This window comes from Lysinibacillus telephonicus, assembly GCF_039654155.1.
GTDB classification, from domain to species: domain Bacteria; phylum Bacillota; class Bacilli; order Bacillales_A; family Planococcaceae; genus Ureibacillus; species Ureibacillus telephonicus.
This window is the reverse complement of the sequence record NZ_CP155468.1, coordinates 1,845,687-1,903,357: the sequence shown is the minus strand read 5'-3', so window position 1 is coordinate 1,903,357 and position 57,671 is coordinate 1,845,687. Positions and strand designations below refer to the sequence as shown.

The following is a 57,671-nucleotide window of genomic DNA, read 5'->3' as shown; positions in this document are numbered from 1 at the left end:
CTAGTTAATTCATAATATTCGTTCTTTACTCATAATCAAATTTGCTCCAAGGAGTTCCCAACTTTGGCAGAACCCATCGATCAAGCCCGTACCAACCCGCTACTTTCCATGCTAGAACTAACCAAGTTGCAAGTATAAATAGTAATGGGTTGGTGCTAAGTGTTCCTGCAAATAAAAAACTAACATTCATAAAAGACCCGAAAAAAGCTGCAATTCCAGTTAGCAACCCTAAAATTAAACCAAGCCCTACAAGCAATTCCCCATAGGCAACTATAAAAGCAAATATCTTTCCATTTGGCAGTACTACATTTTCTAGAAACATAGCATACCACCCAGCTACATCATTAGACTGTGCAGATTTTTCAAGAGCACCTTTTACGAATCCTGTTACTGCCGCTCCACCATTTTCCCCAATCCATGCATCATTATGTATTTTTCCCCAACCTGCTTTAAGCCATATGAATCCTACATATAGTCTAATTATTAGCCATAAACCAGCTGATCGAGAATCATTCAGCAAAAACCGGGAAAATGGATTTTCTTTCATATAAATATAATTATTCTTTTCCATAAGATCACTCCCTACAAATATTATAAATTTCGACTATTAACAAATTCTATATTATTTGTGAGTAATGGAATAAATATCTAAAAGTTTTCACTAATTCGAAATAAAATCGTCAAAGTCAAAACCACCAGTATAACTGGTGGTTTGCTCTTCGCGTGAAACGCTGGGTTACTGGCTCCTGTCTAAAGACATTCTGAAAGGTCCGCCAACCGCACTTCGCTTCCTCACTTTGCCGCTAAAGCGGCTTTTTTATTTCTTTCTTCGATTGATTTCTTCTCCTGTGAAAGGGTCAATGAATTCTTTCATTGTCATTTGATCTTCCAGGATATCTTCTTGTAATTGATTTTTGATATATTCTTGTATTGTTTTTTTATTTCTTCCTACTGTATCCACATAAAATCCTCTGCACCAAAATTTTCTGTTTCCATATCGATATTTCAGATTGGCGTGTCGATCGAAAATCATTAAACTACTTTTCCCTTTTAAATAACCTACAAATCCTGAAACACTTAACTTCGGTGGAATACTTACTAACATATGAATATAATCGGGACATGCACTTGCTTCTATGATTTCCACGCCTTTTCTTTCACACAATTGTCGCAGGATTCTTCCTATATCAGCCTTTATTTGACCATAAATCACTTGTCTTCTATATTTCGGTGCAAACACAATGTGATACTTACAATTCCACGTTGTATGTGCTAAACTTTTCTTATCCATTTTGGAGCTCCTTTCGTACGAAGTCGGTTGACCAGACCTGACTTTATTGTACGACTGGAGTTTTTTTTATGTCCATAGCTATAAGCTTTCCGGAACCCCCTGCATAGCAGGGGGTTTTCATTTATACAATAAAAAGGTCCTACAGATTTAATCTGTAGAACCTAAAAATCGTTTAGCTCTTATACTGTTATGGGAGCAAAAAATTCATCGTATAACGCACGTAAAATTTGGTTTTCAGCAGGTTGCAATACACCAAATACTAAGCTTACTTCAGAAGAACCTTGATTAATCATTTCGATATTTGCACCTGTTCTAGAAATTGCTGAAGCCGCACGTGCAGCTAGACCCGTATTATTACGCATCCCTTCACCAACAATTACAATTAACGATAAACCGTGACGGAAGTATACATCATCTGCATGTAATTCTTCTTTTACACGATTTACGATCCGTTCTTCAACTTCATTTGTTAATTGGTTTGAACGGATAACAACTGAAATATCGTCTAATCCTGAAGGAGTATGCTCGTAAGAAATATGCTCTTCTTCTATAATTTGAAGCAGTTTACGACCAAATCCAATTTCACGATTCATTAAATATTTTGATACATATAATATTGAAAATCCACTATCTGCTGAAATGCCTGTTACAGGACGGCCTGTTAAAGGGCGAGTTGGAACAATTTTTGTTCCTGGTGCAGTGGGATTGTTTGTATTCTTAACTGTGACAGGAATACCTAATTTGTATACAGGCATTAATGCCTCATCATGGAAAACTGAAAATCCTGAATAAGAAAGTTCACGCATTTCGCGATACGTAATTTCTGAAATACCTACTGGGTTATTTACGACTTTTGGATTTGCAGAAAATACAAAATCAACATCGGTAAAGTTTTCATAAAGATCTGCTTTCACAGCCGCTGCTAATATAGAGCCAGTAATATCTGAACCACCACGGTCAAATGTACGTAAAGTTCCGTTTTTTGTATATCCGAAAAATCCTGGGAAGACAACAATTTCATTGTCTTTTCCTAAATCCTTTAGGTTTTCATATGCTTCTGGCAATGCTAATGTACGCTCAGGAAAATCATTTAAAATTAGCTTTTCTTTTGGAGATACATATTTTGCACGTAAACCGATGGAGTTGAAATATTCAGCAATTAGTTTTGCATTATTATCTTCTCCACTCGCTTTAATATTATCTATAAATAAAGTTTTATTTGATTTATCGGAAGCAACACGCTCTTGTAAATCGTTTTTAATAACATCACAAATTGCATCGTCTAATCCAAGTTCATGTGTAATTTCCTTAAATCGATTTACTACAATTTGTAATTTTCCTGCTGCATCACCGTTATTTAATGCCGCATCAGCTAATTCAATAAGTAAATCCGTTACTTTAATATCATCGCCGAAACGTTTACCAGGAGCTGATACTGCAATAATCTTTCTCTTAGGATTTGATTTTACAATATTCGCCACTTTTTTAATTTGTTCTGCGTTAGCAACGGATGTACCACCAAATTTACATACTATCATTTCATCAGATCCTTACTATTCAAAATTGTATTTTCCGAAAAAACATTTGATTGTTCACAGTGTACAAATTTTATCTACTTACGTCAAGTCTATTTATAGAAAACACAATAATTTTACCAAAAAGACTTATCAAGTAACATATAAATTTACTGTTAATATCCACCACTTAATTAACAACTCCGCATAAGTTTATACAGGTCAGTTTATTATATGTAACTCCTGATTGTTAGGTAGCATGTTTTCTTATTTTTGCGGAATATTAATAATCAAATAAAACCGTGTACATCTACTTAAAAGATGCACACGATTTCTATAGATATGCATAAATATTAAAAATATTACTTTGCAATTTTATCGTCAATTTATTATATAACAAGTTTTCTTTTTAGCAATATAGAATTAAAAGTAATTAACAACTTCATTTTAAATTGATTACTTCTATATAACAAACTTCATTTAAATTAATCTTTTTTTCCTCACTCTTATTTTTTATTGTAATTGTTCCTTCTTCTACACAAGTTAGTGTTCCACTATAGAATTTTTCAAATGTTTTAACTTTCACATCTTTGCCAAGAAATTGTTTTAGCTTTAAAAATAATGAGAGACCGAAAAATAGATTAATGAGGTTTGGATTTTTTGAAACATACTCCCCAAAATTAAATGCTAATTCCCTTCTTGTATAAAAATCTACATCCAGTAAATCATCCTCTGGATATTCTTCTTCATAATTATCTGCCCTAGCTATTGATAACAGTTGATCATATAAAATAAATATTGCTGATCCAACTGAATTTATTTGTATAAAATCCCGTCCAGCTGTTGCTATTCTTCCTATTTTATAGATACTTTTTTTATGATTGTTTATCAATTCTTGGCTATCTGCAAGAGGAAAAGGAAGTATATTTGCTTTTACAACCATTCCTTTCATATTTAAAAAATGTAGTTGTAATTGCCTTTTATTTCCCTCGTCTCTTTCTGAACCTAAAGAACGTAATAAATCATTCGCTAACTCAATACATTCCTGTAATTCATCCAGTTCTTCCTGAGGCAGTCCGCTCGTAGGAGATGCAAAGCGACGGGTTCTTTTTTGCTTTTTGCATAAAAATGGTGAGCCAAACAAGCCACCGTTTAATTTACCACAACTGCATGAAATACTATGGCAATTTTCACAATGTATCATGATTGAACACCCTCATCTCTATTTTGATGTTTTGGTGTAGAAGTAGCCCGGTTCTGTTTTATTATTTTCCTTTTATAAGAACGGCGAGAAGTAATCTTTACTCTGCCCTTCTTTTGAAACTTCTTTGAATTTAGATTCTTCCTATCTAATTGATAATTTAGAGTATTATTTTGCTTCCATTTATTCATTTTCAAAGGAGCTAATAAATTTTTTCTATTTCTAAGAACCCGCATGATTCCCCACAATCCTAATTCTATATCCCATCGAATATTTCCTGAGCGGTACATGTAGTCGCCTGGCTTACTAAATAACCCGCCGGCTCCGTATAATAAATGGAAATTATCATTCGAACCAACAGTATTTTGGCCCTCAACAGAAATCAAAGATGAATTAATATCATCTTTACTTCTATGGAATATATGTCCGTGAACAGCAAATGAATGTGCTCTAGGTTTATCTGCTGGGAATGTAAATCGAATTACTACTGGATCACCCGGATAAGCTAAAAATAATGGTGTGCTTGGATCTCCAAATACTCTTGAACTGAACACTTTATAGACTTCGTTAAACTTTTTTATACGATTGCTAAACCGCTCATTTCGGTAATTAAACCCTCTTGAACCTTGATCCTCAAAGTCTGGGAATTCTTCATCTATTACAAAGAGAGGTTGTGGATCTATAATCAATTTGCCATTTTTATCAACTAGCCTTACACCATCATGCATCAAAAGTGAAAACTCTCTAAATTCAGGTAATAATGGTGTTGAGATAATTACTTGGCTCCCAGTTTCAACTTCTTTTCTCGTTTTATGATTTAAATATTGTGAGCCTCGTGGTTCTGTAATTAACATGCCAAATGCACCATGGTGTCGATGGTTCCGGATATCTGCCATATCCCAAAGATTTACACTTCCAATCGGCTGATCAATATACCAGCTGTATGTTATGCATTCGCCAGGGCCGATTGTTTGGTCGCAATTAAACCCTACTGTTGCACCATCAGAATGTCGTACATCATATACTAATAGCTGTGCATGCATAGAAATTCGATTTGATGGAGGGAAGAATGCTTCAACTGGCACTTCTGGATATCCATGTCTACCATTATGATGATCAATATCTTTCAAGCAATTCATTAACTTAATTTCTACGAATTCTCCAACATTGGCTCTTATAATAAGGGGTTCAGGATTTAATTTACCTGAAAGTATTGCATCAACGTCTTTTTCTAAAGCAAACACAATGCCGAATGGGTCATGATCTCCATAATCGTTATATTCGATTTTTGTATTAAGTGCTACTACGTCGTATTTTCGAACTTTTGCATTTTTAGGGTATTCAAATTCAGATTGAGAAACAAGTGGTGGTACTTTTCCTGTTTTTTTAGGCAATGGCTTCTCTCTTAATGGAAGTTGCTCTCGATCTGGCAGTGGTTTTAAATGTGGTACTCTTTTTCCAAATGAACGGAATATCCCCCAATTTCCCAGCCAAATATCGTCTACTGAACCAAAATGATAGAGCATATCAAAATCTCCTTCACCTTCCATGTTGAATTCTAGAGTGAAGGTTTCAGCTATTACTATATGCTGTTGTTGATCAAGCTCTGAGTCCAAGTCTCCTCTTTCACGATGCCAACGCTGACGGTGAAGATTAAAACTATGGGATTCTTCTTGTGCCCCTTGTATTAATCGAACACGCACAGGATCTCCATTATATGTTTCTAACAACGGTGTTACTGGATCGCCATGCACCCATGAACTAAATACATAAGCTGGATCACAATGCGGTTCTTTTAAGCGAAACTGAATTGGTTCATTACGGTAATTAACAGCCATTACACCTGGGTCATCCGGGGAACTTGGAAATGGTGGTGGATTTAGTGGTTTGTCGTCTTTATCAAATAGCAGTGCAAAATCATGAACAAACAAATTAATTTCGCGGAAGTCTGGAATAAGTGGATTTATTATCATTGCTTGTGTACCAGAGTTCATTTCTTCTCCAGTATAAGGGTTTAAATAATAGGATCCTCTTGGTTCAATATTAATACTTGAAAAGACTCCGTGTAGTTGATGTTCATTGGCGAATAGGTGGTCATGCCAAAATGTTGACTTCAGTTCTACATCAGCAAACCATTGATATTCTATTGTTTCTCCAGAAAGCACAGAGGAGTCATAGTTCCATCCAACATTCGCGCCATCTGAAACTAAAACATCAAACTTAACAAAGTGTACGTGCATTCCTGCCTCGTACGTTCGAGTTACTAATTGAAAAGCATTGCCTCCGATTGTCTCTGGTAGTTTATTCGTAAATTTAAATCGAATTGCCTCACCGGCATTGGCACGAATGACAAGCGGCTCCGGCTTCTTCTTTCCAGACCGAACTGCTTCCTCATCCTCTGCTAGTACGTATAAACGTCCTTCAGGATCATACCATCCTTCATTATTGTAAACAATTGGCATTTGAATTAATACGACATGGAACTCTCTTATTGGCGTTTCATCCGTAGTAGGATTTACAAAAACAGCTCCTGGAACAGCATTTGGGGCGAATTGATTTTTTTCAATTTCTGTAGGCTTTCTTCCACCAATAATTCCTAGAGGTGGGCGGGGTGCTTTAAATCCTGGTATACCTGGTATAAAGTTAGGGAACCCTGGCTTTTCTAAAGTTGGTTTAGGTGGAAGAGGCCTATCTGGCAATGGCTGCAACGCCTTAATTTGAACCCCATTCGGGTAGCACATGCTACCATCTTGCAAAGTATTAAATGTCCTTTGCATTCCCCACATTCCTTCGCCAAAGTGAGGATAAAGGTGACAGTGAATAATCGCATCACCAAAAGCCCCCTGCAGACTGCCTGCACCATAGGCTGGAGATACAGTATATTGATTTTGAGGCGAAATTGCCTGGACGTCCACAATCTCTGAATCAGAGTCATTCATTTCAAATAGCCATTGATGTAAATGGTAATGGAAAGAATGGGTTTCTTTAGTTCCGCCATGGACTAAGCGAATTTTAATCGGATCTCCAACGTATGCACGTAATATTGGCGTATCAGGATCCCCAAAAACCCATGAATCATGGTGTACTTCTTCCCCTTCACAGTCCGGGCATACAACGCCTTCTTGTATCAACCTTAGTCGGTTGCGCATCGGCTCTGAACGATAGTTTATTAAATGTGTTGCTTCTGGCTGCAATGTGTGTGGACTAATAGGCTTTTGTCCAGTTAAATCATCGACTTCCATTTCATCGTGGAAGAACCAGCCAAACTCCCTGTATGACGGTAATAAAGGATTGTGAACATCAGCAAACACTCCACTATTTATCGGTTTGCCCGTTACAGGGTCCGTCCACCAAGATCCGCGCGGTTCTACAAATAATGCTCCAAATAAACCATGAACGTTGCTTCCTAATTCACTTGATAAAGGATTTCCTAAATCCGAAAAGAAGTTAATTCCTTCAAAGTCAACGCTCCATTTATAAATAATGGATTTTCCCGGTTGAACGGTTGTATTCCGATTCAATCCAACAAAAGCACCATCAGAAGTCATTACATCATACTCTGCATTTTGAATATGAATCCCAGTATTAAAAGGAAGCTGATTTTCAAATAATATTTCAATCGTATCGCCTACGTTTGCCCGTATTACTAAAGGTTCTACTAAATCAACCGTCGAAAAGGGATTTAGCTCCACCTTCTTTTTTACAATATCCTCATTTTCTTTTAATACATACATCATGCCATTTGGGTCATGATCACCAAAGCGATTTACTACGATGCGGATAGGTATTGCGACAATATGATATTTTCTAATCATGATGACCATTCCTAATGTCAGGAATAGGTCGACTAAGATTCTTTTCAATATAAAACACTTCGATATCGTCTATATGCACACGAAATTCTTCACCATCCAGCTCTGTTACATTCGTTACTTCAGCTTTTATTATTAAATAATCGCTCATTACATCTATAATTTCTCCGATAATCATAAATGGGTAAGGAAAAATAAGAATAAATGCCCTTTTCCCTATATTGTCTTCAAATTCCTGAGTCACAACACTTTGTCTTATTGCGTTAATATCAGGTTGATCGTTTCCTAAGGAAATTAAAGAATCGTCAATCACCTATTTCATCCTTTCTATCAATTAAGATTTTAATTAGCAACTAGATTAGCGGAATTCTTCTATCTGGATCAAACTCTGTAAAGACTGAAATAGCTTCCATTGGAAAACTTAATGGTGTCGGAAATTTATAAAACGGTGCATTATGCATTTTGATTATTGCTGGATCTAGTGTAATATACCCATTCGTCACTTCCACTACTTTCCCTGAAAATATTGGACGAAATGTTTGCCCCAAAATATTTAACTGTTTACTTTCTGTTACGAGTAATATTGTTTTGCCCAACATTTCTAAAAATACCTCATTTTCAGGTATAATCGGTTCCCTCATTGAATTACACCCCCTTAAAATCTTGTAAACTTATATTATGGAAATTTTGAGGGAATGGGATATACAAAAGCACAAGATTAAATAAATTACTAAAAAAAGAGAGTCTTCCATAAGTGGAAAACTCTTTTAGACTTTGGAAGTCCATTTTGAAAGGTATCGTTGAAAAAATGAAATAAATCGAGCTTGTTTTATATAGTTTATTTTATTTATCATTAGTTCTTCATTATTTTTTAAAATAATCTTGCCTAGTTGTACTTCACGAACCTTCCCACTATGTTGTTTACCAGCAGTTATGGTAAGTTTTGTCCCCTTCATATTTTTCAAATTCGTCTCAAGCAATTCTTCAAAAAACTGCTGTCGCAATGTTTCTTTCTCTGCAACTGTCGCACCGAAGTTTGTTAACAATTTGCGCCGCAATTCTTCATCAATAACTACATTTTGGTGTGAGGCAGGTACATCCGCTATTCCAAATGGGGTCTTAGCAGAATGGATTGCGGTATATGGAATCCATATTCGAGTAAAAAGTGTTCTTAACATAACAAAATTTCTACCGACAACTGTTACCTTTCCAATCGTATGGATTACTTCTTCCCTATTACGGGAATAAATTTCAACTAATTGATTCTTTTTCGCTTTAAAAAATTTAAGAAGAATCATTTGTTGTTTATAATTTGGAAGTTTTTGCCCAAGATTTTGTAAATTGGCACTATGGATATATTCTTGCAGCATTTTTAATTCATGTAATGGCAATGAGCTTGCAGGTGAAGTGTACCCCTCTTCTTTTTTTAATTCGGGATAATCTTTTTCATACATCTCTAACATCCTTTCAACTATTCGACTAGTACCAGCCATATAGAATTGTTCATACACTATGGGAAAGGAGCGGATGAAATGAGTATTTTAATACTAATCATTTTAATTAGCTATTTTCTAGTGTGTTCAATTTCTTATACTTTCTTAAAAAAATTAAAGTATCTAATTAGTTACCATCTTGGAATGAATATTGCTATGACAAGCAGCGGTGTTATGGGGATAGCCATTGGAACTTTATTAGGGTATGCATTTCCAGCACATTATACAACGATAACAATTGCAACTACCTTAATTGCGATACTAATTGGAGCAATTTTTGGTGCGTTAGTAGATTATCAGACTTTACTTTCAGGTGTCTCAAGCGGCTTGATGGCTGGCATTATGGGACCAATGATCGGGGTTGTGGCAGATCTTCCCCTTATAACTTTTTGTACAATTCTTGTTTATGCTATGTTTGCCTTACTTTGTTTTTCTGTAAGGTCATAAATCCTAAGGCAGCGGGTTTAGATAAGTTAATATAGCTACAACAATCACAATAAAACACATTAATAAAAAATCAAACGTAATCCATCTTCCTAAATCCACTGTCTGATTATTTTTCATTTTCAATCGAACCTTGCTGCCGATAAAAATAACCATACAAACTAGTATAATTTTTACAAGTAAAAGAATTCCCCAAGGCGTTCTTAAGGCTTCTATATTTGGTAAAAAGTTCATTGCCATTACACTGCCTGTAACTGTTAATAATACAAAACTTATTAATGCATAAGTTGAAAAAATGGGTAGAAACGATTTTACGTAAAGTCGTTGTTTTCTCCAGAATAATAAAATATAAACTAATCCTGCCGCCCAAAAAGAAGCTGCAAGTAGATGAATACAATCAGCAATAACTAATAAAGGAACAGGATCAAATTCAGCAGCATGACTGTTTAAGCTTTTACTAACAACGATAGCGAAAATGAAAAACAAATCGAACCATCTATTTTTGTAAAGTATCATTAACCCCAGAAGGGAAATAAAAAGTGAAGTAAACCATAGAAAACCAAAGCTCGAATCAATTGGGAAGTTAAATGAAAGCGATACACCATGAATGGTAAAAATATTTAGCTGTATTAAGATAACAGAAGTTAGACCCGCTAAATGGATTATTTGAAAAACAATCCCATAAAGTAAATACTTCTTCTTTAATTCCAATGAATTGCTTCGTACTATTTGCCAAATTAACACCCATCCTATCAATAACAATAAACCAAAAAAATAAATTGTTTTCATGATGTATATTAAGAGTTCAGAAGGATTAAATTTTTCTATTATTGTTTGTTTCTGAGATTCTTCTTTACTTGATTCATCAGCGTTAACAGGTTGATTGTCTTCAACAATATTTGATGTTGATTGATTTGGTTCTATTTGCTCCATTTCTGGAAGTTCTGTTTGTAGTTCTTCTGCACCTTTTACTGGTTCGGTTGTAGAAGTGGTGATGACATTTACTTTAAAGTAATAGGATCCTTGAATTGGATGGCCGTCATTCGAAGAAATTACATAGTATTCCACCTTATACTTGCCATTCTCTAAGTTTGGAATTTGTATTGAAATTTCTTTGCGGTTTTCACTTATTTGTCCCGACTCGCTTAATATCTCCTGCTGCTGTTCATTGAAGACTTTTATCATAAAGTTTTTCTCTACTTCGCTATTAAAAAATATCCTGATCTCGGTCGGTGAAATGTCTAGTTCGCTATTTGCTGAAGGTGATTCATCAACTACGAAAGAATGACTATATGCCGTTGAACCTGTAAATATAAATAAAAAAGCAATGAATAATAAATAAATAAGTAACTTGTAGGTTTTAATTTTAATACTCCTTTCCCTATTCGTTACTATTTAGCTTATTCATTGCTTATAAAATTGGATAGTGTTTAATAAAAAACTTAAAAAATGGTTAATAATGATATTCAGTCTTTAACCATTTTATATGATCAATTTTGTCCTTCAAAACCGTTACGACTGTGCCATTTAAACTTTTTATATCAACATAATCGATTCCAACATTGTCGGTTCTACCTATTAATTCATATCCACCCGATGTTGTTATCTCCATATAACGACATCGATTTTTTAATAATTTTGCATTCAAATTATTTGTTAATCCTGCAACATTCAAATCAAAAAAGTTACTACAATCACAGCAAGAGACATGATGATGATGCCTTTGACAATTACATGGACGGTTATTATGTCGTTTGTTTCTATCTTCACTATACATAAGTAGCCTCCCCTCATCATTTTAGATAGATTACAGCTAATATATGCACTATTTAATTATAAAGAAAGGCAGTAGCATAGTTGCTTCAAGTTTTGCTTTTATTAGAGAATACAAATTCTATGTTTTCACCTACAAGCTTTAATTTGGCTTTCCCCTTTTTTCCACTTTTCCATGTAAAGCGAATTTCTCTTGTTTCTCTACCACTTAATAACTTCTTTGCATCTGTTGTAGTAATTTTCCCCTTCATAATGGATTTACTTATGAAAAATTTACATCCCTTATTGGAGCAGGTATATCCTTTAAATCCTTCCACAACTGCATGACCACAAACTATACATTTACCGACTATTACCTCTTGCTTTTCTGCCACTTCCATATCTAGTGAAATAAAACGCCCAGTCGTCTCTTTTACATATTGCAGCATCTCAGAATAAAATTGGCTAGAGCTTATATGTCCATCCACAATATCCTTTAATTTTTTACTCCATATAGCTGTTAACACAGGCGAAACGATATCATGGTTTCCAAGACTTAAAATAACATCGATACCAAATTGAGTAGCTTTAAAAGACTTCCCTTCTCTCATTATCATACCGATAGAAATAAGCTTCTCAATAATTTCCGCTCTAGTTGCTGATGTACCAATCCCTTCAGCATCTTTTAATATTTTTTGCAGCTCTTTGTCTTCTACAAAACGTCCTGCATGAAACATCGCATCTAACAATGTACTATCTGTATAACGAATGGGCGGCTCGGTCATTTTTGATAGCACCTGAGTTGTATGTATCGGTAATTCCATATTTACTTTAAGCGGAGGAAGAGCCTGCTCTTGTTTCTTTTTAAATAATTCATATAGAACTGTATAGCCTTTATCAACAACAACATGGCCATTTGCTTTAAAGAAATGATCAGCTGCTTTCAAAACTACTGCAGTTTTATCTATAACATAAGGCGGCATAAAGATTGATAAAAGCCTTCTAGCAATAAGGTGGTATATTTTAAATTCTCCTGGCGACAGCTTTTTGTTTCCAAGAGGAACTTCTGTAATAGTAATGGCATGGTGATCTGTTAATTTTTTATCGTCGACATATTTTTTTGAACGTATAACGTTTGATAATTGGTTTTTATTGCTGAGAATGTTTCGAACAATATCTTGATACTCTGATAGCTTTTCAAGTGACTGTATATTTGCATCTATATTTTTTGCAAGGCTTGTAGGTAAATGCTTAGATTCAGTCCTAGGATAAGTTATCAGCTTCTTTTCATATAAACTTTGAGCAATTTTTAATGTTTCAGATGATGTAAAACCAAAGAATTTATTCGCTTCCTTTTGAAGCTCCAATAATGAGTGAAGTGATGGTGCGTGCATTATTTTTCGTTCTGTTTTTACATCATGTACAATAGCTGTATTTCCAATCTGTGACTGAATTTGTTGTGCAATTTGAAGTGTCTTTATTTTATTGTCATTTGTTTTTAAATCGAACCAAAGTGCTTTAAAGTGTCCAAGATCAATTTCAAATTGAAAATAAGGTTCAGGTTTAAATTGTTGGATTTCCAGTTCTCTTTTTACAACAATTGCTAAAGTCGGAGTCATCACACGACCAATTTTAATAATTCTTCCACCTTTAACTGTTGCAGCCCTTGTAAGATTCAACCCAATGAGCCAGTCAAAAACTGAGCGATACATAGCAGCATTTCGTAAATTTCGAATTAACAAGTCATTCTCATCTATTAAATTAGAAAGTGCATCGCGAATTGCACTGTCTGTCGTTTGAGATGTCCAAAAACGTTTTACAGGAAGTTTGCAACCTACACGTTTATAAAAAGAGTAAAATATATTTTCTCCTTCCATACCAGCATCACATGCATTGATGATGAATTCATACTGATTCGCTTTTAATTGCTGTTCAATTTCTTTATAAACTTTATAGGCAGACTTTTTCACTCGAAATTCATACCGTTCAGGAATCATTGGTAAAATATTTAAATCCCATTTTTTCCATTCTGCCTTATACTCATGAGGCTCTTTTAATTCAACAACATGCCCGACAAAAGATGCAAAATGAATTTCATAAGGCAATTTCATTGTTTTATATACTTTTTGAATATCACGCATAAGAGACGGTTTTTCTGCAATTAGCAGAGCTTTTTTCATAGGAAGACACCCCCTACTAGGTTTTACCTTAATTATTTAGACTATATTTATCTTTACAGAAAAAAATCCTAACAGCATTAAGCTGAAAGGATAATAAATGAAGAAAGCTATCAATCAATGCTTTCAGTAAATGATTAAATGTGAGAATCAAAGTTAATCACATGGTACCAAACATATGTACCTATGTCAATTTGTTCATTACAAAAAGAAGGAGTTGCATGTTGTTAGTCGAAAACCCCTTCTTACTTGTAATTTTAAAAAACTTAATTTCAAGAGTCTTTTCTTGACAAAAAAATCTATTTATGCTATAATTTACATTTATTTTCTCTTTATGTATAATAAGATTCTCCTGGCCAGGAGAATCTTATTATATTTTTATTGGAGGAAATTTAAATGAAACAAAATGAGTCTAGTTTAACTTCCTTAGTCTCGGCTTTTGGTCGAGCATATCACAGTAAATATGACACACCAAAAATTTTTGATGATTTTATTATAAAAGATTTAATTACTGAAGAAGAGTTTTCAGCTATAAGCAATAATATGATTAACGGAATACAGTTTTTCAATAAAGATATTGGACAAAGTTTTAAAAATAATCCAGGAGAAATTTTAAAATGGATTACACAAGTACAGCTTTCCCCAACACCTTTAGCCCGCTCTGCCTATTGCGAAAAAGTGTTGCTTAATGAAGTTATGCTAGGGGTAGAACAATATGTCATACTTGGGGCTGGATTAGATACATTTGCTTTTAGACATCCAGAATTGAAAAACAGTTTAGAGATATTTGAAATTGATTATCCGGCTACACAAGATTTTAAAAAGAAAAGAATAGATGACGCTAAATTTGACCTCCCAAATAATCTTCATTTTATTACTATGGACTTTACTACTAAGTTTTGCCATCAGGATTTATTAGATGAAGGGTTTGATAACAAAAAAACTTTCTTTAGTCTTTTAGGTGTTTCATATTATTTAACTGCAGAGGAGAATGCGAGCTTGATCAATGATTTATTCGCTAACGTCCCATCTGGCAGTTCGATTGTTTTTGATTATGCTGACGAAAAACTTTTTGAGGAAATAGGATTTTCTAATAGAGTTGAAAATATGGTAAAAATGGCTTCAGCAAGTGGAGAAACAATGAAGTCCTGTTTCACTTACGATGAAATGGAGAATATGTTGGAAAAGTCCGGTTTACTTATTTATGAACATTTATCCCCAACTATGATAAACGAACTTTTCTTTAGAAATAGAACCGATTATTTGTCTGCATTCGAGACAATTCATTTTATCCATGCTGTAAAGAAATAATTCGATAACAAAAGCCTCTCATAATTTTAATGATGAGAGGCTTTTTGTTGTTTCGATTCGACAAAGAAATTAGATTGTAGGAGTATGATAATACTGGTCAAAAAACACCCATGATAAGCTCTGTTATGCAATTTGAAACCCTTCCCCAACTGATTATCCTAAAAAATGAAGTATGATCGGAATGGTCACCAAACTAGTGAGTGTCGTTACTAATGTCATGAAAGAAACTAAGTTGGATCTTGTGTCAAATCTAATAGCTAATATAGTCGTATTTGCCGCAATTGGCATTGCTGCTAATAAAATAATGACATTTTTAAGCGTATCATTTAAAGGCATAAAGCTCACTATTAAAACAGCAACTAAAGGAGAAATTACCATTCTTATCACTGTAACCATGTTAATAATTTTTAGATCAAATTTTTGAGGTTTAATTTGTGCTAACTGCATACCTAAAATTAACATAACAGTTGGGATTGCTGCTGACCCTAATAAACCGATGCCATCAACAATTGTAGATGGCAGTTCAATATGTAAAAGTTGGAATAAAATACCAATAATCACTCCGTATAAAATTGGCATTTTTATTACATTCTTGAGTGCTTCCTTTATCGTCGTTGATTTTTCACTACCATATGATGCGATAAAAATACCGACTGAATTAATAAATAGTCCGTGAATCACCATAATGACTACTGCATAATCGAAAGCAGCAGCTCCAAATGCAAATAATGCTACAGGAGCCCCATAATTACCGCTGTTAGGAAAAACAGTTCCTAATAGCATAGCTGATATAAGGGATTTATCAATTTTAATAATTTTTCCAGCGACAATAGTAATCGAAATTAGCACAGTGACAAGTATAAGGTTGAATAAAAAGATATATAAATATTCGATGCTCAATTCATTCGTATAAAATGTATCAAATGTTAAAAAAGGAATCATTAAATAAAGTGACATTGTTGAGATTGATTTTACATCTAAATTAAATATTTTTTGTCCAATATAACCTGTTCCAAATATTAGGAATGCAGGCAAGATGACTAAAATTAATTCCATGATTAAAGCCCTTCTTTCAGTGCCATATTTTATAGTCTATTGTAGTTGGAATAATTATCGAGTATGTCGGGATTCTCATTATTCTATCTAGAGACATTTCGATAGAAAAAACGCCTCTACTTATTAGTAGAAACGCTTTAACAAATTAACTATCCAATAGACAGTCTATATGTTCGTTAAATGGCGGGTATATGTGAGGATGTAGAATACTTGCAATCTTATTTAAACCTAAAAGTAGTCTAGGTGAAGGTCTACAAAAAAGTGGCTCCTCTAATATGTATAGTTGCTTGTTTTTAATCGCATCCATCTGATGTACGTCAGCTCGTTTCATTATGACCTTTGGATTTACTTTTTCTTTCTGTACCCCCACCCAAATTACGCAAATAACATCGGGATTTCTTTTTCTAACCTCTTCCCAATTGGTTTTAATACTAGCTTGGGGGATATCTTCAAATACATTTCTTCCGCCTGCAAGTTTACTTATTTCTGTTAACCAATTTTCTTCTCCTGGTGTAAAAATAGGTTTAGCCCACCATTCCCAATAAAGAGTTTTTGGTGTTTGTACTTGTTTACTTAATCGTTCATAGTTTTCAAGTATAGAGATGTATTTTTCAAATAGTTGCTGCGCTTTGTCGGAAGTATTTGTAACTTCCCCTACAAATAATAAACACTCCCCTACCTCTGTTAATGTTTTCGGATTAGGGACTATGACATATGGAATTTTACGTTTTTCTAACTCTTCGATATTTCGTTCCATACCTGGAACAGAAAGGGATGCTAATACCAAGTCAGGCTGCAATGCTTCAACTTTATCCATATCGATGTTTAAATCAGGACCTAATCTTGGTAATGAACGAATTTCCTCCGGCCAATCTGAGTAATTATCTACCCCTACTAGCGAAGAAGTTAACTTCAAATAAGCTGCTAATTCTGTATTACTTGGACAAATAGATATTATTCTCATAAACTACTCCCTATTTTTACTTGGAATACAGTAATTTCTTTATAGTAAATGAATTCTGTTTAGGATTGTAAAAATCCTCTTTCTAATTTAAAGAGGTATTAAAAAATCATCTATCCTTTAAACAGTTTCTTTATGAATAAAAAGGTCAATTTATAATTATAGCTATACATGCTAAAATATGACAAAAGGTTACTTGCCAAAACTAAAAGTGCCTTAAATAAAGTTCAGAAGGTGTTGTTTATGCCAGACTGGTCTTATCATCCATTAAAAAAATTTTTATTAGATAATATAAATCCAAAAACAGGTCGAGAGTTTATTCATAAATCTATGAGTACAATCGCTTCCATTCCGGGTGGGCGAAGTCTTATTGGATTTTTAGGGCATATGAAACCTTCCCGGGATTTACATAAGGAAATTAATCATACTAGATTTTCTTCTCCTATTGGGTTAAGTGGTCAAATTGACCCTAATTTGTCAGGTATTAATGCCTTTCAAGAGTTAGGCTTTGGATTTATAGAAATTGGGCCCATCGTAATAAACGAACCTAGAGAGCAAGAAGAACCAAGACGGAAAAATGATCATATTCTATTTTCTAATCATCAAGAGAAAATTCCCCTTAAATTAGCAATAAAAAAATTAACTAATCTTAATATGCAAATCCCTATTTTTGCAAAAATAGATGAACAAGCGACTAGAAATGAATGGAATCTAATTGTGCAACATTTAACACCTTTTGTAGATGGTTTTATCGGAACAAGTGAACAAATTAACCTATACATAAATAAAAGTGAAATTTCTTTTGGACGTCCATTTTATGCTTCATTTTCAGAGGATGAAATTTACAATAAAGAACTATGGAAATTAATACAACAGCCATATGTTGCTGGTATATTAGTAAATGCACCTTATCACACTGAGGATAATTATTGGCGTGAAGTTGATAATGCAAATGAACTTTTAGTTAAAGTGGTGAAACAGGTAAAAAATTTACACCCAGAGTTAATAGTTATAACCTCTGGGGGTGTGGAAACACCAGAAGAAGCTTGTTCGCTAGTTCATGCAGGTGCAGATTTATTAATGCTAACAGATGGCTATGTAAGAGCTGGGCCAGGGTTGCCAAAACGAATCCATGAACGACTACTATTCGAAAAAGTCCAACCTAGTAAAAAGCAACAATGGCTTTGGTCATTTATGTTCGGCCTCTCCATCTTAATCGGAGGGATTATTGCCTTATATTTTGCATTTACAAGTATTATCCTCCCCTACGATGAATCATTTATTGGACTGACAAAAGATGAAATATTACAAGTAAATCCGCTCATCCTATCCTTTATGTCACATGATAGAATGGCGTTAGCTGGAACAATGATATCTGGGGGAATATTGTATATGCAGCTGGCACGACACGGTATAAAAAATGGACTGCATTGGTCAAAAATTGCTTTTCATACAGCTGCAATTGTAGGATTTCTTGGTATTTTCCTTTTTATTGGCTTCGGTTACTTTGATTGGCTGCACGACCTATTTTGGCTTATCTTATTGCCGATTTTTTATTTAAGCTATATAGAAGGAAAAAAAGTTATAGGTGCACCCTATTCGAGTCATGAAAAAAATGACAGAACGTGGCAACTTGGACTTTATGGACAGCTCATGTTTATTATACTTGGGTTTTCCATTTTAATTGGCGGAATTGTTATTTCCACTATAGGTGTTTCCAAAGTTTTTGTGTCTACAGACTTAAGTTTTATATGTATGACACCTCAAATGTTAGAACGTATTAGCAATAATTTGATTCCTGTTATCGCACATGATCGTGCGGGATTCGGCAGTGCCCTTGTTAGTGTTGGTTTGCTTGTTCTGATGCTTTCCCTATGGGGGTTTAGAAAAGGGGAACGTTGGATATGGAATACCTTATGCTTAGGTGCATTACCTGCGTTTATAGCTGGGATTGGAACACATCTATATATTGGATATACAACCTTTATACACTTACTTCCCGTCTACTTTTTAGTAGCTTTATATTTGTTAGGTTTAGTATTATCATATCCTTTTTTAAAAAGGAACTAGTGAAGAGCCCTCCTAAAAGTTATTTTAGGAAGGCTTTTTGTTTTTTTATTTTTCATCTTTACTAGAAATCTTCTTATTAATACCTCTGTATATTTGTGTATACAGCGTCCCTTGAACAACATGCTCTAAGAAAAAATCACCAATTAACTTTAAATATTCATCATCATCATACATTCGTCTATTTTGTATTTCCATTTCCGCTAATCCTTCATATGTTGCAAGAATGGCGTACGTGTAATCGTGACCAGTGATAGGAATTAACACTTCAATGGTATGGCTATATTGTTCGTTTCGATATTTTTTTATCTCTTGCAAATTTTCAATAGCTTCTTTAAATTTTTCTTGTTTAATCTCAAAGGTTTGATACACATAAACGGTCATAGTTCTACTCCTTAAAATTATTTAGCTTTCAACGAAATTTAATAATTTGTCCTATCTAGGTTTCAGATTGAATAGGATGGTACAAACCATTCTTTGTTGTAAAAGGAGTTTACAAAATGAGTTCATTCTTTGGATACGTTTTTCTAGGAATTTCCCTTGCCGCTCCAATTGGTCCAGTAAACGCTGCACAATTAACAAAAGGGATATATGGCGGTTTCTGGCATGCCTGGCTCGTAGGTTTAGGAGCAATGCTAGCTGATGCTATTTTTATGCTAATTGTATATTTGGGTATTTTCCGCTTTCTTGAAACAGAGTTTATGCAAACCTTATTATGGTCATTCGGTTGTTTTGTACTAATTTATACCGGCGTTGATAGTATGATAAGTGCAGGTAAAGAAGTAAGTATGAAAAGAATAAAAGGAAATTCACATAAAAAGTCTTTTTTATATGGTTTTTTATTATCTATTTCTAATCCACTATCTATGCTGTTTTGGCTAGGTATTTTTGGATCAGTACTTGCCAAAACCGTTTCAACTTATGATATCGACCATATTATTTTATATACTTTTGCTATTTTCGTCGGTCTATTCATATGGGATATAACGATGGCGTTTATCGCAAGCAGCTTTAGAAAAATATTAACGTCGAAATTACTCGGTGCAATTTCAATCTTATCTGGAATATCGCTTATTGGCTTTGGTGGATATTTTGGCGTACAAGCCATTAAATTATTATTTTTCTAAATACATAAAGTTAAATACCACGTGGTAATTCGTTTTTTTTCTTATTCTTTTTATTTCCTTTTCTCATAAAAAGAATCACTATAATAACTATTGCCATAAATAGTATGCTTACAAAAAAGCCCATGCGATTAGTTTTATCTAGAATGGTGCCACTTATTGCAAGTAGTATGAGCAGCATTGCAAAAATTCGCTTTATATGATCAAACTTGGTTGCTTTTATTAGTTTAGGGAATGAAATTAAAATGAAAAACCAATTGTAAATGAGCATTAATCCAGCAGCTGTTGTAATATACTCATACACTCGATCAGGTACTAACCTTGAAATAATAATTGATATAACCAATACTGAAATTGTTAATGCCAGGGCAAATGGAGGTACTTTAAGTTTACTTTTTTTAGTGAAAAGTTTAGGTGCATCACCTTCCTCTGCCATCGTCACGAGCATGCTTGTGACTGCAAATAAGGAAGCCGCCATTGTGGAAAAACCTGCAATAATAATTCCTGCATTAAATACGTGAGGAAAAAATGCTAAATTATACTCCGCAAGGGCAATCACAAATGGACTTTCTTTTGAATTAAACTGATCGTAGGCAACCAAACCTGCCGCTAAAAGGATAGATATTAAATAGATAGCAGTTAACATTATTAACATAACAGTAGTCGATTTAGTTACCTCTTTTTTATGCTGAAGTCTCATTGATAAAATACCCATAATTTCAATGCCACCAAAAGCATAAAAGCCAAAAATCAGGGACGACCATAAGCCAATCATACCCTTTGCGAAAAAATCATTCGTTGTGTTAGGTAAATTAAAATCTTTAATACTACCTCCAAAAAAACCAAAGAGCACTAAGACTGCAAGCACGATAAACATAAAGATAGCAGCCACTTTCATGACTGCAAATAAGTTTTCAGCTCGTTCAAAACCTTTTGTTCCGATTAAGATAACAATAATCCCAAGCGCCGCATATATTGATGCTAATACCCAGAGCGGTACATTTGGAAACCAGAAACGGGTTAGTATAGATAAAGCGGTTAACTGACTACCAGAGATAAGCATTTCCGAAAACCAATACACCCAACCGCTGCTAAATCCAGCCCAACGTCCATATGCTTTTTTTGCATAAGTACGAAACGATCCTTTTTGTGGGTCTTGTATAAACATTTTCCCCAAAGCTTCCGAAACTATCATTGCTGTTATTCCAGCAAGGATAAAAGCTATCATGAAAGAAGGACCAGTTTTTAATATACCAATACCTGAACCGAGAAAATAACCTGTCCCAATGGTACAGCCAACACCAATAAGGGAAAGTTGCCACCATTTCAACTTACTTTCATCGTTTTTATCTTTTTTCTCTCCTGTGCGTGCTGGTATCTCCATTAAAAACTCCCCCCTTCAATTCCTATTTATTATGAGCATCGGAAAGAAGTTTATGTATTTTGGAAAGAAACTAGAAAAAGGTGCTTTCCTAAGTATGTCGTGTCTACTTTAGACTAGCAGAGAATAAAAGATCTTTACCTTATATGAATTTTGTAATTATTGATTCTTTGCTAAAGTATATAAAAAAACAACCAGAAAGCTCTGGTTGAACCATTGTTTTCTCCTAGAAGCTACTAGTCATTTCTTTTTAATTCACTATCATTTCTCTAGACAATAACTTATTGATAAAAACAGAAATATGTTGTTCGCTGTATAAATGTTGATGATAATTATCCAAATGTTGTTTAAACTGTTTTTGATGATTTTCACAGCTTAAAATTTGTAATATATTCTGCTCAAAATCTCGGGTTTTTTTCCAGTTGTCCAAGTGATAAACTAGACCCCATTTTTTTAGATTCCTCAAGTTAATTTCCTCTTGTCCAGGCAACTCATGATAAATAAAAATTGGGATTTTCTTATATAAACACTCGCTAATCGTTACTCCGCCAGGCTTTGTAATGATTGCATCCACACTGTTGTATAACTTGTTCATCTTTTCCTTTGAGGAAATATAGGGTAATGCTTGAATTAGTGGATAGTTCTGCTGCTGAATCCAATTTAACAACTTTTGGTTTTTACCACACAGGACTGTATAACGAATTTTCCCTGAGGGCTGAAGCTTTTTTACAAAAGTTTTCATTAAACCTGCTCCAAGGTTACCCCCACATATTAATACTGAAAATATTTCGTTAGACTTATTTCTATCAATATTGTCCTTAAAATGTGGATGAATCGGAATTCCTGTCACAAGTATATTTTCCGGTATTACCCCTCGTTCAATTAATTCATTTTTTATTTCTTTCGTAGGTACAAAATGGTAATCGATGTACTTTATTCCCCATAGGTGGTTAATGAAATAGTCGGTATAGATATTAATTACTGGAACGGATAATTTATTTTTTTCTTTTAAAAGATTTAACAAATAAGAAGGTAATGCATGGGTGCAAATGATTAACTGAGGATTTTTTTCTTTTATTAACTTTTCGACCTGATTTAGTAATAGCCATTCGTATAAATAGAAACGACTTCTCTCATTATTTTTATACACAGTTTTTTTGTATAACCAGCTATAGAAAGCCGGAAGAAGATGTATCCATTTTATATAAAATTTCGAAACGAAGACTTCCACTTTTCCGTAACTATACGATAAAATGTCTATCTTTTCACATTCAAATAAGTCATTTGTTTGAAGTGATTCAATAACTCCATTTGCTACTTGATGATGACCAGATGGTATTTGCAGAAAAGGCATAAATAAAATCCGTTTCATTTCTATCCACCAATCTTTTTCCGTAGTATGTTTCCACTTTTATTATTTCACCCACTATAAATTCTTCCAATTAGACCGTTTAAATTAATAAATATTTTAATGGGAAGTGGTTAAGCTACGTAGTGAAATCTTAAGAAAGGAGAAGTTAGAGGTGAAGCGGCGAATTCTTAAATTATGGAGTATTATTGATCCAATATATTTTTCCTGTACTCGTTTACAGTGTCTAGAACAAATTACGGGACATCCCAATATTTTTCGAGTCCGTTTAACTCGTTATAAAGGCCGTGAAATTCAACTTTCAGACGGAACGTTAATTAGAAAAAATGATACTCTTGTCAAAATACATCTACATAACGTCCGAATTTTAAAAGAGATGCAGTCCTTTGACGAGTTTAAAAAATCAGTATTCCTTTATAAGAAAGTACAAGAGTCTTTACCAGATTTAGCATTTTATATAACTCACCATAAAAATCATAAGAAAATAAAAGGAATAATTGGCATTTCATTTATTGATCGAGGTTATAAACGTTTTGGATTCGAGTCTTTTCCATGCTCTAGTCTTACATATATATGGTTTAAACGAATTGCACTTTATCCTATTCATTTCCTTTCACGATCTGAGAATTCTTCAAAAAAGAAGAAAAAGATTCCTACCCCTCAATATTTATTTATGTCAAAAAATGCTTTATGTAAGAAGTATGGTTTATTTGTAAAAAAAGTTGCTTAAAAAATCATAAAACTATAGGCATACCCCTTAATTACTTGGGTACCGCCTATAGTTTTTTATTTTGTATTAATTTCTTCATGTATACCCATAAATTACTTCTAACAAAATACTCTCTTCTGTTTTATTATTTAATAGAGGAGGGGATTTACTTGTTAATATTATTTACTATTTTCATTGTAACTATCCTGTCCATTATATTCCATAAAGGATATAGAAATACTCAGCAGGTTTTAGTCAACAATGTTTTTATAAATTCAAATGACGATACACAAATAAATGACGATTCGTTTCGTGTATTACAAATTTCAGATATGCATTTAGAAAATATATCAATTTCACCTTCACGCCTATACTCCCTATTGAAAGATCAACCTATAGATTTAATTGCTTTAACAGGCGATTATTTAGATCGAAAACGTACTATCCCTAAACTATTACCCTATTTAAAAGTTTTTAATAAATTAGATCCTAAGCATGGAATTTATGCAGTGTTCGGAAACCATGATTACGTTTTACGCGATCCAGATTTCATGAAATTGAAGCAGATTTTAGATGAAAATGGATGTAAGACTCTAATTAATGAAAATGATGTAGTTTGGAATAACGGAAAAAAGATAAATATAATCGGAATCGATGATTTCAGTACAAAAAGAAGTAACGTAAAAAAATCTTACGATGGACTTTCAAATGGTTATAACCTTGTATTAACTCATGATCCGAATATCGTTCTAAATTTGAAGGATGTTCCATACGATTATTTACTTTCAGGGCATCTCCACGGTGGGCAAATTCACTGGCCAAAACCATATCATCTTGTGAAGATGGGGAAAATTGTACGGTTAAATATGATCAAAGGGCTGCATGAATTTGAAGGGAAATTGTTTTATATAAGTGAAGGATTAGGACAAACAGGCGTTAATATTCGTTTGGGCAGTCGTCCAGAAATCACGCTTCATCATCTAACACTTAATCATGCTTAAGTAAATGAAATAAGATCATATGTATGAGCTTAAGCTAATTATTTTAAAATTATGAAATCCTTTTTTAGGCCGAGGATTAACGTTTAAACGTTGTGTAAACACGTTTAAGCGTTATTTTTGTATTAAAGTAAATTTTACTTGTGTTTGGCATGGCAATATATTGGGACTATTATTTATAGTCGCCTTTTCTTTTAAGTTTGTTTAATTGCCACACTAAATAAATATTGAATAAGAATGATGTTATTAAAAATGAAATTATTACATATTCCTCTTCATTATAAAATAACAACGGTACTAAGGATGCAATAATTGCCAAAACGATACCATTAAACATATCAATCTCTCCCAAAACTAATTTGAAAAACCAGCAAGTTGATTTTTACCTTTATATACCATTTTACCATATTTACCCTCATTCTTAATCTAGAGGGGCTGGGACATAACTAGCTTCAAATAAAGAGAAAGGTGAATTTGAGTTCCCTCAAATTCACCTTTCTCTCTTTTTTCACATTAGTTCTTCTGTTCCCTTAGTTAATGGCCGTGAATTTTCTTAAATTCACGGCCATTAACGCAAGACCCATTTCATTTTCAACCTTCGATTTTCCTCGCACAGAAAATCGAGTGAAACGCAAATTAGCCTTCAAGAATCCAAAAACTGGCTCCACATCGATTTTGCGTTTTCGGTAGATGGCACTCGTTTTCTCTTCTGAAAGCTTCATTCTTACATATTCTTTTTGTTGTTCCCATTTTTCATTTACTATTAATTTTCGATTGTTGCCTTCTTTTGCTTTTGTACACAATGAACGGAATGGGCATCCAGAACAGTCTTCGCATTCGTAGATTTTGAACTTCCGTTGGAAGCCTGTACGGTCATTACGGATAGAATCATATTGAAATTCAAGACGTTTCTGATTAGGGCATGTATATGTATCTGTTTCTTCATCATATTCCCAGTTGTCGGGATTAAATTTGTTCTGTTTGTACTTTTTCTTTTGTTCCTTCAAATACATGTTATACGTAATTAGTGCTTCTCGTTTTCTGTTCGAAAGGATATCATGATAATTTTGTTCACTACCATACCCTGCATCTGCGACAATGTATTTCGGTAGTTCGAAATAATGTTGCTCAATTTCATCTAGAAATGGAATTAACGTACGTGTATCTGTTGGATTTGAAAATAAACTATAGGCTAAAGCGTATTGTCCCTCTGTCGCGATTTGTATATTATAACCAGCTTTCAATTGCCCGTTTTGCATATAATCATCTTTCATTCGCATAAATGTCGCATCGCGATCTGTTTTAGAATAGCTATTACGTGCGCCAAAAGTTTCAAAGTCTTGTTGGTATTTCTGCTTTCGTAAGACAAAATCAATCAACTGATTACGCACTTGTTTCGGATATTTGCGTGCACTTCTTAAAATTTTTCGTTTTTGGACATCTGATGAAGCCTCAATTTCCTTATCATACTCGGTTACGATATCGTCAACTTGTTGAACCAAATGAGCGAGTTCTTTTAATGATAACTGTTCATCGCTTTCACGTTCGATTTCAGGGATAATTTCTTTCTCAAGTAATTCATTGTATAGCTGGTTGGACTTTTCAATTAAACTTTGATGATATTTCTCAATCGATTTCTTCCATACAAACGTAAATTTATTTGCGTTCGCTTCAATCTTTGTACCATCGATAAAAATGGCTTCTTGATGGATTAGTTTTTCTTCAATCAATTGGCACCGGAATTGGACGAAACATTGGCGAATCAATTCTTTTACTTTTGGATGGACACGAAAACGATTGATTGTACGGTAGCTTGGTTCATACCCTTGAGCTAACCACATCATCCGAATACTATCTTTTAATAACGCTTCAATTTTGCGTCCTGAGAAGACAGATTGTGTGTAGGCACATAAGATAATTTTAAGCATCATGCGTGGATGATAGGCAGGACATCCCTCATTTCGGAGAAATGGTTCAAATGCTTCTGGAGGAATACTTTCCACTAAATGATGCACGTGGTAAGCAATATCATTTTTTTGTAATTTTACTTCTAATTCTAAAGGCAAAACGATTTGATTCATGTTATAATTTTTAAACATAAGGATCCTTCTTTCTGTATAATTTTGTTGTGGTGACTTAATTTTATCAGAAGTGGTCCTTATTTTTTATTTAAAATAATCAAAGCCGGTGAAATTTTACTTATCGTAAAATTTCACCGGCTTTTTCATCAGAGACGGGTTTTGTCCCAGCCTCTGTAACTTTCCGAGAAATTTGTGTACTCTCTCTATGTTTAAAACAAAAAATATGATATAAGTTAAGTAATTATGAAACTTCTTCTAAATCTTCAATTGTTGCTTGGTATATTTCCATATCCTTATATGTAGAGAGACTACTATTATCGTTTATAAAAATAGCTAGAAAAAATATTGCCCCCTTCAGATAGACTTGCAGAAGCAGCTTTCTGAAGCTTCTACAAGTAACAGCACTGCATTATTACTTATCGTTCACTCTCTTTTTCATTATCTCCGCCATTCGCTTAGAATTAATATTTTCTTCTTTTTGCAGCTCATCAATAATGTTTAGATAATCCTCTTCATTACGATTTTGACTTAATTTATAAGCAGCTTGAATTTCCCTCACTTTAATCTTAAATCCTACTACACCTTTAAGTTGATTTTCTAAAAACTCAGGTGAAAGGTTTTCCCACAAAATTGCATTTTTCCGATGCTTTTCGTATTTTTCTTGCAGCTTGGACAGGTCTTGTTTTAATTTGTCTGCCTCCATCCTAGTCGCTTTGCCATATACGTGAACAGCTTGATAGTTCCATGTCGAGACATTTTCATGTTCATACCAAGAAGAAGAGATGTAAGCGTGGGGTCCTTGATATATTACAAGTGCCTCTTCGCATGTATCAAAAGTTCTCCATTGAGGATTTCCATATGCCATATGGCCAGTAATAAAGTAATCTTCTCCTTCTTTACTAAACTCTAAAGGAATATGGGTGGCAATTGGCTTCCCATTATTTGTAGTAACAATTGTCCCGAATGAGTTTTCGCTGACGAACTCTGTAATTTCATTAAAATCAGTAACTTTAAAATACTTAGGTATATACATGATCTAACACCCCTTTAAATTGGATAATTTTTTCAATATTCTATAATGCGGTTTGACATTTAAAAAGGTACAATTATAAACAAATAAAGATGTCAAAGGAGGTTGTGAATGAAAAATATTATTTTTGCTTTTAAGGATGACATTCCCAAATATAAGCAAATTTACGAGCAATTTAAATTATTTATTGAAAAGGGCACCATCCCTGTCAACGAACAATTGCCTTCTATACGTCAACTAGCAGATTCTCTTCAAGTAAGCCGCAATACGACACTCAATGCTTATGAGCAGCTTGTGGCAGAAGGCTATATCCGCAGTGAGGGGAGAAAAGGTTATTTTGTTAATGAATTAGACCCACTTTTATATCAAAACATTCAAATACCTACGAACAAAAAGAAACTAGACTCAATTCAACAAGTAGTTATTGATTTCAAAGCAGGAGCTGTAGATCAATCCCATTTTCCATTAAAAATTTGGAGAAGAATAGCAAATCAAGTTTTAGCATTGCAGGAGAGTTATCGTTATGGAGATCCTTTCGGCGAAGAGTGTTTACGTGACCGAATTGCAGAATATTTATTTCAATCACGTGGTGTGAAAACAGAATCAAGTGCTATTATTATCGGTAGCAGTACCCAACAAATGTTAATTAATCTTGGACAAATTTTAAAGAATGACTTTCATAGTGTTATTGTAGAAGACCCAGGATATGATGGTGCTAGAGAGGCATTTAAATTCCATGATTTATCTCTTGAAACTCTCCCTGTTTATGAAACGGGTGTAGATTTTTCTAAGTTAGAGCAAATGATGTCAAGTTTAATATATGTAACTCCTTCTCACCAAAGTCCGATTGGAGTGAGCATTTCTATTCCTGAACGATTAATGCTTATCCATTGGGCTAACAACAAGAAGGGGTTTATTATAGAAGACGATTATGATAGCGAATTTCGTTATACACAGCGGCCGTTTCCAGCACTTGCTTCTCTCGATTCCAATAGAGTCATTTATTTAGGGAATTTCTCAAAATCCTTTCTTCCAGGAATTCGCCTAAGCTATATGGTGCTGCCGGAGCCAATATTAAACTGTTATAAAAAACAATTTCTTTATTTCGAATGTACAGCTTCCCTTTTTAGCCAGCTTACAATGGCGAAATTTATGGAAGATGGAGAATGGAATCGCCATATTAAGCGAATGCGGCTTGTTTACAAGCGTAAAATGCAGTGCTTAGTTTCAGAGTTAAGAAAACAATTCAAACAAAATATATCAATAATTGGAGAGCAATCCGGATTGTACATATTAGTTAAGGTACATCTAAACCGTACAGAAGAATGGTTAATAGACCGGGCTTTCTCACATGGTGTTAAAGTTTATCCTACATCTATTTACTTTATAAATAATTATTTTGATCAGCCAATTATTAAACTTGGATTTGGCAATCTTTCTAAAGAAGAAATCGAGCTAGGTGTGAAGCTTTTGAAAAAGGCGTGGTTATAAATTTCAACAATTAAGTGGAATTGTTTCACAAAAGATATTAGTATTTTCTATTCAAATGAATAGTATGGATTTGTAATTTGTTTAATCATGTATAAGTTTCTTTACTCCCGCTAAAACTTTTAACAAGGAGTGATGAAAATTGGATAAAAAGGATAACTATCTTACAACAGCACCAAAAAAGAAGGAAATAACGGTTGCAAATGATTCATATATAAAAAATGCACTGGAGAATTCCGTAAATAAACATAAAGAAATGGAAAAAGCTAATATAGCAATCACCGGCACCGAAATTGAACAACAAAACGAAAATTTATAAAAAATCATTCTCAAATACTAGATCATCTAGTATTTGAGTAATTAATTTATTTAACTGCTTAACTTTGTAAATCACATAAGTCTACCCTATTTTTCACGACTACTTCCTACTATTTACTTCATATAATATGCATCGCTTTGTTCGATAAAGAAGTAAATTGGAATGAGATAATTCTCTAAGTTTACCCAATAAAATTTTTAAATAATAATTCAATATACATTTCTCTATTTTCTTTATTTATATAATCAAACTCATATAATTCTGGTAACTGTTTATTGATTAATACTGGGTAAAGGATTGCAGACATTATTTGAAGACCTAATAATTTTAGCTGCTCCTCTTCTACGTTTGTTGTTAATTCACGTAAGATTTTCACCATTTTTCCTATTCCCTGTTTCTGAGTTAAAGTTAACAAAGGATCTATTTCTTCAGGTGACATCATTTTAGAAATAAAACTTTTTGTTACCCCAGGATAATAAATTGCATTTTCTGCAAACTTGTTCAAAAATTTTAGCATTTTTTCCTTTGGGTCGCCCTCTTCATCTAAAATTGATAATACTCCACTCATAGTTTTTGTATAAAAATCCATTGATTGCTTAATTAGCTGTTCTTTTGAACCAAAATGGTAATTTATTGCTGCTACATTTACCTTTGCTTGCCTAGCTATTTCTCTTACTGTGATTTGCTGAACTCCATGTTGTCCAATAATTTGTAAAACTACTTTTATAATTTGTTCTTTAGTATCATTACTCAAGGCACTTCCTCCTATTCTTTAACCTCAATAATGCATGATATATGTTGATCAGGTCTAACTATAGCGAAGACAAATGAATTTGATTTTGTCCTTACCCTGGATTGTTTTAACATATCAACTTCAATTTGTGATTTAAAAGGAAAATCGGCAGATATTTTTTTTGCAATCCTTTTCTCTATATCAATGGATTGTTTTCCAATCGACAAAATTGTATGATAATTACTTTTGGGAAGCACTAATTGATTATCACTTTCTGTTTTCAAGTAAGGAATTCTTTTTCCTGTAACCCAGGGGCCTATTTTATCTTTTTTTACCCATGAATTCATTGACTGATAATCGATAGAATTTTGGACTGGTATAACTTGCTTAACTAAAGCTTCTTTTTCGGTAATATTTTTGGCAATAGTTGTGAAATTAGCAGCGACTCTTAAACCTGTGGAACGAATAACACTCAAAAAGTTACTTTTCATCGCCATATTCTTAAAAATAATCGCATTTGTATTTTGGATGTCATTAGAGGCTTCTATTTGCTCCTTCTCGTAATCTCTTAGTATATTATCTGTTAAATGATGACCATTAAAGGCTAAAGCTAACCTCCATCCTAATCTCCAAGCACCTAATACCCCTATCATCATCCCTGCTCCAGCAGATGGGCCCATAGCATGTGCAGCATCACCGACTAAAAGCCATTTCCCCTCTCTATATTTTTCACTTTGTGCCTGTCCTAAACGAAAAGCACTTGCCCATAAAAAATTTTTTAATCTTGCATCAGGTTTTTTTTCAAGGAGTAAAGATACGGCTTTACTTTCAGTCGTCATTTCCTCACGTTCCTCACCATCGTTTAAACGGTAAATAAATCTCCAGTGTCCTGGTGAAAAATTAAAAAATCCATACGGTCTTTTTGGATCCAGTACAATAGTTGAAACCTCACAAGACATGTCAATATCCATCTCAAAATCTGCAACGGCTGAATTCATACCGTAATCTCTCCACTTTGTTTTTATTCCAAGTTGTTTGCGAACTAAACTTTTCGCACCATCTGCACCTACTGCCCATGGAAATAACAATTCTTCCACTCCCTTAGGTCCTTCAACCTGAAGGTATGCTTGATTACTTTTATTTCCAACACTTATAACTTTGTGGTTTCTTCGAATTTCTACAAGACCTGTTTTTAATGCTGCTTTCTCAAGTAAAACCTCAGTATCATGCTGCGGCAGTTGAGCAGTATAACGGTACGGACTATTAAGGTTTTTAAAAGATAACATTAAAAGTCTCTTATTATTAGCATCCCAAAACTCATGTTTGTCTCTGAATACAGATAAAGCATCTATTTCACTCTTTAATCCTATCCACTCAGCAAATTCCAGCCCTCTTGGCATCCAGGTTATCGCACGGGATTCTGTTCGCAATGTCGGATTACCTCTTAATTCGAAGATAACGGATGGAACATTATATTTTGCAAGAACTATTGATAATGCCAAGCCAACTGGTCCACCACCAACTATAGCTATTTTTTGTTGAAAGTTATAATCAATACTTTTCATCAATTATTAACTCCTTACTTTCAAATTTTCAAACTAACGTTTCAAACATACGTTTAAAATACAATAAATTGGCAAATAATTCAACAAAATTTAAAATAAAATACATCCTATTTTTTCTAAAAAGTTAATCAAAAATATCATCAGCATTTGGGTGCCAAATATTCTTTGGATTTTATAACCCGTATTTTAGCTAGGTTCTTTGTTATAGAAGTCGACTATGATAATAAATTGATAACACCAGAAGTTTAATAGTAGAATGATAGTATATTTTAGATATATATTAATATTTGTATCCCTTAATCGAGTAGAGGAAAAATAAGTTGACTTATTTTCGCCCCTCTCACAACACCGTACGTACGGGTCTCGTATACGGCGTTTCAATTTATATCACAGTGTGAACTTCTAAGTAACGTTCTAAAGCAGAGGGTATTCCCCTCTGCTTTAGTCTTTTATTAGAGATTGCTCTATGAACAACTTTCGATAATCCGATAAATCGATAACCTTTCCTACAGAATGTTAAGCCTTTGGCTTCTTCTTCGGGTATACCTAATTGGATTAGCGACCTTATCTGTCTTCTTGGTACCTTCCATTGTTTCCAAATGATTACCCTTATTCTTGAGCGTAGTTTCTTATCAATTTTACGCATAGCCGTTTTCATGTTTGCAGTTCTAAAATAATTTACCCAACCAAATATTACTTGTTTTAGTTTCAGTATTCGGTAGTCTAACGGAATGCTCCAGTTTCGTTTTGTTAGTTGTCGAAGTTTCCTTTTAAATTTCTGTACTGAAATTGGATGTGGTCGGACTTGATATTTCTTATCTTTTGAATCGTAGTAATATCCAAACCCCAAAAATTTCAAGTCTTTTGGACGAGCGATTTTACTCTTTTCTGTATTGACAATCAACCCTAATTTCTTTTCTATAAATTTCACGACTGATTCCATTACTCTGTTTGCAGCTTTCTCACTCTTCACAAAGATAAGAACGTCATCCGCATATCTCACGAATTGGAGTCCTCTATTTTCTAGTTCCTTGTCCAGTTCATTCAACATTATGTTACTTAGCAGTGGGCTAAGGTTTCCTCCTTGTGGGGTTCCAATCGGTGTTTCTTCATATTTCCCCTTTACCATGACCCCACTGACCAAGTATTTTCTTATTAAAGAAATGACATCTCCATCATCGATTGTTTTGGATATAATTCGCATGAGTTTATCATGGTTGACTGTGTCGAAAAATCTTTCAAGGTCAATGTCCACTATCCAATCATATCCATCGTTCAGAAATTCGAGGCTTTTTATGATTGCCATCTCACAACTTCTATTTGGTCTAAAACCGTAACTGTATTCACTGAACTCTTTTTCAAATATCGGACTGAGTACTTGATGAATTGCCTGTTGAACTACCCTATCCACTACTGTTGGTATTCCCAGTTTGCGCATCTTTCCATTTTCTTTTGGGATTTCCACTCGTAAGGCAGCTTGTGGTTGGTATTTTTTGGTTCTGATGCGCTGACGTAGCTCATCCTTGTTCTCTTTCAGATACTTTTTAAGTTCATCAACCGTTATTCCGTCGACTCCACCTGCACCTTTATTTTTATAGACACGTAAGTAGGCTTCATTCATATTTTGATTGCTTAGAATCTTTTCTAATAGTTGCACACTCGTTTCTCCTTTCCTCTTACGTAGTAAGTAATATCTCCATTTTGGTTATCATTTGAGATACGCTCATACTTTCACCATTAACACATTCGGAGTCCGTTACTTACGCATTTGTGGCGTTGAAACACTATAAATTGTTCAGCCCTTCATGACCAAAGGTCATTACTATGGCTTCTGCTGACTTCTTGCGACTAACCGTTTTCGACTGTAACTATGTACATCCGCAAGACCTCCCAGGGTAAGACAACTATCTTTCCTCTTTTACTCGCCTGATTTACTCTGCAAAGTTACGCACATCTTTTGGACTTTAACTTGTTATGGAGTCTTATCCCTTTGTAGAGCCTTGGTATCAGATTTCTGTTCGTCGAGCCAAGATTTTATTCCACGCTTCCTCCAGCCCTTATCTCGCGATAAGTACCTTGCGCTTCCTTAGTGGTTGGTCGATGTGTACCTCCACAGTGGACTTTCACCACCTAGATAGTTGCCATGCCTGGCACACATAAAAAAAGTGAGTAGCAATCTGCTACCCACTCATACACGACTGTTTTCAGTTAATTTACTAAATCTATTAAAAGAAACAATTACTTATTTTCAAATTCTATTTTTAAAGACGGAGTTTTAATATTAGCTGTCGCTAAATTTATAGTAAGTTCGAACTTACCTTTTGGTAATTTTTCTACTGGTAATGTAATACTATGCTTTAGTTTTTCACCAGGTTGTAGCATTACTTTTCTTCCTTGTTTTTTATCCTCGTCGTCTTTTAAATCTTCTCTTCTATAGTCATCTATATTTTTATTATTTTCCAAATACATTAAACTCCAATTTAATTCTTTTGCTGTTAAAAATTCTATTTCTACCGCTTCATCACTAGTGTTCCTTGTAATATGTTCAAAAGTTGCTGTTTCCCGCTCAATCACTTCAAATTGTAATTTTGCACCTTCATTTAAAGTTTGCATTTGTGAATCTCTTATAAAAAAAATAATTAAGATTAAAATTAATAATGATGCCAATACTATGTTATTACTTTTCCTCACTTTAATTACCCCTATCTCTTTAAAACGAAGTTTTTGGAGTATTACTACAGCATTTAGTTTATTGTTTAATCCTTTTTCATTTAGAGAAGAATGAGAAAACGAGGTGATAATAATGAAGATCTTTTTAATTGTGGGCAGTATTGTTATTCCAATAGTAATGGTAGTACTTCAAAGGAAATGGTGGAAGCTCCATATTTTCTTTAATTTAGCAGCACTCATATCCACGCTTATTTTTGGCAATATTGCCTCTATTGCAATATTTAACATAATAAAAGATAATAAAGTCTTCATGACCAATATTCACAGTGTGTTTTTAAATCCTTTTTTCTTAATTACTGGGGCTTATTTAGGATTATATCTGCTTTATACTATAATTTTACGAACATTAAATGAATATCAAAATAAATAAAGAAGAAATGATGGAAACTCCTAAGCTACTTTTTAAATTTACGCTTACCAGCCATTCATGAAGCAACTTCCTAAAAAAATGACGGAAGCTACTTCTAATAAGTATTAAATATTCCTATAAATCTTGAGATAATCGAATCATATCCCTGCACTGAATACCATTTTCAAAAATCTCTTCAGTATAGTGCCGAATGAAAAAATCTATATCAATACTAGTTATTCTAAATCCACATTTTTGGTAAAGAGCTAATTGGCCTATACTTGAATTTCCAGTGCCGACTTCTATCGTTTTGTATCCTTTTGACTTAGCTATTTCAATTGCATTCATTATTAATTGTTTTCCTATTCCTTTACCGTGCTCGGTTTCTATGACTGCAATATTCACCAACTCTACTGTTTCAGGTCTTGTCGGCAATAGCACATAAACCCCGATAATTCGGTCTTCATTTTCTGCTACAAAGCATTCTCCCCTTTGTACATATTCCTCAACGATTTTTCTTGAAGGGTCAGCTAATAACAATAAGTCCATTGGCGGCTCTTCATGTTTATTCATTTTGCGAATTATCATATTACTCTTCCCTTTCCTAACTTTGCGATAAATTGTAATTCCATTAAATAATTTCGATATGGAACTACAATGACTTTAATTTTCTATTGGAACAGGTATGCCAATTCAATATTATCGATTTTTCGCTTGTTCCTTAAGCAACGAGATAATTTCTCTGTTTTGTTCAATTTGAATTTCACTATTCACTCGAATTATTCTAACCCATCTTAAAAGGAGTGCTGCTAATATTAATGGTAAGAATACGAATAAAGTTCCTAATATGTCCCCAAAATTAAAATGCATTTTAATCCCTCCCTTTTAGGATTCATTTTACCATAATAAACCAATCCAAATAGGGAGAATTGTAGAGGTGCCTATGACAGTTTGAGAAAAGTTTCCACAAAAATGGATTTCAAAATTGATCTAAAAATTAATCCAATTAAAAACTGCTTCTTCCAGGAGAAGAACTTTCTTCAAGAAGAAGCATTAGTTTAATTGATTGTAATAATTTCTTATTAACTCAATAAAAAATTCAAAATGGGACGACATTTTTTTATCTTTATGCCAAGCAAGTTGAGTAATAATTGGCTCCAGATGGAAACCTGCTGTTAGAGCTGCTAATATACCTTTCTCTAATTCTTGCTCAACGACCATTTTTGGCAGGTAACTTATTCCTAGCCCAGCAATGGTGCATTGTTTAATCGCCTCAATACTAACAAATTCAATAACTTGTTTTGGATAGTAATTTTGTGTAGTTAACATATATTCTAATTGGTTGCGATAAGAGCAGCCTTGTTCGGTTAAAAGCAACGTTTGATTTGAAAGTTCGTTCAAAAATACACTTGATTGAACTTTATGTGCGATTGCAGGTGACGCAGCAAATATAAGTTCTTCTTGCACGAGCGGCATTAAATTAATTGTTGGCAACGATATGAAAGTATCGGTTATAATTGCAAAATCTAATTCTCCATTTTGAATCAATTCCTGAGCTATTTCTCTCGTATGAACCGGTTTAAATATCACTTGTATTTGAGGATATTTTTTCTTAAACTCTGCTAATATAGTGGGTAAACGGTAGGTACATTGACTTTCTTGGGCACCAATTGTTATCGTCGTATACTGTTCTTCTAGTCCCGTTACTTGCTGAATCATTTCATTATGTAGGGCAACCATTTTTTGGGCATATAATTGAAACTCTCTTCCTGGAACTGTCAAATACAATCTTTTCCCTAGTCTTTCAAATAGTTCAATTCCTAATTCCTCTTCCAATGATTTAATTTGAGCAGTAATACTTGATTGAGCGTAATCTAACCGCTTAGCCGTTTGTGTAAAATTTAAAGTTTCTGCAGCAGTTAAAAATGTTTGTAAATGCTTAATATCCATAGATAACTCCTTAATCGATTTTTTCGATTGTTCCCATCAAATTATTCATCTTTTTTAATCATTAATTCTACTATAAACTTCTATTAGGCAAAAAGAAAGGAAGTTTTTAGATGAATATCACTGTGTTTTATGGAAGTTCTAGAAAAAATGGCAATAGTGAATTATTAGCGAGGGAAGTACTAAAAGGATTTTGCTTTGATGCACTTCATCTGTATGATCTTAACATTGTTCCAATTGAGGATAAACGTCATGATTCAGAAGGTTTTACAGTACTTCATGATGACTATGATTTAATTATCCAACAAATTTTAAAAAGTGATGTTTTGGTTTTTGCTACACCTATCTATTGGTATAGCATGTCCGGTTCAATGAAAGTCATGATTGACCGACTCAGCCAAGCAATTCGAGATGAACGTTACCTAAATTTAAAGGAACACTTACAAAAAGTGAAGGTAATTGTATTAGCTGTAGGCGGAGATGAGCCACACATTAAAGGCTTGCCAATGATTCAACAATTTGTATATATTTTTGACTTTTTAGGCATGTCTTTTGACCATTATTTGTTGGCTAAAGGCAATAGACCTGGAGATGTATTATTAGACTCCAAAGCTATTAATGAAACTCAAATGTTAAATAAATGGCTTCAAGAGTTAAAGAACGCTACACGGAATTGTTAAAAATACCATCCTTCTCCAAACTTCATTTCTGAAGCGTTCTATTGTTTAGCTATTTGAATGGGACATTAGTTCAAACTAGGTATTATGGGCATTTTCATATTATTGAAATTACATTTTTCACAAATAATGTTGTATTATCAGTTGTTGTCGTAAAAAATAGGGTGAGCTTACGCTAGTAGCTCACCCCCATTAAAAGATAATGATCGAAAAAAATTAGTATCCCAAATACTATTGCCAAAACTAAAAATGGTATTTGATATTTTTATCCTCGATTCTATTAGCCGATAGCAGTTCAGCTGAACTTAATGCAATCGAATATATCTACCCCTTAAGTGAAGTATTCTAATTTTGCATTAGGAAAGAATTTTTCCATATAAGTGTAAAGATGTTCTTTAATATCCTCTTCTTCTTCTTTTTGATAAATATATTTTCCTATTCCATATCTTCCCCATTTATATCTTCTTTTTTCTTCATCTAATTCTAATTTTGTCATGGGGTAGTTTTTCTCAATTACCTTCTTTGCAGGCTTTGTAAAACGATGCTGGATAAACTCAAAGGTAAGGTCTTCCCTAGCGTCAGCTGGTAATTCATTATCTAAACGCTCAAACATTTTATAGTAGCCATCCTCCCATCCTTCGTGAAGATAGATTGGTGCTACTATAAAACCGAGCGGATAGCCGGCTCTTGCAACTTTTCCTGCAGCTTCAATTCTTTTCTCTAAAGGGGAAGTCCCCGGCTCGAAGTTTTTGATGACATAGTCTGCATTTACACTGAAACGAAATCTTGTTTTTCCGTTATGATTCGCGTCGAGTAAGTGGTCTACGTGGTGAAATTTCGTTACAAATCGTAATTTGCCAAGCTCAGATTTTCCAAAATGTTCTATTGCTCTTTTTAGTGTATGAGTTAAATGATCGATTCCTACAATATCGGATGTACAGGATGCTTCAAATCTTGTTATTTCTGGAGCGCGCTCTTCCATATATTTATCGGCAGCCTCAAGAATTTCCTCTACATTGACATATGTACGAATATACGGTTTGCTTCCCATCGTAGTTTGCAAGTAGCAATAATGACAATGACCCATGCAGCCAGTTGCAAAAGGAATTGCGTACTCTGCAGAGGGCTTAGAAGTGTCAAATTTAAGCGTTTTTCGAATGCCTACTACAAGAGTTGATTTGGCAACGCGATATTTTTTAAAGTCATTATCACCGGGAAGGTTTCGTACTTGATTGTGGGAAGTGGTTTGTCGAATTTCGATATCCATCTTTTTAAATTTCTCATAAAGTTCTTTTCCTAAAGGATAATCTAATGCAGCAGGTTCAAAATAGACAAGTTTGGGTAAAAATGGGTTGTTCATTGCAATAACCTTTCTGTATCATCCCCATAATAATAGTTGTACGCTTCATTTGCTTCATCTTCTGTAGAATAAACAGCCATTTCATTAGAAAGTGGATAATACGTTTCATATAAAAACAAAGCCAACTCATCCTCTTTTTGAGGATTATTTACTACTGCTGCTGCTTGGACATTCGCTACATCTTGGGTATGTGGATTTCGGTAAAATACATATACAATATCTCCAGCCTGATAAGATTGGTTTTCCATTCTATCACCTTCGTTTTATTAGTTTGTTATTAATATTCTCCCTTTTTGTTTTAAATTTATGATTTCCTTATTCTAGTAAGAGATAAATGAACAAATAAATTGTTTTTAAATTGTTCATAATAAATTGGCTGTGAAATTGTGAAGGAGTGATTGTGAGTTGGAAATGAATGCTGGAAACTCTTTTGAAGCATCCCTTACAAAATATAAAAAGGGACTTGGTGTTTTTAATGAAAAAATGCCCGAATTTGTTAGTCAGTATAATGCGTTTACGGAAGAGTGCTTTAAAGAAGGTGCATTAACCCAAAAACAAAAACATTTAATTTCATTAGGAATTAGTATCCATGCTCAGGACGAGTATTGCATTATCTATCATACAAAAGGATGTCTTGATCATGGATGCTCTGAGCAGGAAATTCTTGAAACTATAGGTGTAACAGCGGCATTTGGTGGCGGAGCTTCAGTAAGTCAGGGAGTTACCCTTGTTCTGGATTGTATAAATGAGATGGGTCATATGAAACAGTAAAACCTTTATTCAAATTTAATAGCCAGATTTTAGATGAAATCGAAAAGGTTTCATCTTTTTTATTGTTGAGAAGAAGTAAAAGAAACAAGTTCTAAATATCGGAAAATTTAGAAAATAAATAAATTGATTACAATACTACTAGTCTAATAACACCCATACTTCTTCTTATAAAATTTAAATAACCATCCACGTATTTTATTCATACCCTTAATCAAGGGGGGAAGTTATGGATTCAATAATGTCATTTTCACAAGAAATGTTAACACTTTATGGGATTGCAATATTGGGTTTTATTGTTAGGAAAAGAGGAATTCTTAATGAAAATGCAAATGGTGTATTAACACAATTGATTCTTTACGTCACATTACCAGCCCTGATTTTATTTTCATTAGATATCTCCTTTTCTTTTACTTTAGTCAAAGAATTTTTGTTGCTCATTATAATGTCTATTTATGTACTTTTATTATCCTGTTTTTTAGCAAAGTGGATGGGAACACGTTCCAAACTTCCTGAAAAACAAAATAGTGTATACGAAGGATTAATCATTTTTGGAAACCAAGGATTTATAGGTTATGCTGTAATTTTCATTATTTTCGGTAATCAAGGAATTATATACTTAACAATGTTTAATTTATGTTATTTACTATTAATATGGACATATGGTATTTACCTTTTTAGTAAAAACGATGATGGAATAAGGTGGGAAATTTTATTTTTAAATCCAGGGATTCTTTCCACAATTACAGGTTTAGTTATTTTTTTATCACCTATTACCTGGCCAGATATAATTTCCGATGGTCTTGAAATTGTTGGAAAGATGACTATTCCTCTATCAATGATTATAATTGGGAGTTTAATAGCTGATGTAAAATATGCGTCCCTTTTTACCATTTTTAAAAATGGTTATCTATGGAAAGCAGCGATTGCAAAACTTCTATTTATCCCTCTATTATTAGTTCCATTTGCAGCAATAGGCGTCACCACTCCATTGCTGCTGATTGCTGTTATAGTATCTGGAATGCCTTCTGCACCAACGATTTCTCTATATGCACAAAAATATGGTGCGGATGCCTTTTTTGCATCGTTAGGGGTTTTATTATCCACATTGCTATGTATCATTACCGTTCCGTTTCTTTATTGGATTGTTGAACTTTTAACCCATTAAATACTAATCCCTACTCGTAATCAGAGCAAAACTTGATTTTGACACTGGACCCCCAAAAAAGATCCTTTCTTTATCAACTAGTGTACTTCCCTTTTTATGACCTTTATTGTTCATAAGCATGGTTCTCGATATATTAACCATTAGAACTTATTATAATGATCATCCACCTTATGAATTTTATGTTTTTGGAAATGATAAGAACGATAAAAATAACTTAGAAAAGGAGTATTAATTAATGAGTAAAGATTTAAAAGAAAAAGTAATAAAAATAATATCAGATCATAGAATAGGTGTTCTTTCATCAGTGGAAAACAATAAACCCCATACACGATATATGACGTTTTATAATAACAATTTAACGTTATATACACCCACTAAAAAAGATACCGAGAAAATAGAAGAAATAGAGAAAAACCCCGCTGTTTCTGTATTACTAGGTTATGAAGAAAATGGGCTAAATGACGCTTATGTTGAAATTACTGGGGTAGCTTCCCTTAATGATTCTCAACAATTGAAAAAACAGTATTGGGATGAATCATTTAACACGTGGTTTGAAGGTCCCGAAGATCCAAATTATGTGTTTCTTCAGATACAACCGGAAACTGTTCGCATATTAAATACGACTGGTGAACCGCCTCAAGAACTTACTTTGGGGGATTAAAAAAATCAACTAATGTGATTCCATATTATACAGATTTGGCTCTTCTTCTATTTACTTTAAAGAGAACGAAGAGCCATCAATAACTTCCTGTTATTATAATGTGCCTCATCTTTACCCTCAATTAGAGTTAACTTTTGCAAAAAAAGCCCCTACGCAATTGTATTTATTCCACCTCATTAAAAGATTCTGAAACCTGTATATCCTATTCTTCATATTAACCATTCGACAGATGAACTTGTAATACGTTTAACTCCCCGAATAGCAGCTATTTCCTCTACAAGTCTCTGCATAGCAAGGTTTTTTTGTTTTGCTTCTACCATTATGTCAAAATCCTGATTTAGCTCTTTTGCCATCTTTAAGAAAGGGAGAACAAAATCTAAGGAAACAAAATCAGCATGTGAACGGTAGGATTCATTGGATTTTGGTGAAGAAATATGGACTTTCGGTAACATATTAAAGGAATTCCATGTGTTAAAAATTCGCTGTAAATAACGATGGAGGTCAACCCCATCTTTATTTGCCATGTGGTGATGGTAATCCAGTACCATTGGAATATTTTCCTTTTCACAAGTAATAAGTGTTTCCCAAACATTATATGTTTTATCATCATTTTCTAGTGTCATATGATTCTTAATTTCCTTGGGCAAATGTTTAAGATTTTGATGAAACTTGTTTAATGATTTATTTTTATCCCCATAAGCTCCACCAATATGAATATTAATTAATCCCATATTGAGAGCATTCATTGCTTTGAGCATTCGAAAGTGATATTCCATATCTTTAACAGCATTTATTGTTACTTCTTCTCTTGGGCTCGTGAAAAGTGTAAATTGATTTGGGTGAAAGCTTACTCTCATCTTAAATCGTTGGACGATTTCGCCAAGTTCTTCCCATTGATTTTTGAATGGCGTATAAAAATCCCACATCACTTCTGGGTGGGTTGCTAATGGGACAAGAGAGCTCGAAAACCGATATAATTCTATTTCATGGGCGATATTATAATACAAAATTCTTTTCGTATGATGTAAATTTTGTGCTGTTATCGATTTCAATTTTTCCATCCGCTCTTCTTTAGGAAGTTTAGAATAGCGAGAAAAAGTTAACGTTTTTAATGGACTTGCATCCCATAAGCCTAATGCATTTGCTACATAACCGAACCGAATTTTCATCTTCTTTCCCCTTAATTATTGAAATAGGAATTATATTCTTTAAGGAACAAGCGGTCAATAATAGCTTATTCTCTACCTAAATTCATTAATGTATACAGAATATATGGATGGGACACAACTAGAAGATTAGTAAAAGCAGTTTGAATCTTATGTTCAATACTATAAAACTGCATTTAAATTTATTTTTAAGGCAGTAAGTGATGTAGTGATTGGCTAAAAAGAGGAATGCATGTCGAATTTTATAATTATTAAATGGTATGTTTATAACTAGCACTAAATCGTTTCAAAGTCACAATACTAAAAGGTAGATTAATTTGATATACTGCAGGTTAACTCTGCAATTTATATAATCTCACATCATTCAACAAGTGGTTTTTAGATTATTGAACACTTAATACAAGCTTATATATAAAATAAGAAAAACCTGACAACCCAACAATTCCTAATAAAATAAACATGGATACTTGTTCAGAGTAAAACATACTTATCACAAACAATATAAAACAAACTATCGCTCCAATCAGATTATAGATTACATTACTTTTTTTCAATTGATAGATTCCTCCACAACTATTTTAATAATTTATACGTTTTAAATAATTGATAAGTTTCATTGTATAAAACTAGATTAATTTTTGGAAATAAACTCTAAAAACGCTTCTTCAGCTTCGTTAATTTCTAAAATTATCTACTGCTATTGTATCAAGGTATAAAGCTGAAGCTGAATATATTAAAACTACAAAGCACCTAAAAATAGAAAATATCTATTTTTAGGTGCTAATTTAGTTAAATATTATTTTGTAAGAGTTCTTTTTCTCTTGAATAAACCAAATAACGCGATTGCAATCATGAGCAGTCCAATCATCATCATTGAACGTGTTTGTTCTTGACCTGTTTGAGGTAATTTTTGTTGCTCTTCCTCTTCTTTTGTTGCTTTTGATGAGCCTTCTACCTCAGGGCTTGATGGATTCGATCCAGCTTCTTCATTGCCTGTAGAGATTTCTTCCTCTTTATCAGTAATGTTGCCTTCCCCTTTTGTACTGCCATCATTGTTTTGGTTTTGATCTTTGCCTTCTCCATTTGAATTTCCACCGCTGCCTACCGGTACTACTTCTGTTTTTGTCGGCGGTGTTGTGATAGAGTCTGAAGGTTGATCTAGATCATACACCACAGCGATATTTTCAACTGTTTTGTTTAACGCACTTCCTAATATTTTCGCTTGGAAGGTAACGGTTACCTTTTCCCCTGCTTTTAAAGTGACAGGGTTAATAGTTAGTTGACCGTTGCTCCAGACGTCTGAATGATCGAGTGCTTCACCATTCATTTTTGTTGAATTAGCGACAAGCTCTAAATGAGCGGATAACTGATCCTCGATTACGCCGTTCCATACTCCACCGGCTTCACCGTTTTTCACTTCAATCGTATATGTCACAATGTCCCCTACATGTGCCACTTCTTGATCAACAGTTTTTGTTAACTGGATAGCTGCTGGCACGTATATTTCTGTTTCTGGATGTTGTGGAACTATTGATTGATCTGGATCGCCTGAGTTTTTGCCTGGAACTGTTCCTTCTACCTTAGCGACATTTGTAATTTCGCCTTGCGCATCCTCTGTTACAACGACCTTAAAGGCTACTTCTACTTTTTCGCCGCCTTTTAGGCTGCCAATGTCATCCACTGTTATCACTTGTCCATTCACAGCATCATCAGCTTTTACTTGACCATTCACCGTTAAAGTTCCTGGTACATAGCTTAACCCTGCTGGAATGTCATCGATCACTTTTACATTGTTCACGATAGTTGTCACGTTTTTTACGTTTTCTATAGTGATTTTATAGATTAATTGATCGCCAACTTTAACCTTTTGGCCATTAATCGAATTACCATTTGCATCAAACACTGCTTTCGTGCTGTTTAATTCACCAGCATTTGTGCCTTCTTCTGTTGGAGGAGGTGGATTTGAACCATTACCACCACCGCCGCCACCATGATTGTTATTATCATTTCCTGGTTGCTCTGGATCTTTTGGTTCATTCTCAATTTGGACTTCAGTCGTTGGATTATTTGGTTTGTCGATGTTGTCTCCATCAACAACCGCTGTGTTTGTCAACGTCTTACCAAATTGTCCAGTTAATACTTTTGCTTCGAAGGTAACAGAATGCCATTCTGTATCTGTAACATCTCCAAATTGTCCTATTATGACGTTATTTTCGAAATGTCCGCTGTCTTCATCTTTGGCATCTGTGGCAGGCTGACCATCAACTTTCAAGCTGCCTGCGACGTATTCTAGTCCCTCTGGAAGAGTATCTGAGATGGTTAAGTTCTCAACTACGCCTTCAGAAACTGTATTACGTGTTTTAATTGTATAGACAATTGTGTCGCCCACTTCATATGTTGCTTTGCCTTCTACTAAATTCTCAGCCGTTTTGACCGATTCAAGAACTGGGAAGCGTGGGTAGACTTTTACTTCTGTCTGTGGATTACTTGGTTCATCCACGTTGTCGCTAGAAATAGTCGCGATATTTAAAATATCCTTACCGGCTTGACCAGCTGCTACTTTCACTAAAAATTCCAGTGTATGCTCGTTCGTATCCGTTACATTGCCAATTTGTCCAGTGAATGTGCCATCTACGAAATATCCTTCGTCTTCATCTTCTTCGTCTGAAACAAGTACTCCATCTACTTTCAATGTACCTGGGACATATTCAAGCCCTTCTGGCAACTTGTCAGAGATAACTAGATTTTGAACAAGACTTTCTTCTACCGTGTTTTGTGTCGTAATTTTGTAAAGGAGTGTATCCCCTACTTCTGGATGTTCTACATCCGTATTACCTTCGGCTTTTTCAGATATGCTTGCCGTTTTCTTAGAAAAAAGATTTGGTTTTTTTGGATCCACTTTAACTGTTTCTTCTGCAGTATCTGGTTGATCAATATTATCACCATCAGCAGTGGCAATGTTTTGAATCGTGTTCTGCGATTGTCCAGATGCTATGGTCGCTTTGAATTCTACTGTATGCCACTCTGTATCTGTGACATTACCAAATTCACCAACCACAGTATTATTATCTACATAACCTTTGTCATCACCTTGGTTATCTGTAGCAGTCTGTCCATCGACTTTCAAGCTGCCCGCAACATATTCAAGTCCTTCTGGTAAAGTGTCACTAATTGTTAAGTTTTTCACTTCGCCTTCAGACACTGTATTGCGGGTTTTAATTGTATACACAACTGTGTCGCCCACTTCATAGGTTACTTTGCCTTCTTCCAAATTGCTTACCGTTTTAACCGATTCAAGCACTGGAAGACGTGGGTAAACTTTTACGACTGTTTGCGGATTACTTGGCACAAGCAGATTGTCACCAGAGATAGTGGCTGTATTGATAATATCTTTACCAGCCTGACCAGCCCCTACTTTAACCTGGAATTCTATTGTATGTGCTGATGTATCCAAAATGTCGCCAAATTCCCCTGTGAATATGCCGTCTACAAAATGCCCCTTGTCACCGTCTTCAGCATCTGAAACACCCACTCCGTCCACTTCTAATGTACCTGGGACATATTCAAGCCCTTCTGGCAATTTGTCGGAAATGACCATATTTTTTACGATACTATTTGCGACAGTATTTTGCGTTGAAATAGTGTAAAGTAGAGTGTCTCCTACTTCTGGATGTTCTGTATCCGTGTTTCCGTCAGCTTTTTCTAAAATCGTTGACGTTTTCTTTGAATCGAGAACAGGGTTCAGCATAGTAAGTGATGTAGTCGTCTCATTTGAGTCAATTTGTTCATTTTCATTCGTTAATAGATTGTCATAGTTGATTTGAGCCTGATTGCGAATCTCACTAATCGTATCACTAACTAATGCTTTTACTTTAAACTGTACGGTAACGCCATTCGGTAAAGTGCCTGTGTTTGGCAGATCGCCTAATGTAACAATGATTTTATTATTTTCAGCGTCGAAATAGCCTGCATCGGCATCTTGTGCGTCTGTCAAATCACCTGCGCCAGGGCCGTTTGTAATTTTTAACGAGCCTGGAACATATTCAGTACCTGCAGGAATGGCATCTTCAAATATAGCGTTTGCCGCAATGTCTCCACCATTGTTTTTCGCAGTTATTTCATATGTTAACTCATCACCTGGGTGAACTTCCCCTTGTGGTGAGACAGTTTTTTCTGCAACAACACATGGTTCTGTGCCTAGGAAGATATCGTCTAATAAATTTCCAAATCGTTGATTTCCACCTTCTGCACTTATAGATTTAAAAGCAAATCTCGTTGTTGTTTGACCAGCTGGTACTGTATAAGTTCCTGAATAATACCCCCATTCAGAATTCCCATCACTTATTTCCTGTATGACCGGTAAATCTTCCAATGGTATATCTGTTGAACCTATTTGTAATGCCATTGTATCTACACCTAAGAGACCCTTATGTGCTAAACGCCAATAAATGGTTTGCCCTGGAGTTGTATTTACATCTTGATATAACGTAGATACTTGTTCAGCATTTAATTCAGCATATTGATTCCCATCAGGAGGGTTTATTTTGTAGCCGTTATAGATAAATTCATTTTTCATAATTTGAATAAATTTATCCGAAGCCGATGTTTTCCAACCTGGAACTTCATCCTCATAAAAATATTGCCAAGCATGTTCAGCTCCCGGTGAACCTGTATCCCCTGGCATTCTTGCAGGAGGTTCTTCAAAACTACCATTCACCAATGCTACAGGTGCGAGGCATGCATTGATTTCTTCTGAAGGAAGAACTGTGCTTGTCGTTTCATTTGATTCTGTTGCTTCTTGTTCGTTTGTTAATAGATTGTCATAGTTGATAATTGCCTTGTTGGCAACTAATTTATTCATTTCAGTTGTTAATGTTTTCACTTTAAACTGAACGGTAATTCCGTCTGGTAAATTCACTGTGTTCGCGAGTTCACCCAACTCAACGACAACTTTGTTATTGACTGTATCAAAGTAACCTGCATCGTCTCCGGTTACATCCGTCAGATCACCCGCGCTAGGACCATTTGTAATTTTTAATGAGCCTGGAACGTACTCTGTACCTTCCGGAATCGCATCTTCAAAAACTGTATTAGCTGCAACATCTCCGCCGCCATTTTTCGTTGTTACTTCATACGTTAACTCTTGACCTTCAAAAACTTCTCCTTGTGGTGAAACGGTTTTCTCTGCAACAACACATGGTTCTGTGCCAAGGAAAATATCGTCTATGAAATTACCGGCTCTTATGTCACCAGTGGCTGAAGAAATGGCTTCAAAACCAAAACGTGTTACTGTTTGACCGGCTGGAACAGTATAAGTTCCCGTATAATAGTTCCAAGCGTCTTTATCTGTTGACATTGTTTGTACTATCGGAAGATTTTCTGGTGCAGTTGTGTTAGAACCAATCTTCACACCCATCGTGTCTTCACCATATCTACCTTTATGAGCTAAGCGCCAATAAATGGTTTGTCCAGGAGTAGTTTGAACATCTTGATATAAAGTTGCGTTCTCAAAGCTATTCATTTCAGCAAACTGCTGACCATGAATAACCTCGTGTTTATCACGAGCACCATCTGGAAGTTTATCCATTAAACTTTTAACAAAAATGTCAAATCTACCAGTTGAATCGGTTGTCTGCCATCCTGGTATATATTCATCCTGTATACCAGTCCACCCTGGTCCAGTAGGAGTTCTTGGATCATCAGGCGAATATGCCAATTCCTCAAAACTACCGTTAATCAACGCTACTGGTGCGGGACATGCTAATGGATCTGGATCTGGAACAGGGCTAGGGTCAACATGGATAGTAATTGTTGATTCTTTTGTCCCACCAAATCCATCATTTATTATGACAGTAAATGTATCGTCTCCAATAAAGTCTTTATTAGGAGTATATGTCCATGAACCATCCTAATTAACAACTACTGTACCATTACTAGGCTCGCTTCCTGTTTGATAAGTCAAATTGTCACCATCTAGATCTTGTCCATCTACTTGCCCTGAAACCGGCTCATTTACCCCAGTCGTCTTTGTATCATCCGGTGCAGTTGGCGGCTGGTTTGTTGTTGTAAATGTTGTAGAATCAGTAAAGCAATCGAAATTAGCTGAGAGCGTAATGTCTTGAGAATGACCAACATTTCTTATCATTGCACTTATCTTTCCGTCTACATCTGATTCTAGATCCGTTATAGCCTCACCATTCGGTCCCATTAGCTCCCCATTTGAAGAAGTAAAACTATCTAAAGTTGCTCCTTGAACCGGGTTACCCAATGGGTCTAATAAAGTTGCCGTAGCATTATATAATCCCGTTTCTGCATCAGTATCTGCCACTATTTCCAAGCTGCTCGGTGCTTGTCTATAGTCGTTTTGCGGATTTAGTGTTTCAATAGGTTCGTATCGATTTACAAAATACCAATTATAGATATCATGAGTCTCATAATTAGGAGATCCTGTTGTTCCTGTAAAGCTGGCATAATAACGATCCCCATCAAATATAGTACCAAGATCTATATTGTTAACATCTAGGACTAAATCAGAACTTGATCTATCCGGGGATGTGCCTAAACGAATCTGAACATTCTGACTTAAACCATCATAATCAATCCAAGTATAATATTGAGTTCCGTCAGACAAGACATAACTCGTATCACCGGATGTAACTTGGTTCAAATCCGTATACCAATCAGAATTATTATTTTGCATTACCCCATTTGTTGTAATTGCAATATTATTTTCTGATGGATCATTATAGACTTCGTTTTTAAAGGTATCGTACTTTACCGAAAAACTCGGTGCAGTACCATGAATACCTATACCACCTCCATTAGTTAACGGATTAGTTGGATTACTCTGAAGTGTAAATGTTAATCCGTCACTCGGACCATCAGGACTTTGATTACTCATTTTAAATGAAAAGGCCGTACTGAAAGAATAATTGTCTTTGGGACAAAAATTATTTTTCGTAATTACAGCTCCACTTTGCAATGTTTCTGCTGGTGTCAATCGTATAAAACTTTCCCCATCAGGAACTTCAGCGGAACCTAATACATCAAACAATTGACCGATAGTATCCCTAGAGAACTCATCAATCTTGTAAGTCAGCCAAACATTGCTATCTGAAGTTGCTGCTTCGGTCTTTGTAAAACCAATCGGATAAATCAAACTATTAGAGATAATAATTATAGAGATAACAAATATTTTAAATAACTTACCAGATGTCGCCTTAATCCTCAATATTACTCCCTCCTTCATTATTGATTTTTACTCTATGTCTCCAATTAATAGAAATTCCCCCTTGCAAACCATAGGCAGATAATAGAGTGAAAGAGCTTGTCTGTTTACCTTTTCTGAAAACATAAAGATTTCTATTTCGTTCAGAAAAACCTATGATTGCATTTCTGTCTGCTACATAAGAGTAGTAAATTTCAATCCATCCGGAGAAATTACAGTGTTGTCGGCAGCGCCAGTAATGTTGCTTCAACTTTGACTGTTTCGTCAGCATTAATACGGTAGAGATAGATTTTGTTTACTCCCGTATGTAAAAACATTCTCTTTTCAGATATTAGACATTGCTTGAATATCTTTAAGAGGAAGCGTGCCTTAGAATTATTCCGGGTTTTTTCTATCATATTAATTATTTTCTGCCAAGCTAAACCATAGGAGTTAGTATTAAGCCTTAAGCAGCTATGTTTCACCCCCTTCAAAGCTCTTTGATTAGATAAGTACTAGTAACAAAGTTTCCAAACAAAAATTTTCCCTTAAATAAGAAAATTCAAAAAACTGAAGTCGAAGGTGTATCCCCTTCTCTAAAGTTTTCATAGCACTTATCCATAACGAATTATCTACCTTGATAGTGTTGATTGATTAGTATATTATCCACCTGAATATGTACAAATTTATTTCTCTTCAGTTCGACTATTACCTAACTTTCGTGATTCATCAGCCATACAATCTATCAAAAATAAAAGTAGATATATCGTAGCAACGATCACAGACTTTCAATAAAAAATCCTCACCCCCTTTCAATTGTGAAAATATTAAAAATACTTTAGTCCCTAAAAACCCCATAACAGGAACATAACTTTTGAATCATTAATTTGTTAAAAAAATAGGTAATTATACACTGTCTATAAAAAAGAATGGATGCTGTCATCAAATTATATTTATAACAAAACATGTATAATTAATATTTCTTATAATAGTATTTTTATATAAAGGAAAACAAGATATTTTTGTCCTAATTTTACAAAATAATGCAATAATACACATTGTTTTACAGAAAAATGTACTTGACAATCTTCTTCAAGCCACATGTACAACAGTTTAAATAAATCAATTTAAATTATAATTAAACCGGTTTGATCAATTTTAACCAAAGTGGATAAATTGAGGAAAATTACCCAATTTATAATTTTATATCATATTTAGATTGGAATTAAATTACATCTATTTGGTTCTAAAAGTATAAATTTCATTATTTTGGTAGAGGTTATGTTTTCTTATAAAAATTAATAGGGTTTAACCAGCAAGTATTAGGAGATATTTACTAAATCTATCTAACTTTTTGGAAACAAACATTGTAAAAATAATTACCTTGAAAATTCCCCAAAAATATGAATGAAATGAATTATAAAAGAAATCGTTTTGTGGAAATTTTTACGAGAAGAAAATACATGAAAATATGCTGAAGTATATGATATGGTAAATTATCTACAACTAATGATTTGAAGGTGAAGTTTATGCTAGAAGTAAGTGAAAGTAAATTAGGGCAATATGTCGTTCATTATGTAAGCGATACGCTTGTTTTGGGAGAGGAATCTTTTTCTCGCCCCGAAGTCATGCTGGAAGCAGCCTTTACTCAATTAGCTTTTAATAAAATTGATTGGGATCAGCAATACGAATTCTTTCACGAGACAAATATTGGATTAAATGAAGTATATACATATGTGAAATCTATTTTTGATTCTGAAAATAGTTTTCTTGAACAGTCGAAAAATATCGCTACCCATTTACATAGTGCATCCCAACACCCGAATATTAAAAACGGTGAACTATTTATTGGATTATTCGAAAACTGTTCAATGGCAACAGAGGTAAAAAAGGTTATTGCTATTGTGAAAATTGATGAAAAAGAAATGTTTTTAGATGTAAGAAATGAACAAAACAAAATGATTGTGAGTGGCATCGACGGCATCAATGTTAAAAAAATCAATAATATGGCCGTTATCGTAGATATGGGGGCAGACGCATCCCCTCAAGTCTATATTAAAACAAAAAGAAAAGAAGATATTGTCTACTGGCAGGAGCGTTTTTTAAAGGTTAAAGTAGCGGATGAACATTATCATAAAACGAATTTAGCATTAACAGAATGTAAAAAATATATTTTGAAAGAGGAAAGTTTTACAAACACTGAAAAGTTAGGACTATTAAACAAAACACTCGATTATTTTCGAAATGAAGAAGAATTCCAAGTAAGTGACTATATCGACACAGTATTCGAAAAGGTAGATCCGGCACAGAAAGACATCATTGTTAATTCGGTAAAGCCTTATGAAACAGTCATTTCCGACAGTGCAATTGAAAAGGCTGAAAAAAATTATAAACGCAAAATAAAACTTGATTCAAATATTGAAATTCAAGTAAATGTCCGTGATATAGAGCAAGTAGATGAACTTATTGAAGTTGGCTATGATGAAGCAACAAATAGAAAGTTTTATAAAATCTATTTCCAAGAAGAACTGTAATAAGCAGATGATAAAATCCCACATCCATTGTACAGGTGTGGGATTTAAATGTGTAAATTTTTGGATATATCATACTTCAACATAATATTACTCTTCTCAAATTTGTGTCATCAATGAAGATTGATAATGCAATAAATTTATAATTCTTCTAGCCATTTCAGATGGAGAAGCATCATAACCCGCGCGAATCCATTCTAAAATAAACCCGTAAATTCCATATGCACGATAATGTATAAAATATGGTGCATTAATTTCAGAAGCTTTCTCTCCTAAGAAATACATTCGGTTGTGGAAAATATCTTTTAACTCATCCAATAATGCTGTCTGCATACCTGGGACAGCATCATCGATTACTAACAAATCATAGTAACTGCGATTTTCTTTAATATAATGAAACACATCTGTTCCATCTGGTTTCATAACTCTTAAATCTAAAACTGGATTATCCCTCACAGGTTTACAAAACTCAAATAAAAAACGTTGCATCTCTAATTGGATAATTTCCTTTGCCAGTTCTTCTTTTCCATCATAATGTACATAAAAAGTTGTACGATTATAGTTTGCTACCTCTACAATATCTTTTACCTTTACTTTGGAATAACCTTGTTGAAGTACTAGTTGTTTAAACGTAGTTCGCAACGTTTCTTTAGTCCGTTCGATTCTGCGATCTTCTTTTCTTTCCATAAGCCCTCCCCTAAAAACAACACTTTTTAAAAAAATGTTGAAAAATAGCACAAAAAATTTTTTTTGGTGACTAACTATACATGCCCATTAAATGTGATGAAAACCTATACAAAAACGTTTTTTTAATGATTGAAGAACATTTTTTTAGTGAATAAAATGGACTCGTGTTCAATTATATCAAAGAATATAATTTACACTTCATAATAATCAAAGGGAGAGGTTATAAAATGGAAATTCAAGCAATGTTAACAACAACTGAAAAAGATTTTGAGAGAAAAACTTTACTTCTTGATGAGCCAAAAGCTGATGAAGTATTAGTAAAAATTATTGCGTCGGGTGTATGTCACACTGATGCGACAGTACTTGACCGTACATTGCCTGTTCCATATCCAGCAGTATTAGGACATGAGGGTTCTGGTATTGTTGAAAAAGTAGGAAGCAACGTAACTTCTGTACAACCTGGAGATCACGTTGTATTAGGATTCGCATATTGTGGCCACTGTGATAACTGTTTAGATGGGAATGCAGGTGGTTGTGAAAATATGATGCCGTTAAACTTCACAGGTAAAAATAAATATGGGGTTTCCCCAATTCATACAGAAGACAATGTCGAAGTATCTCAATTCTTCGGTCAATCTTCCTTCTCTTCCTATACGACTGTAGATGAGAAAAACGTTGTAAAAGTAGATAAAGATGTTGACCTACGTTACTTAGGACCATTTGGGTGCGGTATCATGACTGGTAGTGGTACTGTTTTAAATTCTTTAGCTCCTGAAGCTGGTACAAGCTTTGTCGTATTCGGTACAGGTGCAGTTGGCCTAAGCGGAATGATGGCTGCAAAAATTGCCGGCTGTTACCCAATTATCGCGGTTGATATACATGATAGCCGTCTTGAGCTAGCGAAAGAATTAGGAGCAACTCATACGATTAATAGCAGAAACGAAGATCCAGTAGAAAAAATTAAAGAAATCACTGGAAAAGGCGCTCATTACTCATTCGAAACAACAGGAGTTCCAGAAGTAACTTTATCAGCCCTTCGTTGCTTACGAGTGAAAGGCGAATGTGCAACAGTAGCAGTTGGTAAACGTGATCTAACATTCAACGTTACGAATGAGATTGTTTTAAATGCTATTACATTAAAAGGAGTAATTGAAGGAGATGCAGTACCACAATTAATTATTCCAAAATTAGTAACGTTCTATAAAAATGGGCAATTCCCTGTTGATAAATTAGTGAAATTTTACGAGTTAGATGATATTGAGAAAGCATTTGAAGATTCAAAAAATGGTTCTACCATTAAACCGATTTTAATTATTGATAAAGAATACACAGCATAACAAGATTTGAAAGGGAGATTCTAAATCTCCTTTTCATTTTGAAATCTGAGGGTAAATATGAATTTTCATGAATTAACAAGTAACTATATAAACGGAAAATCGGTTGATAGAATAAGCAATAAAGAATCTACATTAACTAATCCGTATGACAACTCCTACATTTCCCATTGAAACAATACGACTAGAGTAAGCTTACAAATTGCAAACCATTCTTATAAAAAATTGGGACAAAATTGGCCACTTTGGTAATCCATGGGTTATTGATGAATTCACTGAAACGAAGTAGGTTTTAGTTAAAGTAGAGGATCGACAATTCCCATTTAAAAATAATAAGATACAAGGAGCCGTAGCTCATCTACGGCTTTTTTAACTTTAACGAACACCATTCCCCTTACTCCTAACCTAAGAAAAAATACATGGTGCTTAAATTAACCAAACTTCTTAGTTTGAAATGTTTGGTTATGCAATCTATACAAAGCTTATTTAATTTAATTGATAAATGCAGAGCTAAGGTTTAAAACTCTCTCTATATAATAAAAGATTTATCAAACTTTGTATAAATTACATATTTCTATAAACACATTATTTTAAATAAACAACCGCCATTAAACAGTAAAAAGTCAACATTTTATAGAAAACTAGTACATAGCTTGCTATAATAAATTCACCAGGGTGAGAGGAGAATATGCAATGCAAAACGTTTCAAAGCGAACGATTTTATGGATTGTACCAGTAATTATTATCGTAATTTTTTGGTATTTTTACGGACCTAAAGAAGAAATTACAGACAACGAATACATAACTTACATAAAAGATACTTCACTCTCTGGAAATGGAGAAGCTACATTAGATGATGCATTTTCCAGCTTCTGTAATGAAGGTAAGTGGGTTTATTTTAAAACTCAAAAAAACCAAAACGTTGTAGAGTTTAAAGGTGCATGCCCTGTTGAAGGAAAAGTAAATGACATCAATTTACAGTTTGTCGTTGAAGATGATAAAACAGGATATCAAGTAGGTGTGTTGCTTTTAGATGGGGTTCAACAAACAGAAGAAGATCGCGATCAATTTTTGAATATGGTTGTAACAAACTAAAAAGAAATCGTCTCTATATATATGACTTAGAGACAATTTCTTTTTTATTTTATTACACAAGATATTTAATTGCTTTTTTCTCAATTTCACTTAATACATCATTATAGTAAATTTTACGTTCATTTGGTAATGGCTCAATAAAATAGGAAATATGTACCAACTCTGTTTTTGGGGATACCATTCTTTTGTATTCTAATTGAGAGGTTTTTCTTAAATAAATGATTGTTAATTTCTCTATATGCGGTTCATATTTCTGTATCGTTTCAGAGTTGAATACAGTATGTTCGCTTAACTTTGCATCCATCCAGTGAGATTGACTAATAATAAAGTCTGGCTCACAGCCCTTAATTCCGCAGTTATATTTGAAAAATTGGATACCCGTCTCTTCTAATATTTCCCCTACAACTTCCTCAAATTTTCTTCCCAACTCTGAATAAATCAATACTAACGGTTTCTTTCGTGGTTTCCAGTGTGCATATTTTCGAACCATATGATATTCACGGAAAAACTTTTCAGGCGTTTTAAAGTAATGAACTAGATAATCAAATAACAAAGGATGCTTTTGCAGGATATCTTCATCTGATACTTTTACTTTTTCCTTTACTAGTTCATTAATCATATCTGGAACTGTACAATTATTTAATCCTGCATTTTCAAAGATTCTTTGCATAATATAATGGCGTCCATTTAATTCCAACCAACCACGGCTAAAGGAATTATGGGAACCTACGACAACTGCAGATAACTCCACTATCTCGTCTAAAGACATTCGATTGACTTGATCTAAGCTTAACGTTAATTCTTCCGGTTTTATGTGAAGAAATCGATTATTTAAATACAAATTTTCCATTAACATTCTCCTAGTAATCTCATGGTGCTCTACATTAATTCTATCACCCTTCTAAACTTCTTCTTACACGAAATAAAAGGGAGGATTACCATTATTATCCAATTGCTATATAGAAGTCAATACCATAATTTCACCAGGTTTATCCTTGCTTATATTTATCTAGCTCTTTTTTCAATTTTACTTGTTGAAGATTTGTACAACCAAATCGGTTCAAAAATGATTCAAGATGTAGCTCTGTTAAGTGATATTTAGTTGTACATATAGAAAGGTTTATTTCCAAAGGGTCTCCTATCACAATTAAATAACTGTAAGAATCATTCTTTTTTTCTAGCTCAAGTGCCCTTCCTGGATTTGAAATTATATATGAATAGATATCATCTGAATGTAACAGCCCTTCGAATAATTTGTAGAGTGCAGGTGATTTTAAACCATTAATAATGAGCAATGCTTTGTTAGTCTTGTTACTCGACAAACGGAATTCTAGCAATGATTCATCAACTAATTTTAATAGCTTATCTCCCGATTGATGCATTTTAATTTCAGGGAAGGTGTTCTGAGATTTTAGTATTAAAAACACTTGAAAAATCGGAAGATAAATATGAGTAAACCATTCAAATTTTTGATAATATTTCTTTAATTTAGAATGGTAATTTTCCATTTGGAAATAATCTCCACTGAAAAGGAAGTCGGAGAATTTAGAAAGAAGGTCCTTCGGTGTATTTACATGGTAGGATAGTATTTTTTGAATCGTTAGACTTAAATCGATAGGCAGCATCATTTTGCGGTTATTTTTGAATAACTTCACCTTAGGCAACAACGGGTAATCTGAATTGACCTTTTCTACAATGGCTTGTGAACCATTAGACAATAAAACAACCGCATTTTCTGGATAAATTCCAATAAAATCAATAAAGCTATTTAATAATTCTCTATTATATAGATGCAAGTCATTATATAAAATATCAATAGCATGTGCCGCAGCTACTATATCTTTATAAGGTCTTCTTAGTGTAATAGTAGAGTACATATTAATAAGTTGTAAAATTTGCAGAACTTTTGGCTGCCCCTCCCTTCTTAGTCCCTCTGGATAACCAGAGCCGTCAACTCTTTCATGATGTGATTTTGCTAAATAGGCAACTTTTTCAAGCCCAATTTGTTTAAGTATTTTTTCCCCCTTCACTGTGTGCTCTTGTACAATCAAAAATTCTTTTTTTGTGAGTTTTCCCTTTTTTCTTATTAGCTCAATAGGTGTATATAATTTTCCA

50 protein-coding genes and 1 pseudogene (1 of these 51 only partly in view) are annotated in these 57,671 nt (G+C 34.0%); 16 read left to right on the top strand and 35 right to left on the bottom strand.

What is annotated here, in order from left to right; genetic code table 11:
• Positions 1 to 25: 25 nt before the first annotated feature.
• The 8 genes from MKY04_RS08965 to MKY04_RS08930 form a co-directional block, all read right to left on the bottom strand.
• Positions 26 to 571 carry a DoxX family membrane protein gene (locus MKY04_RS08965; RefSeq protein WP_126294590.1) on the bottom strand — a complete coding sequence of 182 codons (546 nt, stop codon included), beginning with the start codon at positions 569 to 571 and terminating at the stop codon, positions 26 to 28.
• A gap of 246 nt (positions 572 to 817) precedes the next feature.
• Positions 818 to 1,291, bottom strand: a complete 474-nt coding sequence (gene tnpA, locus MKY04_RS08960) for an IS200/IS605 family transposase (RefSeq protein WP_346235676.1) — start codon at positions 1,289 to 1,291, stop codon at positions 818 to 820.
• A gap of 179 nt (positions 1,292 to 1,470) precedes the next feature.
• Entirely contained in the window at positions 1,471 to 2,829 is a 1,359-nt protein-coding gene (locus tag MKY04_RS08955; RefSeq protein ID WP_126294589.1) for an aspartate kinase, read from the bottom strand.
• Positions 2,830 to 3,247: 418 nt separating this feature from the next.
• A complete protein-coding gene (locus MKY04_RS08950) occupies positions 3,248 to 4,009 on the bottom strand; it encodes a hypothetical protein (protein WP_126294588.1) in 762 nt (253 codons plus the stop codon).
• Positions 4,006 to 7,821, bottom strand: coding sequence for a multicopper oxidase domain-containing protein (locus MKY04_RS08945; protein ID WP_126294587.1), 3,816 nt, complete (start codon positions 7,819 to 7,821; stop codon positions 4,006 to 4,008). Before MKY04_RS08945 ends, MKY04_RS08950 begins: the two co-directional genes overlap by 4 nt.
• Positions 7,814 to 8,131: a hypothetical protein gene (locus MKY04_RS08940; protein ID WP_126294586.1), complete on the bottom strand. Its 318-nt coding sequence runs from the start codon at positions 8,129 to 8,131 to the stop codon at positions 7,814 to 7,816. Before MKY04_RS08940 ends, MKY04_RS08945 begins: the two co-directional genes overlap by 8 nt.
• 40 nt (positions 8,132 to 8,171) lie before the next feature.
• Positions 8,172 to 8,459, bottom strand: a complete 288-nt coding sequence (locus MKY04_RS08935; protein ID WP_126294585.1) for a hypothetical protein — start codon at positions 8,457 to 8,459, stop codon at positions 8,172 to 8,174.
• A gap of 126 nt (positions 8,460 to 8,585) precedes the next feature.
• Entirely contained in the window at positions 8,586 to 9,272 is a 687-nt protein-coding gene (locus tag MKY04_RS08930; RefSeq protein WP_346235675.1) for a hypothetical protein, read from the bottom strand.
• 78 nt (positions 9,273 to 9,350) lie between these two features.
• Here MKY04_RS08930 and MKY04_RS08925 point away from each other — a divergent pair, with 78 nt between their 5' ends.
• The gene (locus MKY04_RS08925; protein WP_126294583.1) at positions 9,351 to 9,758 is read left to right on the top strand and encodes a hypothetical protein; all 408 of its coding nucleotides are present in this window, start codon (positions 9,351 to 9,353) and stop codon (positions 9,756 to 9,758) included.
• Positions 9,759 to 9,761: 3 nt separating this feature from the next.
• On the opposite strand, the gene MKY04_RS08920 is transcribed toward MKY04_RS08925, so the two are convergent.
• The 3 genes from MKY04_RS08920 to MKY04_RS08910 form a co-directional block, all read right to left on the bottom strand.
• Positions 9,762 to 11,069 carry a copper resistance CopC/CopD family protein gene (locus MKY04_RS08920; RefSeq protein ID WP_346235875.1) on the bottom strand — a complete coding sequence of 436 codons (1,308 nt, stop codon included), beginning with the start codon at positions 11,067 to 11,069 and terminating at the stop codon, positions 9,762 to 9,764.
• A 139-nt stretch (positions 11,070 to 11,208) separates the two neighbouring features.
• Positions 11,209 to 11,403, bottom strand: coding sequence for a hypothetical protein (locus tag MKY04_RS08915; protein ID WP_346235674.1), 195 nt, complete (start codon positions 11,401 to 11,403; stop codon positions 11,209 to 11,211).
• Between the two features lie 214 nt (positions 11,404 to 11,617).
• On the bottom strand, positions 11,618 to 13,687 hold the full coding sequence (locus MKY04_RS08910; protein WP_346235673.1) for a DNA topoisomerase: 2,070 nt from the start codon (positions 13,685 to 13,687) through the stop codon (positions 11,618 to 11,620).
• A 393-nt stretch (positions 13,688 to 14,080) separates the two neighbouring features.
• Between MKY04_RS08910 and MKY04_RS08905 the strand changes: the two genes are divergently transcribed.
• Complete coding sequence (locus MKY04_RS08905; protein WP_346235672.1) at positions 14,081 to 14,995, top strand: class I SAM-dependent methyltransferase; 915 nt, start codon at positions 14,081 to 14,083, stop codon at positions 14,993 to 14,995.
• 153 nt (positions 14,996 to 15,148) lie between these two features.
• Here MKY04_RS08905 and MKY04_RS08900 read toward each other — a convergent pair whose 3' ends face one another.
• Both MKY04_RS08900 and MKY04_RS08895 read right to left on the bottom strand, forming a co-directional pair.
• A complete protein-coding gene (locus tag MKY04_RS08900; RefSeq protein ID WP_346235671.1) occupies positions 15,149 to 16,051 on the bottom strand; it encodes an AEC family transporter in 903 nt (300 codons plus the stop codon).
• Positions 16,052 to 16,196: 145 nt separating this feature from the next.
• The gene (locus MKY04_RS08895) at positions 16,197 to 17,015 is read right to left on the bottom strand and encodes a cobalamin-binding protein (protein WP_346235670.1); all 819 of its coding nucleotides are present in this window, start codon (positions 17,013 to 17,015) and stop codon (positions 16,197 to 16,199) included.
• A 240-nt stretch (positions 17,016 to 17,255) separates the two neighbouring features.
• Between MKY04_RS08895 and MKY04_RS08890 the strand changes: the two genes are divergently transcribed.
• Complete coding sequence (locus tag MKY04_RS08890) at positions 17,256 to 19,082, top strand: dihydroorotate dehydrogenase (protein WP_346235669.1); 1,827 nt, start codon at positions 17,256 to 17,258, stop codon at positions 19,080 to 19,082.
• Positions 19,083 to 19,127: 45 nt separating this feature from the next.
• Here the strand turns inward: MKY04_RS08890 and MKY04_RS08885 are convergent, their stop codons facing one another.
• Complete coding sequence (locus MKY04_RS08885; RefSeq protein WP_126294576.1) at positions 19,128 to 19,463, bottom strand: hypothetical protein; 336 nt, start codon at positions 19,461 to 19,463, stop codon at positions 19,128 to 19,130.
• 116 nt (positions 19,464 to 19,579) lie between these two features.
• Between MKY04_RS08885 and MKY04_RS08880 the strand changes: the two genes are divergently transcribed.
• Positions 19,580 to 20,206 carry a LysE family transporter gene (locus tag MKY04_RS08880; RefSeq protein WP_126294575.1) on the top strand — a complete coding sequence of 209 codons (627 nt, stop codon included), beginning with the start codon at positions 19,580 to 19,582 and terminating at the stop codon, positions 20,204 to 20,206.
• A 10-nt stretch (positions 20,207 to 20,216) separates the two neighbouring features.
• On the opposite strand, the gene MKY04_RS08875 is transcribed toward MKY04_RS08880, so the two are convergent.
• Both MKY04_RS08875 and MKY04_RS08870 read right to left on the bottom strand, forming a co-directional pair.
• Complete coding sequence (locus tag MKY04_RS08875; protein ID WP_126294574.1) at positions 20,217 to 21,587, bottom strand: amino acid permease; 1,371 nt, start codon at positions 21,585 to 21,587, stop codon at positions 20,217 to 20,219.
• A 247-nt stretch (positions 21,588 to 21,834) separates the two neighbouring features.
• Entirely contained in the window at positions 21,835 to 22,956 is a 1,122-nt protein-coding gene (locus MKY04_RS08870) for an MGDG synthase family glycosyltransferase (RefSeq protein WP_126294573.1), read from the bottom strand.
• Positions 22,957 to 23,107: 151 nt separating this feature from the next.
• Here MKY04_RS08870 and MKY04_RS08865 point away from each other — a divergent pair, with 151 nt between their 5' ends.
• Together MKY04_RS08865 and MKY04_RS08860 are read left to right on the top strand one after the other, a co-directional pair.
• Positions 23,108 to 23,683: a YkoP family protein gene (locus MKY04_RS08865; RefSeq protein ID WP_126294572.1), complete on the top strand. Its 576-nt coding sequence runs from the start codon at positions 23,108 to 23,110 to the stop codon at positions 23,681 to 23,683.
• 143 nt (positions 23,684 to 23,826) lie between these two features.
• On the top strand, positions 23,827 to 24,663 hold the full coding sequence (locus MKY04_RS08860; RefSeq protein WP_428833904.1) for a metallophosphoesterase: 837 nt from the start codon (positions 23,827 to 23,829) through the stop codon (positions 24,661 to 24,663).
• A 169-nt stretch (positions 24,664 to 24,832) separates the two neighbouring features.
• On the opposite strand, the gene MKY04_RS08855 is transcribed toward MKY04_RS08860, so the two are convergent.
• The 3 genes from MKY04_RS08855 to MKY04_RS08845 form a co-directional block, all read right to left on the bottom strand.
• A complete protein-coding gene (locus tag MKY04_RS08855) occupies positions 24,833 to 24,997 on the bottom strand; it encodes a hypothetical protein (protein ID WP_185807732.1) in 165 nt (54 codons plus the stop codon).
• Positions 24,998 to 25,190: 193 nt separating this feature from the next.
• Positions 25,191 to 26,759, bottom strand: a complete 1,569-nt coding sequence (locus MKY04_RS08850; protein WP_346234597.1) for an IS1182 family transposase — start codon at positions 26,757 to 26,759, stop codon at positions 25,191 to 25,193.
• Positions 26,760 to 27,153: 394 nt separating this feature from the next.
• On the bottom strand, positions 27,154 to 27,774 hold the full coding sequence (locus tag MKY04_RS08845; protein ID WP_126294570.1) for an FMN-binding negative transcriptional regulator: 621 nt from the start codon (positions 27,772 to 27,774) through the stop codon (positions 27,154 to 27,156).
• 108 nt (positions 27,775 to 27,882) lie between these two features.
• Between MKY04_RS08845 and MKY04_RS08840 the strand changes: the two genes are divergently transcribed.
• A complete protein-coding gene (locus MKY04_RS08840; protein WP_346235667.1) occupies positions 27,883 to 29,262 on the top strand; it encodes a PLP-dependent aminotransferase family protein in 1,380 nt (459 codons plus the stop codon).
• A 139-nt stretch (positions 29,263 to 29,401) separates the two neighbouring features.
• Positions 29,402 to 29,578, top strand: a complete 177-nt coding sequence (locus tag MKY04_RS08835) for a hypothetical protein (protein WP_346235666.1) — start codon at positions 29,402 to 29,404, stop codon at positions 29,576 to 29,578.
• A gap of 181 nt (positions 29,579 to 29,759) precedes the next feature.
• Here the strand turns inward: MKY04_RS08835 and MKY04_RS08830 are convergent, their stop codons facing one another.
• The 4 genes from MKY04_RS08830 to MKY04_RS08815 form a co-directional block, all read right to left on the bottom strand.
• A complete protein-coding gene (locus MKY04_RS08830) occupies positions 29,760 to 30,332 on the bottom strand; it encodes a TetR/AcrR family transcriptional regulator (RefSeq protein ID WP_346235665.1) in 573 nt (190 codons plus the stop codon).
• Between the two features lie 11 nt (positions 30,333 to 30,343).
• Complete coding sequence (locus MKY04_RS08825) at positions 30,344 to 31,876, bottom strand: NAD(P)/FAD-dependent oxidoreductase (protein WP_346235664.1); 1,533 nt, start codon at positions 31,874 to 31,876, stop codon at positions 30,344 to 30,346.
• Positions 31,877 to 32,258: 382 nt separating this feature from the next.
• Positions 32,259 to 33,533, bottom strand: a complete 1,275-nt coding sequence (gene ltrA / locus MKY04_RS08820) for a group II intron reverse transcriptase/maturase (protein ID WP_346235040.1) — start codon at positions 33,531 to 33,533, stop codon at positions 32,259 to 32,261.
• A gap of 581 nt (positions 33,534 to 34,114) precedes the next feature.
• The gene (locus MKY04_RS08815) at positions 34,115 to 34,567 is read right to left on the bottom strand and encodes a hypothetical protein (RefSeq protein ID WP_346235663.1); all 453 of its coding nucleotides are present in this window, start codon (positions 34,565 to 34,567) and stop codon (positions 34,115 to 34,117) included.
• Positions 34,568 to 34,679: 112 nt separating this feature from the next.
• Between MKY04_RS08815 and MKY04_RS08810 the strand changes: the two genes are divergently transcribed.
• Positions 34,680 to 34,976, top strand: a complete 297-nt coding sequence (locus MKY04_RS08810; RefSeq protein WP_346235662.1) for a transposase — start codon at positions 34,680 to 34,682, stop codon at positions 34,974 to 34,976.
• Between the two features lie 114 nt (positions 34,977 to 35,090).
• Here the strand turns inward: MKY04_RS08810 and MKY04_RS08805 are convergent, their stop codons facing one another.
• The 3 genes from MKY04_RS08805 to MKY04_RS08795 all read right to left on the bottom strand — a co-directional run bounded on the left by MKY04_RS08805 (position 35,091) and on the right by MKY04_RS08795 (position 36,905).
• A complete protein-coding gene (locus tag MKY04_RS08805; protein ID WP_346235661.1) occupies positions 35,091 to 35,543 on the bottom strand; it encodes a GNAT family N-acetyltransferase in 453 nt (150 codons plus the stop codon).
• Positions 35,544 to 35,654: 111 nt separating this feature from the next.
• Positions 35,655 to 35,825, bottom strand: a complete 171-nt coding sequence (locus tag MKY04_RS08800) for a hypothetical protein (RefSeq protein WP_346235660.1) — start codon at positions 35,823 to 35,825, stop codon at positions 35,655 to 35,657.
• Between the two features lie 183 nt (positions 35,826 to 36,008).
• Positions 36,009 to 36,905, bottom strand: coding sequence for a LysR family transcriptional regulator (locus tag MKY04_RS08795; protein WP_346235659.1), 897 nt, complete (start codon positions 36,903 to 36,905; stop codon positions 36,009 to 36,011).
• Between the two features lie 110 nt (positions 36,906 to 37,015).
• Here MKY04_RS08795 and MKY04_RS08790 point away from each other — a divergent pair, with 110 nt between their 5' ends.
• Positions 37,016 to 37,582, top strand: a complete 567-nt coding sequence (locus tag MKY04_RS08790; RefSeq protein WP_346235658.1) for a flavodoxin family protein — start codon at positions 37,016 to 37,018, stop codon at positions 37,580 to 37,582.
• Positions 37,583 to 37,910: 328 nt separating this feature from the next.
• On the opposite strand, the gene splB is transcribed toward MKY04_RS08790, so the two are convergent.
• Together splB and MKY04_RS08780 are read right to left on the bottom strand one after the other, a co-directional pair.
• Positions 37,911 to 38,939: a spore photoproduct lyase gene (splB, locus tag MKY04_RS08785; RefSeq protein WP_346235657.1), complete on the bottom strand. Its 1,029-nt coding sequence runs from the start codon at positions 38,937 to 38,939 to the stop codon at positions 37,911 to 37,913.
• Entirely contained in the window at positions 38,936 to 39,187 is a 252-nt protein-coding gene (locus MKY04_RS08780; RefSeq protein ID WP_346235656.1) for a transcriptional regulator SplA domain-containing protein, read from the bottom strand. Before MKY04_RS08780 ends, splB begins: the two co-directional genes overlap by 4 nt.
• Before the next feature lie 157 nt (positions 39,188 to 39,344).
• On the opposite strand from MKY04_RS08780, the gene MKY04_RS08775 reads away from it, so the two are divergent.
• The 3 genes from MKY04_RS08775 (at position 39,345) to MKY04_RS08765 (ending at position 41,536) form a co-directional block, all read left to right on the top strand.
• Complete coding sequence (locus tag MKY04_RS08775) at positions 39,345 to 39,710, top strand: carboxymuconolactone decarboxylase family protein (protein WP_400194527.1); 366 nt, start codon at positions 39,345 to 39,347, stop codon at positions 39,708 to 39,710.
• A 226-nt stretch (positions 39,711 to 39,936) separates the two neighbouring features.
• A complete protein-coding gene (locus MKY04_RS08770) occupies positions 39,937 to 40,875 on the top strand; it encodes an AEC family transporter (protein ID WP_346235655.1) in 939 nt (312 codons plus the stop codon).
• A gap of 235 nt (positions 40,876 to 41,110) precedes the next feature.
• Positions 41,111 to 41,536 carry a pyridoxamine 5'-phosphate oxidase family protein gene (locus MKY04_RS08765; protein ID WP_346235654.1) on the top strand — a complete coding sequence of 142 codons (426 nt, stop codon included), beginning with the start codon at positions 41,111 to 41,113 and terminating at the stop codon, positions 41,534 to 41,536.
• A 209-nt stretch (positions 41,537 to 41,745) separates the two neighbouring features.
• On the opposite strand, the gene uvsE is transcribed toward MKY04_RS08765, so the two are convergent.
• The 4 genes and pseudogenes from uvsE to MKY04_RS08750 form a co-directional block, all read right to left on the bottom strand.
• Positions 41,746 to 42,705 (bottom strand): UV DNA damage repair endonuclease UvsE, encoded by a 960-nt coding sequence (gene uvsE, locus MKY04_RS08760; protein ID WP_126295119.1) that lies wholly within the window; start codon positions 42,703 to 42,705, stop codon positions 41,746 to 41,748.
• Positions 42,706 to 43,498: 793 nt separating this feature from the next.
• Positions 43,499 to 48,418, bottom strand: a complete 4,920-nt coding sequence (locus MKY04_RS08755) for an isopeptide-forming domain-containing fimbrial protein (protein ID WP_346235653.1) — start codon at positions 48,416 to 48,418, stop codon at positions 43,499 to 43,501.
• A gap of 90 nt (positions 48,419 to 48,508) precedes the next feature.
• A pseudogene (locus tag MKY04_RS22270) lies at positions 48,509 to 48,598 on the bottom strand (Ig-like domain-containing protein); the annotation flags it as partial.
• 12 nt (positions 48,599 to 48,610) lie between these two features.
• Positions 48,611 to 49,951, bottom strand: a complete 1,341-nt coding sequence (locus tag MKY04_RS08750) for a lectin-like domain-containing protein (protein ID WP_346235652.1) — start codon at positions 49,949 to 49,951, stop codon at positions 48,611 to 48,613.
• 1,487 nt (positions 49,952 to 51,438) lie between these two features.
• Between MKY04_RS08750 and MKY04_RS08745 the strand changes: the two genes are divergently transcribed.
• Positions 51,439 to 52,443, top strand: coding sequence for a nucleoid-associated protein (locus MKY04_RS08745; protein ID WP_126295114.1), 1,005 nt, complete (start codon positions 51,439 to 51,441; stop codon positions 52,441 to 52,443).
• Positions 52,444 to 52,539: 96 nt separating this feature from the next.
• Here MKY04_RS08745 and MKY04_RS08740 read toward each other — a convergent pair whose 3' ends face one another.
• Complete coding sequence (locus tag MKY04_RS08740; protein ID WP_126295113.1) at positions 52,540 to 53,127, bottom strand: TetR/AcrR family transcriptional regulator; 588 nt, start codon at positions 53,125 to 53,127, stop codon at positions 52,540 to 52,542.
• A gap of 227 nt (positions 53,128 to 53,354) precedes the next feature.
• On the opposite strand from MKY04_RS08740, the gene MKY04_RS08735 reads away from it, so the two are divergent.
• Together MKY04_RS08735 and MKY04_RS08730 are read left to right on the top strand one after the other, a co-directional pair.
• Positions 53,355 to 54,464 (top strand): NAD(P)-dependent alcohol dehydrogenase, encoded by a 1,110-nt coding sequence (locus MKY04_RS08735; RefSeq protein ID WP_126295112.1) that lies wholly within the window; start codon positions 53,355 to 53,357, stop codon positions 54,462 to 54,464.
• Between the two features lie 690 nt (positions 54,465 to 55,154).
• Positions 55,155 to 55,556 carry a glucosamine 6-phosphate synthetase gene (locus MKY04_RS08730; protein WP_126295111.1) on the top strand — a complete coding sequence of 134 codons (402 nt, stop codon included), beginning with the start codon at positions 55,155 to 55,157 and terminating at the stop codon, positions 55,554 to 55,556.
• A gap of 52 nt (positions 55,557 to 55,608) precedes the next feature.
• Here the strand turns inward: MKY04_RS08730 and MKY04_RS08725 are convergent, their stop codons facing one another.
• Both MKY04_RS08725 and MKY04_RS08720 read right to left on the bottom strand, forming a co-directional pair.
• Complete coding sequence (locus MKY04_RS08725; RefSeq protein ID WP_126295110.1) at positions 55,609 to 56,406, bottom strand: hypothetical protein; 798 nt, start codon at positions 56,404 to 56,406, stop codon at positions 55,609 to 55,611.
• 139 nt (positions 56,407 to 56,545) lie between these two features.
• Positions 56,546 to 57,671, bottom strand: partial view of an HD-GYP domain-containing protein gene (locus tag MKY04_RS08720; protein ID WP_126295109.1) — the 3' portion only. Its footprint extends 551 nt past the window's final position; 1,126 of the gene's 1,677 nt are visible here — the last part of the coding sequence; its start codon lies beyond the right edge, outside the window; the stop codon is at positions 56,546 to 56,548.

Excerpts from the sequence above, each read along its gene's own strand:
- MKY04_RS08965 (WP_126294590.1), bottom strand. The coding sequence starts at position 571 with ATGGAAAAGAATAATTATATTTATATGAAAGAAAATCCATTTTCCCGG.
- tnpA (WP_346235676.1), bottom strand. The coding sequence starts at position 1,291 with ATGGATAAGAAAAGTTTAGCACATACAACGTGGAATTGTAAGTATCAC.
- MKY04_RS08955 (WP_126294589.1), bottom strand. The coding sequence starts at position 2,829 with ATGATAGTATGTAAATTTGGTGGTACATCCGTTGCTAACGCAGAACAA.
- MKY04_RS08950 (WP_126294588.1), bottom strand. The coding sequence starts at position 4,009 with ATGATACATTGTGAAAATTGCCATAGTATTTCATGCAGTTGTGGTAAA.
- MKY04_RS08945 (WP_126294587.1), bottom strand. The coding sequence starts at position 7,821 with ATGATTAGAAAATATCATATTGTCGCAATACCTATCCGCATCGTAGTA.
- MKY04_RS08935 (WP_126294585.1), bottom strand. The coding sequence starts at position 8,459 with ATGAGGGAACCGATTATACCTGAAAATGAGGTATTTTTAGAAATGTTG.
- MKY04_RS08930 (WP_346235675.1), bottom strand. The coding sequence starts at position 9,272 with ATGTATGAAAAAGATTATCCCGAATTAAAAAAAGAAGAGGGGTACACT.
- MKY04_RS08925 (WP_126294583.1), top strand. The coding sequence starts at position 9,351 with ATGAGTATTTTAATACTAATCATTTTAATTAGCTATTTTCTAGTGTGT.
- MKY04_RS08910 (WP_346235673.1), bottom strand. The coding sequence starts at position 13,687 with ATGAAAAAAGCTCTGCTAATTGCAGAAAAACCGTCTCTTATGCGTGAT.
- MKY04_RS08905 (WP_346235672.1), top strand. The coding sequence starts at position 14,081 with ATGAAACAAAATGAGTCTAGTTTAACTTCCTTAGTCTCGGCTTTTGGT.
- MKY04_RS08900 (WP_346235671.1), bottom strand. The coding sequence starts at position 16,051 with ATGGAATTAATTTTAGTCATCTTGCCTGCATTCCTAATATTTGGAACA.
- MKY04_RS08895 (WP_346235670.1), bottom strand. The coding sequence starts at position 17,015 with ATGAGAATAATATCTATTTGTCCAAGTAATACAGAATTAGCAGCTTAT.
- MKY04_RS08890 (WP_346235669.1), top strand. The coding sequence starts at position 17,256 with ATGCCAGACTGGTCTTATCATCCATTAAAAAAATTTTTATTAGATAAT.
- MKY04_RS08885 (WP_126294576.1), bottom strand. The coding sequence starts at position 19,463 with ATGACCGTTTATGTGTATCAAACCTTTGAGATTAAACAAGAAAAATTT.
- MKY04_RS08880 (WP_126294575.1), top strand. The coding sequence starts at position 19,580 with ATGAGTTCATTCTTTGGATACGTTTTTCTAGGAATTTCCCTTGCCGCT.
- MKY04_RS08875 (WP_126294574.1), bottom strand. The coding sequence starts at position 21,587 with ATGGAGATACCAGCACGCACAGGAGAGAAAAAAGATAAAAACGATGAA.
- MKY04_RS08870 (WP_126294573.1), bottom strand. The coding sequence starts at position 22,956 with ATGAAACGGATTTTATTTATGCCTTTTCTGCAAATACCATCTGGTCAT.
- MKY04_RS08855 (WP_185807732.1), bottom strand. The coding sequence starts at position 24,997 with ATGTTTAATGGTATCGTTTTGGCAATTATTGCATCCTTAGTACCGTTG.
- MKY04_RS08850 (WP_346234597.1), bottom strand. The coding sequence starts at position 26,759 with ATGTTTAAAAATTATAACATGAATCAAATCGTTTTGCCTTTAGAATTA.
- MKY04_RS08845 (WP_126294570.1), bottom strand. The coding sequence starts at position 27,774 with ATGTATATACCTAAGTATTTTAAAGTTACTGATTTTAATGAAATTACA.
- MKY04_RS08840 (WP_346235667.1), top strand. The coding sequence starts at position 27,883 with ATGAAAAATATTATTTTTGCTTTTAAGGATGACATTCCCAAATATAAG.
- MKY04_RS08825 (WP_346235664.1), bottom strand. The coding sequence starts at position 31,876 with ATGAAAAGTATTGATTATAACTTTCAACAAAAAATAGCTATAGTTGGT.
- MKY04_RS08810 (WP_346235662.1), top strand. The coding sequence starts at position 34,680 with ATGAAGATCTTTTTAATTGTGGGCAGTATTGTTATTCCAATAGTAATG.
- MKY04_RS08805 (WP_346235661.1), bottom strand. The coding sequence starts at position 35,543 with ATGATAATTCGCAAAATGAATAAACATGAAGAGCCGCCAATGGACTTA.
- MKY04_RS08800 (WP_346235660.1), bottom strand. The coding sequence starts at position 35,825 with ATGCATTTTAATTTTGGGGACATATTAGGAACTTTATTCGTATTCTTA.
- MKY04_RS08795 (WP_346235659.1), bottom strand. The coding sequence starts at position 36,905 with ATGGATATTAAGCATTTACAAACATTTTTAACTGCTGCAGAAACTTTA.
- MKY04_RS08790 (WP_346235658.1), top strand. The coding sequence starts at position 37,016 with ATGAATATCACTGTGTTTTATGGAAGTTCTAGAAAAAATGGCAATAGT.
- splB (WP_346235657.1), bottom strand. The coding sequence starts at position 38,939 with ATGAACAACCCATTTTTACCCAAACTTGTCTATTTTGAACCTGCTGCA.
- MKY04_RS08780 (WP_346235656.1), bottom strand. The coding sequence starts at position 39,187 with ATGGAAAACCAATCTTATCAGGCTGGAGATATTGTATATGTATTTTAC.
- MKY04_RS08770 (WP_346235655.1), top strand. The coding sequence starts at position 39,937 with ATGGATTCAATAATGTCATTTTCACAAGAAATGTTAACACTTTATGGG.
- MKY04_RS08765 (WP_346235654.1), top strand. The coding sequence starts at position 41,111 with ATGAGTAAAGATTTAAAAGAAAAAGTAATAAAAATAATATCAGATCAT.
- uvsE (WP_126295119.1), bottom strand. The coding sequence starts at position 42,705 with ATGAAAATTCGGTTCGGTTATGTAGCAAATGCATTAGGCTTATGGGAT.
- MKY04_RS08750 (WP_346235652.1), bottom strand. The coding sequence starts at position 49,951 with ATGAAGGAGGGAGTAATATTGAGGATTAAGGCGACATCTGGTAAGTTA.
- MKY04_RS08745 (WP_126295114.1), top strand. The coding sequence starts at position 51,439 with ATGCTAGAAGTAAGTGAAAGTAAATTAGGGCAATATGTCGTTCATTAT.
- MKY04_RS08740 (WP_126295113.1), bottom strand. The coding sequence starts at position 53,127 with ATGGAAAGAAAAGAAGATCGCAGAATCGAACGGACTAAAGAAACGTTG.
- MKY04_RS08735 (WP_126295112.1), top strand. The coding sequence starts at position 53,355 with ATGGAAATTCAAGCAATGTTAACAACAACTGAAAAAGATTTTGAGAGA.
- MKY04_RS08730 (WP_126295111.1), top strand. The coding sequence starts at position 55,155 with ATGCAAAACGTTTCAAAGCGAACGATTTTATGGATTGTACCAGTAATT.
- MKY04_RS08725 (WP_126295110.1), bottom strand. The coding sequence starts at position 56,406 with ATGGAAAATTTGTATTTAAATAATCGATTTCTTCACATAAAACCGGAA.